At 72.3% G+C, this 56,309-nt stretch carries 53 protein-coding genes (1 of these 53 only partly in view); 29 read left to right on the forward strand and 24 right to left on the reverse strand.

The genetic code is table 11. The features are described from left to right. Window positions 1–759, forward strand: the 3' portion of a protein-coding gene (gene hemG / locus OIB37_RS28400; protein WP_330460453.1) for a protoporphyrinogen oxidase. 735 nt of this gene lie to the left of the window's left edge; 759 of the gene's 1,494 nt are visible here — the last part of the coding sequence; its start codon lies off the left edge, out of view; its stop codon occupies window positions 757–759. Window positions 760–764: 5 nt separating this feature from the next. Further along, window positions 765–1,496 carry a hydrogen peroxide-dependent heme synthase gene (hemQ, locus tag OIB37_RS28405; RefSeq protein ID WP_330460454.1) on the forward strand — a complete coding sequence of 244 codons (732 nt, stop codon included), beginning with the start codon at window positions 765–767 and terminating at the stop codon, window positions 1,494–1,496. A 150-nt stretch (window positions 1,497–1,646) separates the two neighbouring features. On the opposite strand, the gene OIB37_RS28410 is transcribed toward hemQ, so the two are convergent. Continuing rightward, entirely contained in the window at window positions 1,647–2,087 is a 441-nt protein-coding gene (locus OIB37_RS28410; protein ID WP_330460455.1) for a VOC family protein, read from the reverse strand. Window positions 2,088–2,213: 126 nt separating this feature from the next. On the opposite strand from OIB37_RS28410, the gene OIB37_RS28415 reads away from it, so the two are divergent. Further along, the gene (locus OIB37_RS28415) at window positions 2,214–3,110 is read left to right on the forward strand and encodes a LysR family transcriptional regulator (protein ID WP_330460456.1); all 897 of its coding nucleotides are present in this window, start codon (window positions 2,214–2,216) and stop codon (window positions 3,108–3,110) included. Window positions 3,111–3,340: 230 nt separating this feature from the next. Here OIB37_RS28415 and OIB37_RS28420 read toward each other — a convergent pair whose 3' ends face one another. The 12 genes from OIB37_RS28420 to zapE form a co-directional block, all read right to left on the reverse strand. Further along, window positions 3,341–5,008 carry an alpha/beta hydrolase gene (locus OIB37_RS28420; protein ID WP_330460457.1) on the reverse strand — a complete coding sequence of 556 codons (1,668 nt, stop codon included), beginning with the start codon at window positions 5,006–5,008 and terminating at the stop codon, window positions 3,341–3,343. Window positions 5,009–5,157: 149 nt separating this feature from the next. After that, window positions 5,158–5,949 carry a TIGR04222 domain-containing membrane protein gene (locus tag OIB37_RS28425; RefSeq protein WP_330460458.1) on the reverse strand — a complete coding sequence of 264 codons (792 nt, stop codon included), beginning with the start codon at window positions 5,947–5,949 and terminating at the stop codon, window positions 5,158–5,160. A gap of 96 nt (window positions 5,950–6,045) precedes the next feature. Next, complete coding sequence (locus tag OIB37_RS28430; protein WP_330460459.1) at window positions 6,046–6,855, reverse strand: DUF4142 domain-containing protein; 810 nt, start codon at window positions 6,853–6,855, stop codon at window positions 6,046–6,048. 101 nt (window positions 6,856–6,956) lie between these two features. Next, complete coding sequence (locus OIB37_RS28435; RefSeq protein ID WP_330460460.1) at window positions 6,957–8,372, reverse strand: DUF692 domain-containing protein; 1,416 nt, start codon at window positions 8,370–8,372, stop codon at window positions 6,957–6,959. Window positions 8,373–8,671: 299 nt separating this feature from the next. Next, entirely contained in the window at window positions 8,672–9,388 is a 717-nt protein-coding gene (locus OIB37_RS28440; protein WP_330460461.1) for an aminoacyl-tRNA hydrolase, read from the reverse strand. A gap of 86 nt (window positions 9,389–9,474) precedes the next feature. Beyond that, a complete protein-coding gene (locus OIB37_RS28445; RefSeq protein WP_330460462.1) occupies window positions 9,475–9,678 on the reverse strand; it encodes a hypothetical protein in 204 nt (67 codons plus the stop codon). A gap of 18 nt (window positions 9,679–9,696) precedes the next feature. Further along, window positions 9,697–10,557 carry a polysaccharide deacetylase family protein gene (locus OIB37_RS28450; RefSeq protein ID WP_443058215.1) on the reverse strand — a complete coding sequence of 287 codons (861 nt, stop codon included), beginning with the start codon at window positions 10,555–10,557 and terminating at the stop codon, window positions 9,697–9,699. 132 nt (window positions 10,558–10,689) lie between these two features. Beyond that, entirely contained in the window at window positions 10,690–11,799 is a 1,110-nt protein-coding gene (locus tag OIB37_RS28455; RefSeq protein ID WP_330460464.1) for a slipin family protein, read from the reverse strand. 155 nt (window positions 11,800–11,954) lie between these two features. Then, the gene (locus OIB37_RS28460; protein ID WP_330460465.1) at window positions 11,955–13,439 is read right to left on the reverse strand and encodes a SulP family inorganic anion transporter; all 1,485 of its coding nucleotides are present in this window, start codon (window positions 13,437–13,439) and stop codon (window positions 11,955–11,957) included. Between the two features lie 8 nt (window positions 13,440–13,447). Continuing rightward, entirely contained in the window at window positions 13,448–14,026 is a 579-nt protein-coding gene (locus OIB37_RS28465) for a carbonic anhydrase (protein WP_330460466.1), read from the reverse strand. A 79-nt stretch (window positions 14,027–14,105) separates the two neighbouring features. Beyond that, on the reverse strand, window positions 14,106–14,501 hold the full coding sequence (locus tag OIB37_RS28470; RefSeq protein WP_330460467.1) for a hypothetical protein: 396 nt from the start codon (window positions 14,499–14,501) through the stop codon (window positions 14,106–14,108). 210 nt (window positions 14,502–14,711) lie between these two features. Beyond that, on the reverse strand, window positions 14,712–15,815 hold the full coding sequence (gene zapE, locus OIB37_RS28475) for a cell division protein ZapE (RefSeq protein ID WP_330460468.1): 1,104 nt from the start codon (window positions 15,813–15,815) through the stop codon (window positions 14,712–14,714). A 36-nt stretch (window positions 15,816–15,851) separates the two neighbouring features. Here zapE and OIB37_RS28480 point away from each other — a divergent pair, with 36 nt between their 5' ends. From OIB37_RS28480 to OIB37_RS28520, 9 genes are all read left to right on the forward strand, one after another. Next, window positions 15,852–16,895 carry a pyrimidine reductase family protein gene (locus OIB37_RS28480; protein ID WP_443058216.1) on the forward strand — a complete coding sequence of 348 codons (1,044 nt, stop codon included), beginning with the start codon at window positions 15,852–15,854 and terminating at the stop codon, window positions 16,893–16,895. Window positions 16,896–17,050: 155 nt separating this feature from the next. Then, entirely contained in the window at window positions 17,051–17,524 is a 474-nt protein-coding gene (locus OIB37_RS28485; protein WP_330460470.1) for an indole-3-glycerol phosphate synthase, read from the forward strand. A 350-nt stretch (window positions 17,525–17,874) separates the two neighbouring features. Beyond that, window positions 17,875–19,266 carry a UDP-N-acetylmuramate--L-alanine ligase gene (murC, locus tag OIB37_RS28490; RefSeq protein ID WP_330460471.1) on the forward strand — a complete coding sequence of 464 codons (1,392 nt, stop codon included), beginning with the start codon at window positions 17,875–17,877 and terminating at the stop codon, window positions 19,264–19,266. A gap of 19 nt (window positions 19,267–19,285) precedes the next feature. Then, on the forward strand, window positions 19,286–19,693 hold the full coding sequence (msrB, locus tag OIB37_RS28495; RefSeq protein WP_330460472.1) for a peptide-methionine (R)-S-oxide reductase MsrB: 408 nt from the start codon (window positions 19,286–19,288) through the stop codon (window positions 19,691–19,693). 139 nt (window positions 19,694–19,832) lie between these two features. Then, window positions 19,833–20,228 carry an LppU/SCO3897 family protein gene (locus tag OIB37_RS28500; protein WP_330460473.1) on the forward strand — a complete coding sequence of 132 codons (396 nt, stop codon included), beginning with the start codon at window positions 19,833–19,835 and terminating at the stop codon, window positions 20,226–20,228. Between the two features lie 163 nt (window positions 20,229–20,391). Then, window positions 20,392–21,525 carry an ABC transporter ATP-binding protein gene (locus tag OIB37_RS28505; protein ID WP_330460474.1) on the forward strand — a complete coding sequence of 378 codons (1,134 nt, stop codon included), beginning with the start codon at window positions 20,392–20,394 and terminating at the stop codon, window positions 21,523–21,525. Next, the gene (locus OIB37_RS28510; RefSeq protein ID WP_330460475.1) at window positions 21,522–22,175 is read left to right on the forward strand and encodes an ABC transporter permease; all 654 of its coding nucleotides are present in this window, start codon (window positions 21,522–21,524) and stop codon (window positions 22,173–22,175) included. The genes OIB37_RS28505 and OIB37_RS28510 overlap by 4 nt, the downstream gene beginning before the upstream one ends. Next, window positions 22,172–22,840 (forward strand): ABC transporter permease, encoded by a 669-nt coding sequence (locus OIB37_RS28515; RefSeq protein ID WP_330460476.1) that lies wholly within the window; start codon window positions 22,172–22,174, stop codon window positions 22,838–22,840. The genes OIB37_RS28510 and OIB37_RS28515 overlap by 4 nt, the downstream gene beginning before the upstream one ends. 113 nt (window positions 22,841–22,953) lie before the next feature. Further along, on the forward strand, window positions 22,954–23,913 hold the full coding sequence (locus OIB37_RS28520; RefSeq protein WP_330460477.1) for an ABC transporter substrate-binding protein: 960 nt from the start codon (window positions 22,954–22,956) through the stop codon (window positions 23,911–23,913). A gap of 170 nt (window positions 23,914–24,083) precedes the next feature. On the opposite strand, the gene OIB37_RS28525 is transcribed toward OIB37_RS28520, so the two are convergent. Beyond that, window positions 24,084–24,569 carry a DUF6114 domain-containing protein gene (locus OIB37_RS28525; protein ID WP_330460478.1) on the reverse strand — a complete coding sequence of 162 codons (486 nt, stop codon included), beginning with the start codon at window positions 24,567–24,569 and terminating at the stop codon, window positions 24,084–24,086. 4 nt (window positions 24,570–24,573) lie between these two features. Then, on the reverse strand, window positions 24,574–25,272 hold the full coding sequence (locus OIB37_RS28530) for a DUF6230 family protein (RefSeq protein WP_330460479.1): 699 nt from the start codon (window positions 25,270–25,272) through the stop codon (window positions 24,574–24,576). A gap of 689 nt (window positions 25,273–25,961) precedes the next feature. Here OIB37_RS28530 and OIB37_RS28535 point away from each other — a divergent pair. Continuing rightward, the gene (locus OIB37_RS28535) at window positions 25,962–26,615 is read left to right on the forward strand and encodes a Tat pathway signal sequence domain protein (RefSeq protein ID WP_330460480.1); all 654 of its coding nucleotides are present in this window, start codon (window positions 25,962–25,964) and stop codon (window positions 26,613–26,615) included. A gap of 18 nt (window positions 26,616–26,633) precedes the next feature. Here OIB37_RS28535 and OIB37_RS28540 read toward each other — a convergent pair whose 3' ends face one another. Beyond that, window positions 26,634–27,620, reverse strand: coding sequence for a lytic polysaccharide monooxygenase (locus OIB37_RS28540; RefSeq protein WP_330460481.1), 987 nt, complete (start codon window positions 27,618–27,620; stop codon window positions 26,634–26,636). 422 nt (window positions 27,621–28,042) lie between these two features. On the opposite strand from OIB37_RS28540, the gene OIB37_RS28545 reads away from it, so the two are divergent. Next, complete coding sequence (locus tag OIB37_RS28545; protein WP_330460482.1) at window positions 28,043–28,690, forward strand: ScbR family autoregulator-binding transcription factor; 648 nt, start codon at window positions 28,043–28,045, stop codon at window positions 28,688–28,690. Window positions 28,691–28,712: 22 nt separating this feature from the next. Further along, window positions 28,713–29,918, forward strand: coding sequence for a damage-control phosphatase ARMT1 family protein (locus tag OIB37_RS28550; protein ID WP_330460483.1), 1,206 nt, complete (start codon window positions 28,713–28,715; stop codon window positions 29,916–29,918). Here the strand turns inward: OIB37_RS28550 and OIB37_RS28555 are convergent. Together OIB37_RS28555 and OIB37_RS28560 are read right to left on the reverse strand one after the other, a co-directional pair. Beyond that, on the reverse strand, window positions 29,895–31,157 hold the full coding sequence (locus OIB37_RS28555; protein WP_330460484.1) for a cytochrome P450: 1,263 nt from the start codon (window positions 31,155–31,157) through the stop codon (window positions 29,895–29,897). The genes OIB37_RS28550 and OIB37_RS28555 overlap by 24 nt on opposite strands. Continuing rightward, window positions 31,154–31,945, reverse strand: a complete 792-nt coding sequence (locus tag OIB37_RS28560) for an alpha/beta fold hydrolase (RefSeq protein ID WP_330460485.1) — start codon at window positions 31,943–31,945, stop codon at window positions 31,154–31,156. Before OIB37_RS28560 ends, OIB37_RS28555 begins: the two co-directional genes overlap by 4 nt. Before the next feature lie 243 nt (window positions 31,946–32,188). On the opposite strand from OIB37_RS28560, the gene cyc2 reads away from it, so the two are divergent. Continuing rightward, a complete protein-coding gene (cyc2, locus tag OIB37_RS28565) occupies window positions 32,189–34,348 on the forward strand; it encodes a germacradienol/geosmin synthase Cyc2 (protein WP_330460486.1) in 2,160 nt (719 codons plus the stop codon). Between the two features lie 113 nt (window positions 34,349–34,461). Here the strand turns inward: cyc2 and OIB37_RS28570 are convergent, their stop codons facing one another. Then, window positions 34,462–35,193 carry a CTP synthase C-terminal region-related (seleno)protein gene (locus OIB37_RS28570; RefSeq protein ID WP_330460487.1) on the reverse strand — a complete coding sequence of 244 codons (732 nt, stop codon included), beginning with the start codon at window positions 35,191–35,193 and terminating at the stop codon, window positions 34,462–34,464. 93 nt (window positions 35,194–35,286) lie between these two features. On the opposite strand from OIB37_RS28570, the gene OIB37_RS28575 reads away from it, so the two are divergent. From OIB37_RS28575 to OIB37_RS28590, 4 genes are all read left to right on the forward strand, one after another. Next, window positions 35,287–36,153, forward strand: coding sequence for a LysR family transcriptional regulator (locus OIB37_RS28575; RefSeq protein WP_330460488.1), 867 nt, complete (start codon window positions 35,287–35,289; stop codon window positions 36,151–36,153). A gap of 192 nt (window positions 36,154–36,345) precedes the next feature. Next, the gene (locus tag OIB37_RS28580; RefSeq protein WP_330460489.1) at window positions 36,346–37,020 is read left to right on the forward strand and encodes a PDZ domain-containing protein; all 675 of its coding nucleotides are present in this window, start codon (window positions 36,346–36,348) and stop codon (window positions 37,018–37,020) included. Window positions 37,021–37,305: 285 nt separating this feature from the next. Continuing rightward, the gene (locus OIB37_RS28585; RefSeq protein WP_330460490.1) at window positions 37,306–38,433 is read left to right on the forward strand and encodes an aminopeptidase P family protein; all 1,128 of its coding nucleotides are present in this window, start codon (window positions 37,306–37,308) and stop codon (window positions 38,431–38,433) included. Window positions 38,434–38,488: 55 nt separating this feature from the next. Beyond that, window positions 38,489–39,499: an aminoglycoside phosphotransferase family protein gene (locus OIB37_RS28590; protein WP_330460491.1), complete on the forward strand. Its 1,011-nt coding sequence runs from the start codon at window positions 38,489–38,491 to the stop codon at window positions 39,497–39,499. Window positions 39,500–39,673: 174 nt separating this feature from the next. Here the strand turns inward: OIB37_RS28590 and treZ are convergent, their stop codons facing one another. Next, window positions 39,674–41,419 carry a malto-oligosyltrehalose trehalohydrolase gene (gene treZ / locus OIB37_RS28595; RefSeq protein ID WP_330460492.1) on the reverse strand — a complete coding sequence of 582 codons (1,746 nt, stop codon included), beginning with the start codon at window positions 41,417–41,419 and terminating at the stop codon, window positions 39,674–39,676. Window positions 41,420–41,594: 175 nt separating this feature from the next. Between treZ and OIB37_RS28600 the strand changes: the two genes are divergently transcribed. Both OIB37_RS28600 and OIB37_RS28605 read left to right on the forward strand, forming a co-directional pair. After that, window positions 41,595–42,146 (forward strand): DUF1707 and FHA domain-containing protein, encoded by a 552-nt coding sequence (locus OIB37_RS28600; RefSeq protein WP_330460493.1) that lies wholly within the window; start codon window positions 41,595–41,597, stop codon window positions 42,144–42,146. Window positions 42,147–42,305: 159 nt separating this feature from the next. After that, window positions 42,306–42,719 carry an SSI family serine proteinase inhibitor gene (locus tag OIB37_RS28605; RefSeq protein ID WP_330460494.1) on the forward strand — a complete coding sequence of 138 codons (414 nt, stop codon included), beginning with the start codon at window positions 42,306–42,308 and terminating at the stop codon, window positions 42,717–42,719. 89 nt (window positions 42,720–42,808) lie between these two features. Here the strand turns inward: OIB37_RS28605 and OIB37_RS28610 are convergent, their stop codons facing one another. Further along, window positions 42,809–44,059 (reverse strand): M14 family zinc carboxypeptidase, encoded by a 1,251-nt coding sequence (locus OIB37_RS28610; RefSeq protein ID WP_330460495.1) that lies wholly within the window; start codon window positions 44,057–44,059, stop codon window positions 42,809–42,811. A gap of 66 nt (window positions 44,060–44,125) precedes the next feature. Between OIB37_RS28610 and OIB37_RS28615 the strand changes: the two genes are divergently transcribed. Continuing rightward, window positions 44,126–44,728, forward strand: a complete 603-nt coding sequence (locus OIB37_RS28615; RefSeq protein ID WP_330460496.1) for a LysR family transcriptional regulator substrate-binding protein — start codon at window positions 44,126–44,128, stop codon at window positions 44,726–44,728. 74 nt (window positions 44,729–44,802) lie between these two features. On the opposite strand, the gene treY is transcribed toward OIB37_RS28615, so the two are convergent. Both treY and glgX read right to left on the reverse strand, forming a co-directional pair. Further along, on the reverse strand, window positions 44,803–47,196 hold the full coding sequence (treY, locus tag OIB37_RS28620; RefSeq protein ID WP_330460497.1) for a malto-oligosyltrehalose synthase: 2,394 nt from the start codon (window positions 47,194–47,196) through the stop codon (window positions 44,803–44,805). A gap of 159 nt (window positions 47,197–47,355) precedes the next feature. Further along, complete coding sequence (gene glgX, locus OIB37_RS28625; protein WP_330460498.1) at window positions 47,356–49,500, reverse strand: glycogen debranching protein GlgX; 2,145 nt, start codon at window positions 49,498–49,500, stop codon at window positions 47,356–47,358. 313 nt (window positions 49,501–49,813) lie between these two features. On the opposite strand from glgX, the gene OIB37_RS28630 reads away from it, so the two are divergent. The 6 genes from OIB37_RS28630 (at window position 49,814) to OIB37_RS28655 (ending at window position 55,414) form a co-directional block, all read left to right on the forward strand. Beyond that, window positions 49,814–50,641 (forward strand): Tat pathway signal sequence domain protein, encoded by an 828-nt coding sequence (locus OIB37_RS28630; protein WP_330460499.1) that lies wholly within the window; start codon window positions 49,814–49,816, stop codon window positions 50,639–50,641. A 161-nt stretch (window positions 50,642–50,802) separates the two neighbouring features. After that, window positions 50,803–52,140, forward strand: a complete 1,338-nt coding sequence (locus tag OIB37_RS28635; protein WP_330460500.1) for a copper amine oxidase — start codon at window positions 50,803–50,805, stop codon at window positions 52,138–52,140. A gap of 102 nt (window positions 52,141–52,242) precedes the next feature. After that, the gene (locus tag OIB37_RS28640) at window positions 52,243–53,481 is read left to right on the forward strand and encodes an SAV2148 family HEPN domain-containing protein (RefSeq protein ID WP_330460501.1); all 1,239 of its coding nucleotides are present in this window, start codon (window positions 52,243–52,245) and stop codon (window positions 53,479–53,481) included. 100 nt (window positions 53,482–53,581) lie between these two features. Next, window positions 53,582–53,746, forward strand: a complete 165-nt coding sequence (locus OIB37_RS36355; protein ID WP_443058217.1) for a hypothetical protein — start codon at window positions 53,582–53,584, stop codon at window positions 53,744–53,746. Further along, window positions 53,743–54,456, forward strand: a complete 714-nt coding sequence (locus OIB37_RS28650) for a 3'-5' exonuclease (protein WP_330460502.1) — start codon at window positions 53,743–53,745, stop codon at window positions 54,454–54,456. The genes OIB37_RS36355 and OIB37_RS28650 overlap by 4 nt, the downstream gene beginning before the upstream one ends. A gap of 154 nt (window positions 54,457–54,610) precedes the next feature. Next, window positions 54,611–55,414, forward strand: coding sequence for an SAM-dependent methyltransferase (locus tag OIB37_RS28655; protein WP_330460503.1), 804 nt, complete (start codon window positions 54,611–54,613; stop codon window positions 55,412–55,414). A gap of 461 nt (window positions 55,415–55,875) precedes the next feature. Here OIB37_RS28655 and OIB37_RS28660 read toward each other — a convergent pair whose 3' ends face one another. Beyond that, window positions 55,876–56,292 carry a spore-associated protein A gene (locus OIB37_RS28660; protein ID WP_330460504.1) on the reverse strand — a complete coding sequence of 139 codons (417 nt, stop codon included), beginning with the start codon at window positions 56,290–56,292 and terminating at the stop codon, window positions 55,876–55,878. Window positions 56,293–56,309 lie beyond the last annotated feature (17 nt).

A 56,309-nucleotide genomic window follows, 5' to 3' on the forward strand; every position in this document is an offset into this window, starting at 1 on the left:
ACCGGCACGCCGGTGCGGGAACTGCGCCGGATCGCGACGACCGGGCCGGCGGCGGACGGCGACACGACGGCACCGGGCGCCGTATGGCGGGTGGTCGCCGGTGACCGTGTGCTGCACACGGACGCCGTCGTCCTCGCCGTCCCCGCGCGCGCGGCCGCCGACCTGCTGCGCGCCGAGTCCCCGGCCGCCGCGGGCGAACTCGCCGCGGTCGAGTACGCCTCCATGGCCCTGATCACCCTCGCCTACCGACGCGCCGACCTCGCCCTGCCCGAGGGCAGCGGCTTCCTCGTGCCGCCCGTCGACGGCCGGACCATCAAGGCCTCCACCTTCGCCTCCCAGAAGTGGGGCTGGATCGCCGAGGACGACCCGGACGTGGTCGTCCTGCGCACCTCCGTGGGCCGTCACGGCGAGACGGAGGTGCTCCGGCGCGAGGACGCCGACCTGGTCGAGGTCTCCCGGCACGACCTGCGCGAGGCCACCGGCCTGGACGCCGTGCCCCTCGCCACCCGCGTCACCCGCTGGACCGACGGACTGCCCCAGTACCCGGTCGGCCACCACGCGCGCGTGGCCCGCGTCCGCGAGCACGTCGCCAAGCTGCCTGCCCTGGCGGTCTGCGGCGCCCAGTACGACGGTGTCGGCATCCCGGCGTGCATCGCGAGCGCCCACGCCGCGGTGGACCAGCTCGGCGGCGACGCGACCGGTGTCCGGGAACTCACTGCCAACCCGGTGCAGAGCCTGCACGGCGGAGCGGGAGAATAGGGACCATGAGTGACGACGCCCCCACCACCGAGTCCGGCAGGATCCCGAACAAGGGCAAGCTGGCCAAGGACCTCAACGAGGTCATCCGCTACACCCTGTGGTCGGTCTTCAAGCTGAAGGACGTGCTGCCGGAGGACCGCGCCGGTTACGCCGACGAGGTCCAGGAGCTGTTCGACCAGCTCGACGCGAAGGACGTGACGATCCGCGGCACGTACGACCTCTCCGGTCTGCGCGCCGACGCCGACCTCATGATCTGGTGGCACGCCGAGACCGCCGACCAGCTCCAGGAGGCGTACAACCTCTTCCGCCGCACCCGGCTGGGCCGCGCCCTGGAGCCGGTGTGGTCGAACATGGCGCTGCACCGCCCCGCCGAGTTCAACCGCTCGCACATCCCGGCGTTCCTCGCCGACGAGACGCCCCGCAACTACGTCAGCGTCTACCCCTTCGTGCGCTCCTACGACTGGTACCTGCTGCCCGACGAGGACCGCCGCCGCATGCTCGCCGATCACGGCAAGATGGCCCGCGGCTACCCGGACGTGCGCGCCAACACGGTCGCCTCGTTCTCCCTCGGCGACTACGAGTGGCTGCTGGCCTTCGAGTCCGACGAGCTGCACCGCATCGTCGACCTCATGCGGCACCTGCGCGCCTCCGAGGCCCGCATGCACGTCCGCGAGGAGGTCCCCTTCTACACGGGCCGCCGCAAGTCCGTGGCCGACCTGGTCGCCGGGCTGGCGTAGCTCCCCGGTACGACGGTGGACGCCGGTCGTGCGTGATCACGTGCCGTGGGCGCGGTGATCCGGCGACCGGCGACCGGCGACCGGCTACTCCGACCGGGCCCGGCCGGAGTCGCCCCCGCACGGCACCCGGCGGCGGCCGGCCGAAGCGGATCAGGCCGCGGTGTCCTCGGGGTACCAGCGCAGTTCCACGGTGTTGCCGTCCGGGTCCTGGACGTAGACCGAGGTGGCGTCGCCGCGTGCGCCGAAGCGCTCCACCGGGCCCTTGAGGACGGTGAAGGCTCCCGACCTGATGAACACGTCCCACTCCAGCGGTTCCACGGTGAGACAGATGTGGTCGACGTTGGACTCGCCCCGGGGGCCGTGGACCAGGTCGATGATGGTCTCAGGGGTGATGCGCACCGACGGGAAGGGGACCCGGCCGGCCCGCCATTCCGGGACGCGTACCGGTTCCAGGCCGAGCAGTCCGGTGTAGAAGCCGAGGGAGCGCTCGACATCCCCGACGTTGAGGACCAGGTGGTCGAATGCCTTCACGCGCAGCGAGGGCGTTCCGGCCCGGTCGGCGGGGCGGGTGGTGGTGTCCGAGGTGTTCATGGGGGCTTCCTTGGCTGGTGGAGTCCGTGCGGATCAGGACGCCCCTTACGATCCGCTGTGCGGAAACCGCCATCAAGGCGGCATCGGAATACGATCGTTGAGCCTGATTCAACGCCGGGGGGCGGCATGCTGGAACGCGTCGAGGCCGAGACCTTCCTGACCCTTGCCGAGGAACTGCACTTCGGCCGCACCGCCGAGCGCCTGCGTGTCACGACCGGGCGGGTCAGCCAGGTGATCAAGAAACTTGAGCGGCGGATCGGCGGCGCCCTGTTCGAGCGGACCAGCAGAACCGTCCGGCTCACGGCGGTCGGGCGGCAGTTGGCCGACGACCTGGTGCCCCTGGTCGCCGCGATGGAGGAGGCGCTGCGCAGGGCCGCCGACGCCAGCCGCGGTGTCACCGGAGAGCTGCGGGTCGCCTTCCTCGGCGAATGGACGGCCCCCACCCTCCTGGAGGTGGTCGGCCTGTTCAGTGAGCGCCACCCCGACTGCCGGGTCGACGTGCGGCAGGCCGAGCTGGCCAACTCGCGTGCGAGCCTGCTCGACGGCTCGGTGGACGTCCTCGTCGCCTCGTTCCCGTTCGACGGAATGACCTGCGGGCCGGTCCTCCTGACGGAGGAGCGGGTGCTCGCCGTCGCCGCCGGACATCCGCTCGCCGCGCAGGAGTCGGTGTCCGTGGAAGTGCTCGCGGAACACCCCGTGGTGCAGTATCCGGAGGTGACCTCGGCGGCGTTCAAGCGCGATCGCACACCCGACCGCACCCCGTCGGGCAGGCCGGTGCCGCAGGGCCCGGCCGGGGGTTCGCTCTCCGAAATGCTCACGCTGGTCGCTATGGGCAGGGGTGTCCTCCCGGTCGGGGAGCATGCCCGCCGCTACCACCCCCGGCCGGACGTCTCCTACGTGCCGCTGCGCGACGCGGAGCCGATCCGCCGGGGCCTGGTCCGGCTGCGGGGGAACACCACGGAGCGCGTCCGGGAGTTCGTACGTGCCGCGGCGGACGTCGCAGCCTCGAACCGCACGCTCTAGGGGGTGTCTCCCCGATCTTCGTGGGTCCGCGACGCCCGGCACGGCACCTCGCCGCACGGCCGAATCGCCCACGTACGCCCAGTACGAGGACGATCGGCCGCACGCCGAGGCACCGCACCGGACGCCGAGGCACCGCACCGGACGCCGCGGCCTGATCCACGAAGATCGAAGAGACACCCCCTGGCCACCCCGCCTCACACGTGCTCCAGCCGACCCCGCCTCGCCGTGTTCTAGTCGCCCTTGCCCTTCAGGGAGTCGCGCAGGGTCTGCCGGGCGGTGCGGCCGGCCGAGGTGGCCGGCCGCGGCTCCGGGCGCGGCGCGCAGGCGGCGCGCCGCCCCGGGACGCGGCCTTCCAGCAGGTAGGCGTCCAGGTGGGCGTTGACGCACGGGTTCGGGCCGCCGGCGATCCCGTGGGTGCCCGCGTCCCGCTCGGTGACCAGCACCGAGCCGGCCAGGCGCCGGTTCATCTCCAGGGCCCCCGCGTACGGCGTGGCCGCGTCCCGTTCGGCGGCCAGGATCAGCACCGGCGGCAGCTCACCGGGCCCGGTGCGGACGTCCAGCGGCTGCTGCCGGGGCGCCGGCCAGTAGGCGCAGGGCAGGTTCGCCCACGCGTTGTCCCAGGTCTCGAAGGGCGCCACCCGGGCCAGCCGGGTGTTGTCGCGGTCCCACACCTTCCAGTCCGTCGGCCAGGGCGCGTCGTTGCACTCGACGGCCGTGTACACCGCGCTGCCGTTCTCCGCCTCGGTGGCCGTCTCGGGGCTCGGCGCGCCCAGCCTGATCAGGGGCTTCGCGTCCCCCTTCAGATAGGCCGACAGCGCGGCCGCCCGGCTCGGCCAGAAGTCGTCGTAGTACCCGGCCATGAGGAAGGTGTTCTGCAGCTGGCCCGGGCCGACCTTCCCGCCCGCCGCCTTCTCGGCCAGCCGGCGGCTCGCGGTGTCGTAGGCGCCCTGCACCTTCTGCGCCGTCTTCCCGAGCCCGTAGACGTCGTCGTGGCGGGCGACCCAGTCGCGGAAGTCCGCCCAGCGGTCCTCGAACGCGGCCGACTGGTCGAGGTTGTCGCGGTACCAGACCTGGGCGGGGTCGGGGTCGACCGCCGAGTCCAGCACCATGCGCCTGAGGTGCGAGGGGAACAGGGTGCCGTACACCGCGCCGAGGTAGGTGCCGTACGACGCGCCCATGAAGGTCAGCCGGTCCTCGCCCAGCGCGGCCCGCAGGACGTCCAGGTCACGGGCGTTGTTGAGCGAGGTGTAGAAGCGCAGCCCGCTTCCCGACCGCTTCGCGCAGCCGCGCGCGTACGCCTTCGCCCGCGCGATGCGCTGCCGCTTGTATGCCTCCGTCGGGTGGGTCGGCGCCTGTGTGGGCCCCTTGAAGAAGTGCTCGGGGTCCTCGCAGGACAGCGGGGCCGAACGGTCCACGCCGCGCGGTGCGTAGCCCACCAGGTCGTAGGCGGCCGCGATCCGCTTCCACTCGGGCACCATCCCGATCATCGGGAAGGCCATGCCGGAGGCGCCGGGGCCGCCCGGGTTGTAGACGAGGGCACCCTGCCGGGGCACCTTGCGCTTGCTGTTGTACGGGTCCTTCCGGGTGGCCGGCATGCGGCTGACCGTCAGCTCGATCTGCTTGCCGAAGGGGTGCGCGTAGTCCAGCGGGACGCGGACCGTGCCGCACTTCATGCCGGCCGGCGCGGGCAGGTCGGCGGGGCACGTACCGAAGGCGATGCCGGCCGTACGGGCCCGCGCGGCGGCCGTCGCGGTCCCGCGCACCTCGGCCGCGGCCGAGGCCGGTGCGCCGGACCCACCCGGCACGCGCGGCACACCGGGTGCGGCGGGTGACGGGGCCGCGGCCAGCGTGGTCAGGAGCAAGGATCCGGCGGCCGAGTACAGGGCGGCAGCTCTCATCGCGTATCCCTTCGGTGCGCGGGGGCGATGGCACGGCTGCCAGGGCCCGGCGACAACAGAAGGGATGTTTCGTAGGGCTGTCGGTGAAGGCAAGCACCGCTCGGCCGGTGTCGGCCCCAATGCCCCCTGTGCGCCCCCTGGAAAAGCGTTCACTCCCGCCAGGGCTGGTCGCGGTGGGTGAAGGCGGCCCGCAGTTCCGGCTCGCCTATGGCACGGATGCCCCGTATGGCGACGGAGGTGAGGAAGGAGCGCTCGTCACGGCTCCCGCCCCTGGCCCGGCGGCGGTTCAGGGCGCCGAGCAGCCGCTGCCCGGCCGGGGACGCCCAGCGGGTGGCGGAGTGCCCCTCGATCCGGGCGATGGCCAGACAGCTCAGGGCGAGGCCGAGGGGCAGCGCGAACCACAGTGCCATCAAGGAGCGCGGCATCCCGGTCTCGGTGGGCATCAGCAGCGCGGTGGCGCCCAGCGCCAGCACGACCGGAGCGGCGGCGCGGACCTGGCGCAGCCCGGCCGCCACGGTGACCGGGGTGTCGTCGGGTATCGCGAGCCCGGCGCGCACCAGACCGTCGGCGAGCCTGCGTACGGCCTCGGTCCCGGCCGCGGCGGTCCGGACCGGGGCTATCCGTGACTGCCCCTCGGGCCCGATCGCGCCGATGACCGACTGTTCCATCTCGTCGTGGCCCAGCGGGTCGACCACCGTGGCCCAGCCGGTGTGCGCGAGCAGCAGCCGGCGCTGCCGGGCCATGGAGACCATGGTCAGATCGGCGACCCGCGCGGGGCCGCCGGAGAGGAACGCGGCTTCGTAGAGCGTCAGATCGCGCTCGTGGCCCGCCGCCGCGGCCTCCCGGTCCGCGGCCGCCGTGCGCATGGCGGCCAGGCAGAGACGGGTGCACGCGAGGCCGGTGAAAGCCCAGGCCAGGACGAGGAGGAGGACCCAGAACATGACGCGTTTCTATGCCAGCGGCCCGGGAAACACCATGCCTTGTTCACTATCCGGACAGAGTGTTGCCGGTATGTGACGTTCCGTTTCGTTCGCAGGTCAACTCGCGCCGGAGGGCGGGGGACTGGAGGCCGCGGGAGGCAGCGAGTACGACACGGAAGCGGGCGTGGACGCGGCGCCGGGCCCCGGAGCGGAGGCGGACGGCGAGGGGGTGACCGGAACCGCGTCGGCGGGGTCGACGGCGGGAGGCGAGGGCACCGGGGTGGGGGAGGCCGCCAAGTCCCGGGCGAGCGCGGAGAAGTCGACGTATCCCGTCGCTTCCAGGATCTTGATGTGGTCCAGCACGGTCGCGTTGGCGTCGTCGGCGAGGTCGCGCACCAGTGAGTTCTGGGTGCCGGCCCGGACCTGGGCGACCAGGGAGAACACCCGGCCGTGCGCGAGCCGCAGGATTCCCGCGAACTGGCGGTCGAAGTCCTGCTCTTGCGCCGCGCGCAGGGCCGCGAGCCACTGCTTCTGCTGCTCGTTGGGCTCGTTCGGCAGCGGTACGCCGAGCTGTGCGGCGACGGTGCGGTCGTGGGCGTCGAGGGTGGTGTGGCCGTCGATCAGATGCCGTCCCGCGTCGCGCACGGCCTGGGTCGTCCCCTTGTCCAGGGCCAGCTCTCCGGCGGGCAGTTCCCACAGCCCCGCCAGCCGGACCTTGGTGACGAAGTCCCGGTCCTGCGCGGACAACGGGCCGTACGGTGTCGTCACGGACTGCGCGCTCAGCACGTTCGCGCTCGCCGCGTCCGGACGGCCGCCGTACGACCAGATCGGATAGAGCAGTGCCACGGCTGTCGCGGCCAGTGCCGTGATGACGAGTCCGGTGCCGTTGAATATGCCTCGGCCCTTGACAGGGGGGCGCGGTCGCATGGTGCCTCCTGCACCCGCGTTCCGGGGTCGGTGGGTGCTGTTGGCATATTACGCGGGGGTGCTGTGGAGGCCGCGGGCGAGTGGTGGCGGTCAGCCCCCGTTCACGCCCTGCGCAGCAGTACCTTCCGGGCCGCCCGCACGGCCGGTCCAGGGGTGCGCGGGGCCGGGCCGGCGCGGTCCAGCCACCACTCCCGCAGATTCCGCCGGGTCCTCGCGTCCGCCAGGTGCCCGGTTTTCAGCAGCCGGCCGGCGAAGTCCAGCGCGTCCTGGCGGTAGCCGCCGCCCATCGGGTGGGTCCGGGCGTAGGCGAGGAACGCCTCCCGGTAACCCTCCCCGAGGATGACCGGCAGCTCGGGGGCCACCTTCGCCACCACGTCCGCCCGCTTCGCCGCCAAGGACCGTGCCTGCACACGCATCCGGACACGGTCGAACCCCTCCGGGACCGGGGTGCCGGACACGAGCGAGGACAGAACCGCGGCCTGCGCGACGCCGACCCGCTGCCGGGCCGCCGGTGATGGGGGAGGCGGGGTGGTGCCCGTTGCGGGGTCGGCGACAACGGCCTTACCGGCCTCACCGGCCGCGCCAGTTGAGGCGGCCGCACTGGCCGTATCGGCTGTACTGGGCTTACTGATCGCACCAGTTGTGGTGGCCGTGAGGGTCGCACCCGGCGAAGGCGTGTCCGCGGCCGCACGCCGGCCGGCCTCCACCGCCTCCCGGATGGCGCTCAACTCGCCTTCCAGCTCGGCCGGTACGGGGAAGTTCTCGTCCCGCTCCAGCAGCACCCCGGGCGGCGCGACCCGGGTGGCGAGGTCGGTCAGGATGTCCAGGACCGGGCGGGGCACGGGATGGGTGTGGCTGTCGTGCCAGACGCCGTCGCGCGTGAAGCCGCCCGCGACATGGACGTACGCGAGGGCGTCGAGGGGAAGGCGGGCGAGTGCCTCGGCCGGGTCCTCGCCCCGGTTGACGTGGTTGGTGTGCAGGTTGGCCACGTCGACGAGCAGCCGTACGCCGGTCCGTTCGACCAGTTCGTACAGAAACTCCCCCTCGGTCAGCTCCTCGTCCGGCCAGGAGAAGAGCGCGGCGATGTTCTCCAGGGCCAGCGGAACGGGCAGTGCCTCCTGCGCGACGCGCACGTTCTCGCACAGCACGTCGAGCGCGTCCCGGGTGCGCGGCACGGGCAGCAGATGGCCCGCCTCCAGTCGCGGGGAGGCGGTGAGCGCGCCGCCGGCCCGGACGAACGCGATGTGCTCGGTGACCAGCGGCGCCCCGAGCTCCTCCGCCCGCTCGGCCAGCGCCGCGAGCCGGCCCTCGTCGGGTCGGTCCGCGCCGCCGAGACCGAGGGAGACGCCGTGCGGGATCACCGTCACCCCGCGCTCGCGCAGCCGCAGCAGCGACTCCGGCAGATGGCCGGGGCAGACGTTCTCCGCCACGACCTCCACCCAGTCGATGCCCGGCATGCGCTCCACGGCGTCGGCGATCTCCGGACGCCAGCCGATCCCCGTGCCCAGTCGCAGCATGACTCGTCCCCCTCGTTCGCGAATGCCGGGGGTATGACCCCGGCCGCCCGCGCCGAACCCCCCTCAGAGGAACATTTGAGCTTCGGGATCCGGAGGACGGCCCTCGGCGTCGCGGAGACGGCCTAGTCCCTGTCGTCAAACTCCTGCCTGCCTCGCGGCGCCATGCACGCCCTCTCGCCGCACCGGGCCCCGGCCCACGTACGTCCAGTACGAGGGCCGGGGCCCGGCACGCCGAGAGAACGCACCTGACGCCGCGAGACCCGCCCTCCGGGCGGACGACAGGAGTTTGACGACAGGACCTAGCGCAGGGCCGGGTGGTCGGCGACCACCGTGCACGAGCCGGGGGCGATCTCCGTGAAGCCGGCATCCCTGACCAACGGCAGTCCGGCGGAGGTCAGCGCGCTCCACTCGGCGGGGTCGGCCGTGCGTACCGCCAGGGGGAAGCCAGCCTCGCGCCAGGCGGTGCGCGCCTCGTCGGACAGGGCCCACCAGGCCAGCTGGGCGCCGTGCCCCGCCTGGGCCATGGTCTTGCCGGCCGACATCTCCAGTCCGGGGTTCAGCCACAGCACGGGCTGCGACCGGTCCGCCTCGACGGGCGGCTCCGGATCGTCCAGCTCCGTACCCGACACCTGGAGCTTCACCAGCTCCTTGGGCCAGCCGTCCAGCGGGACCGGCGGGAAGACCCGTACCTCCGCGGACTTGCCGGTGACCGTGATCCCGGGCAGTGCCTCGGCGCGCCGCCACTCGGCGCCGCGGGCCCGCCGTACGACCTTGCGGATCCGCGCGTCCTCCCAGTCCCGCATGGCCTGCGCCCACTCGCCGTCACCCAGCGCCCGCTCGTCGCCGAGCAGCAGCAGGACGGCACGCGCGGCGGTCTCCAGCGCGTCGGTGCGGGCGGGCGGGGCGCTCCGCTCGATCCGTACGACGAGGGGAAGCACGAACTGGGGCGCCTCGTCGCGCAGGTTGCGCTCGGACTGGAAGGGGCTGTCACCGGGGGTGGCTGGTACTTGACTCACAAGAGCCCAGCCTACGAGCACTCCGTCCGGCCGGGACACGCCGGCCGTCACCCCGGGCTCACCGGGGCCGGACCACCGCCCGCCGCTCACCCCGAACAGGCGGTGCGCTGCGCCTCCTGCCACTCGCACACCGGGCACAGCGTGACGCCCCTGCGTGACTCCGGGTACTCCGTGGGCTCCCGGCACAGCACGCACTCGGCGTACGGCGGGCCGCCGGCGTGGGTGGGGCGGGCGGCGTCCACGCGTGCGCGGGACGTCTCGCCGGCCGTTTCCTCGTCCTTCTCGGTCATGTCCTCAGCGTAGGACGGTCACCGGTGGCCGGCGGTCTCGCCGATCAGCTCCGAGACCTTCACGAACCGGTAGCCCTGCTTGCGCAGTTCCGGTACGACCGCGCGGACGACCCGCTCGGTGGTCGGGGCGGCGCTGCGGGTGCAGTGCATGACGACCACCGACCCGGGCTTCACACCGTCCAGCACCTGCCGGGTCACCGCGTCGGCGTCCGTGGCGAACGCGTCACCGCTCACCACGTCCCACTGCACGGCGGTGACGCCGACCGAGCTGATCGCGCGCAGCGCCTGGCGGTCGTAGCAGCCGCCGGGGAAGCGGAAGTACGGCATCGGGTGCGGCACACCGGCCTGGCGGAAGGCCGTGTACGCCCGCTCGACGTCCGACTTCATGTGGTCCGCGTCGACGGTCGGCAGGCCGTAGCAGTCGCCGGTGAACGCGTAGTGGCTGAAGGAGTGGTTGGCCACCTCGAACTGCGGGTCGCTGCCCAGGGCGCGGGCCTGCGCCGGATACTGCTCGGCCCAGCGGCCGGTCATGAAGACGGTGGCCGGAACCTTCAGCGTGCGCAGGGCGCTGATCAGGCCGGGGTTGTCGAAGTGCTCGCCGGCGGCGGCGCGGGGCCCCTGGTCGGCGGTCATGTCGGCGTCGAAGGTCAGCGCGACGGTCTTGCCCAGGGTGCGCGGCCCGTGCTCGAACACCGGGGTCAGACCGCCCGGGCCCGGGGTCAGGGTCGGGGGGCGGGAGGCGGACGGGGAGGCGGAGGCGGTGGGGGCGGCGGCCCCGGCGCGGGCCGGGCGCGCGGCGCCGGTGGTGCCCGCGGTACCGCAGGCGGCGAGGGCCGCGCCCAGGGCGCAGACGGCGGTGATACGGCGTGCGATTGTCATCACCGTAAGAAAATAGGACTGAAAATCAGTTTGTATGTATATCTGCATCGCGACGCGGCGATGCGGTCACCCACGCGGCGGCGCCGCAGGCCGCCGCCGGGCGGAGCCGCCGGCTCCCCGCGGCGGCGGCGCCTACGCCGACTCCTTCGAGTCACCGCTTTCCTTCGGCTCACCGATGCCTGTCAGGTCACCGGGCTCCTTCGGCCTGCCGATGTCCGCCGGATCGCCGGGCTCTCCCGGCCCGCCGAGGCCCGCCAAGCCGCCGGTCCCTCCCGGCTCACCGATGCCTGCCAAGCCGCCGGTTTCTCTCAGCTCACCGATGTCCTTCAGGTCGCCGACTCCGTTCAGGCCGTGCTTTTCCTCCAGGCCGTCGAGGGCGCCCGGTCTGCTCAGGGCCTCGGGGAGCTCGCCCGGTGTCTGCGCCGGCAGGTTCTCGACGGGGGCGGAGCGGGCTGTCGCCCCACTGTCCGGGGCGGCTGTCTGCTGGCCGCCACGCTCCAGGAAGTGCAGCAGCTCCACCGGGATGGGCAGCACCAGGGTGGAGTTCTTCTCGGCCGCCACCGCCATCACCGTCTGCAGCAGCCGCAACTGGAGCGCGGCCGGGGTGCCGGACATCTGCTGTGCGGCCTCGGCCAGCTTCCTGGAGGCCTGCAGTTCGGCGTCGGCGTTGATGATCCGGGCCCGGCGTTCCCGGTCGGCCTCGGCCTGGCGGGCCATGGACCGCTTCATCGTGTCCGGCAGGGACACGTCCTTGATCTCCACGCGGTCGACCTGGATGCCCCAGCCGACGGCCGGACTGTCGATCATCAGCTCCAGCCCCTGGTTCAGCTGCTCCCGGTTGGACAGCAGGTCGTCCAGGTCGCTCTTACCGATGATCGACCGCAGCGAGGTCTGCGCCATCTGCGAGACCGCGAACTTGTAGTCCTCGACCTTCACCAGCGCGCTCGCCGCGTCGACCACCCGGAAGTAGACGACGGCGTCCACGCGCACGGTGACGTTGTCGCGGGTGATGCCCTCCTGGGCGGGGATGGGCATCGTCACGATCTGCATGTTGATCTTGTGCAGTCGGTCCACGAACGGGATCACCAGCGTCAGCCCGGGCGCCCGTACCTCCCCCGCGAGCCGTCCGAGCCGGAACAGCACACCCCGCTCGTACTGCTTGACCACCCGCGCGGCCGCCGCAAGGTACACGAGACCGGCGCAGCCCACACCCAAGCCGACCCCGACCAGTTCCTGAAGCATGGTGACCCCCTCACCATCGAGAGGTCTGCTCTGTCTATGTCTGCAACGATATGCCCGGCTCGGGGGAATCAGCCACGAGCCGCAGGAGCTGGTGCGGGGACCGGTCGGTGCGGTGCGGTGCGGTGCGGTGAGGTGGGGTGGGGTGCGGTGCGGGGTCAGGGGCGGTGGGCCGGTGCCGTGACGCGCACCGGCTCGGTGCCGGCCGCGCTGTGCCGCTCGGCCCAGTTCTCCAGGGCCGTACGGCAGGCGTGGTCCAGGTGGTGCAGGCCGGACAGGTCCAGCCGTACCGGGCGGTCCTGCGGGAGCGACTCCAGGCTGTCGAGGATCCTGGGCAGCCGCAGGAAGGTCGCGTTGCCCGACAGGTGCGCCTCGACCGGGCCCGCGCCCTTGTCGACGACCTCCAGCCGGAGGTGCGAGGCCTCCCAGGCGGTCTTGACGACGGCGAGCGCGAGGCCGATCAGCACGCCCTCGAACATGCTCACCGCCACGATCGACACGGCGGTGACGGCGAGGATCAGCGCCTCGCCCCGGTGCTCGCGCCAGAGCGCCCCCAGCGCCCGTACCGGCACCAGCTTGGCACCCGAGTACAGGAGGATGCCGGCGAGCGCCGGGAGCGGGATCCAGGCGAGCACGCCCGGCAGCAGCGCGGCGAACAGCAGCAGCCAGACGCCGTGCAGGACGCGGGAGGCCTTCGTACGGGCCCCCGCCTGCACGTTGGCCGCGCTGCGGACGATCACCGCGGTCATCGGCAGTGCGCCGAGCAGCCCGCAGACGGTGTTGCCCGCACCCTGGGCGATCAGCTCCTTGTCGTACGCGGTGCGCGGTCCGTCGTGCAGCCGGTCCACGGCCGCCGCGCTGAACAGCGACTCGGCGGACGCGATCAGCGTGAACGCGATCACCGTGCCGATGGCCCCGGCGGAGGCCAGGCCGGCGAGGGCGCTCGTCGTCGGCGGCCGGACCGAGTCCAGCAGTCCGCTCACCTCGACGGTTGCCACCGGCAGATCCAGCAGGAGCGCCGCCAGCGCGGCGAGGACCACCGCGGCCAGCGGACCGGGCACCGCGCGCACCTTCGCCAAGGTACGCCGCCACAGGATCAGGACCGCGACCGTGCCCGCGCACACGGCGAGCGAGGCGAGCGCCCGCCCGTCACCGAACGCGTGCAGGAACGCCCGGGGCAGTCCGGCCAGCTTGGCGGGGCCCGAGTCGGGGGCCCTGGCCGCCATGGCCGGGTACAGCTGGCCGGCTATCAGGACCAGGCCGATCCCCGCCAGCATGCCCTCGACGACCGACACGGAGATGGCCCGGAAGTACCGGCCCAGCCTCAGCACGCCCATGAGGATCTGGAACACGCCGGTGACGAGCACGATCACCCCGAGCACCGGCAGCCCGAACTCCTGAACCGCCTCGAAGACGAGCACGGTCAGCCCGGCGGCGGGCCCGGACACCTGGAGGCTGCTGCCGCGCATCAGCCCGGTGACGAGACCGCCCACGATGCCGGTGACAAGGCCCAGCTCCGCCGGGACACCGGAGGCGACGGCCACGCCCACGCACAGCGGGAGCGCGACCAGGAAGACGACGACGGAGGCGGCGAAGTCCCGCCGCAGATGCGGGGCGCGCGATATGAGGCCGTTCCCGGACATCGGGGCGCTCACAGGGCTTCGAAGGTGTCGGTGTGCGGGCGGTGCGCCCGTACGGCGCCGGTGTGCACCTCGTAGTACCAGGCGTGCAGGCCGAGCCGGCCCTGCGCCAGCCCCCGCTCGACGCACGGGTACGAGCGCAGCCGCAGCAACTGGGTGAGGACATGGCTCTGGACGCCCTCGGCGACCTCCGGGTCCTCGGCCGCGCCCGCCGGACGCGGGGTGGCGTGCGCCAGCCAGTCGCGCACGGCGGGTACGGCGGTCAGGTCGTCGCCGCGCACCAGCGCGCCGACGGCGCCGCAGTGCGAGTGACCGCAGACGACGATGTCGCGGACGCCGAGCACCTCCACGGCGTACTCGATGGTGGCGGCCTCGCCGGTGGGGTGCTGCGAGGTGTACGGCGGGACGATGTTTCCCGCGGTGCGCAGCTCGAAGAGCTCGCCGGGGCGGGCGCCCGTGATCAGGGCCGGGACGACCCTGGAGTCGGAACAGGTGATGAACAGCACCTGCGGGGACTGGCCTTCTGCGAGCTTGGCGAACTCCTCAGGGCGCTGTCCGAAGGTGCGAGCGTTGTCGATGAGGGGCTGCATGGTGTGTGGACTCCTCCTGGCGCGCCTCGACGGCGCGTCGGGCCTGCACGACGGTCGTGGGGGGAGAGAAGTCGCTCCCTCAGCAGCGGAAGACCTGAAGGGCTGCCGGAGCGGGAACTCTGACGGATCTCGTGTCGCGGCGGTGCGGAGCGCCGGATGCGGCCGGCGGGCGCGCGGTGGCCGGCTGCCGGGATATGTGCGGGCGCTCCTGGACCTGCGCGGAGTCGGTGGCGCGGTGCCGGTTGCGGGCGTGCGCGAAGCCCGCGGGCGATGGGGAGCAGTCGGCTTCGCGGAGCATGTCGGCCCCGCCGCCCGGGGGTTGCCCGGACAGTACGAATCCGGTCGTGGTCCTGGCCTTCGCCTCACCGAGCGTGTGCGCGGACGCGAAGTTCCCCGTGAACGCGAAGCACTGCAGGGCGATCAGGGTGGCGATCAGCAGGGCGAACCCCGCCTTGGTCGTCTCACCTCGGAACATGCGCCCCCCTTCGCCCACCCGAGCTCCCTGTCCACGCCAAACACTGGTCAATGGATGGTCAAGAAACACCTTAGCCCGGCAAAGTCCTTTGCAGGGTTAACGGCGGGTTACATGCGCAAGAGAGGGCAAAAAGTGCGGGTCACGTGGCCGGAAAAGGCCCTTGACCCGCATGGGTTGACTGGTGGTCAGGCGGTTGCGGCGCCCCGCCGGTCAGGCGGTGACGAGGCCCTTGGCGTCCCGGGCGAGCGCGGTCAGCCGGGATATCGCGCGGAAGTACTTCTTGCGGTAGCCGCCGTTCAGCATCTCCTCGCTGAACAGCTGGTCGAAGGGGAGTCCGGAGGCCAGCACCGGGACCTCACGGTCGTACAGCCGGTCCGCCAGGACCACCAGGCGCAGCGCCGTCGACTGGTCCGGCACCGGCCGCACGTCGGTGATGCAGACCGCCTTCAGGTCGTCGGTCAGCGCGCCGTACCGGCTCGGGTGCACCTTGGCCAGGTGCTCCAGCAGGTGCGGGAAGTCGTCCAGCGAGGCGCCGTCGGTCGCGTACGCCGCCTTCGTCACCTGCTCGTCGGAGAACGGCGCCGGGGCCTCGGGCAGGCCGCGGTGGCGGTAGTCCTCGCCGTCGATGCGCAGGGGGCGGAAGTGGGCGGACAGCCCCTGGATCTCGCGCAGGAAGTCGGCGGCCGCGAACCGGCCCTCGCCCAGCTTGCCGGGCAGCGTGTTGGAGGTGGCGGCGAGCGCCACGCCCGCGTCGACCAGCCTGCTCAGCAGGCTGGAGACGAGGACGGTGTCACCGGGGTCGTCCAGCTCGAACTCGTCGATGCACAGCAGGCTGTGACCCGACAGCGTCTGCACCGTCTGCTGGAAGCCCAGGGCGCCCACCAGGTTGGTCAGCTCCACGAAGGTGCCGAACGCCTTGCGCGAGGACTCGGCGGGGGTGGCGTGCCAGAGGGAGGCCAGCAGGTGGGTCTTGCCGACGCCGTAGCCGCCGTCCAGGTAGACGCCGCGGGGGCCGGCCGGGGTCTTGGGCGCCTTCGCCCTGCCGAACCCGAAGAAGCCGCGCTTGCCGGCGCCGGAGGCGTGCGCGCCGCCGAGACCGGCCGCGAAGCCCTCCAGGATCTGGACGGCCTGGGGCTGGCTGGGCTGGTTGGGGTCCGGGATGTAGGTCGCGAAGCGCACCGAGTCGAAGCGCGGCGGCGGCACCATCTCGGCGACCAGCCGGTCGGCGGGGACGTGCGGCTCGCGCTCGCACAAGGACAGCGGGCCCGCTTCGGTCACTGGGGTGGCTCCGGAGGCGGTGGGGGAGGACGACACAGTTACCCATGCTAGACGCCGTGTCACACTGCACGAATGCGACGCCTGTTCCCTGTGACCCACGAAACAGCAGCCCAGGCCCCTGATGAGGGTGCGGAGGGGGAGGGGGTGAGCGGGGTTCGCGGGGGGCCTGGCGGGCCTGTGGGGCCTGGGGACACCGTGGCGCCCGGTGGCCGTGACGCGCTCGACGGCCGCGAGTGGAGCCTCGCCGAGCTGGCCGCCGCCTACGCCTATCCGGCGTCCGCCTGCCCGGAACCCGCTTCTTCCTCGGCTACCGGTTCCGATTCCGGTTCCGATTCCGGTTCCGCTTCCGGTTCTGATTCGGGTTCGGCTACCGGTTCCGGTTCAGGACCCACTTCCGATTCCGGTTCCGCTTCCGACCTCGGTTCCAGGTCTGGTGCCGGTGCCGGTGCCGTGCGGCCGTGGCTGCGGGCCAACATGGTCTCGACGCTCGACGGAGCCGCCCAGCACGACGGGCGCTCCCAGCCCATCTCCTGCGCCGCCGACATGCGGATCTTCGGCACGCTCCGGGCGCTCGCGGACGTCGTCCTGGTGGGTGCGGAAACGGTACGGCAGGAGGGGTACCGGCCCGCACGCGCGCGCGCTGAGTTCGCGGCGGCCCGTGAAGCCGCGGGACAGGCGCCCGCCCCGGCCGTCGCGATCGTCACCGCCGGCCTGGAGCTGGACTTCTCCCTGCCGCTGTTCACCTCACCCCTGGTGCCGACGATCCTCCTCACCGGCGCCGCCGCGCCGGCCGACCGGGTCGTCGCCGCCGAGCGGGCCGGCGCCCGGGTGATCGTCGCCGGTGAGGGCAGCGGCGTCGATCCCGCGCGCGCGGTGAGCGCGCTGGCCGGCCTCGGATACACCCGGCAGCTCACCGAGGGCGGGCCCCGGCTGCTCGGCCAGCTCGTGGCGGCGGGGGTGCTGGACGAGCTGTGCCTGACCCTCTCGCCGATGCTCACGGCGGGGGACGCGCAGCGGATCGCCGGGGGACCGTCCGTCGCCGTTCCGCGCCGCTTCGAACTGGTGTCGCTCCTGGAAGAGGACGGATTTCTGTTCGGTCGTTACCGACGCTCCTGAAAACAGCGGAATCTACCGTTCCGTTTAGCCTCCGGCGGGCACACTTAGTCCGGCACTACCCGTGCGATCACGGGGCAGGATGGTTTCCGCAGGGCCTTGCCCTGCCCACGGAGGACAGAGGGTCCGGCGGGCCCTCGAAGGAGAAGAGGCGCCTGGTGTTCACAAGCGTTCTGATGATCGAGAAGGCCCTGACGTCCCCCGACGTGGAGTTCGTCACCACCTTGCACGGGGACGAGCCGGTCTTCTTCCACGTACTGCTCGAACCGCGCGGTGACCAGGCGGACCGGCTCCTGCGGGCCATAGACGACATCGCGCTCGGCGAACTCGACGAGGCCGTCCACGAGGGCGGGACCCCCGAGGGGAACGCCGCCAGGAGCGTGGGGGAGCGGGCGCTCGACGTCTCCCTGCAGGCGCTGCGGGCTGCCGGGTGCCGGGCGGAGGGCCGGCTGGTCGAGGATCATCCGCTCGACGCGCTGAAGACCCTGGTCACCGAGGTCGACGCGGACGAGGTGATCGTACTGACCGACCCGCACTACGTGGAGGAGTTCTTCCACCGCGACTGGGCCTCCCGCGCCCGTCACAAGGTCGGCGTGCCCGTGCTCAAGCTGTTCTCGCACGCCAAGGCGTAGCGCTCCGTGCGGGCGGACGGTGGGCCTGTCGTCCGGGGGCGGTGCGTGCGTGGGTCGTGCGGGAGCGCTGCGGCCCGGCGTGCCGTTTCCCGGGCTTCCCCGGGCTCCCGCTCCCTCGGGGCCGCCGCGACCCCGCTCCCTCGGGGCCGCGGCGACCCCGCTCCCTCGGGGCCGCTCCCCGCGGGGCTGATCCTCGCGGGTGCGCTTCGCCGCGGCGGGCGCCGGCTGCCCCGCGCCTGCCGCCCCGCGGACGTGGGGGCTGCCCCTGCCCGTGCCCCTTGCGAGGTGACCCTTGTTCCAGCGCATAGGCTAGGCCTGCTCTAGCTCGCACCGTCTCTGGGGAGAAACGCATGGCACCCGGCCTTCCTGTCGCCATGGACCGACCGCACTTCATCGGCATCGGCGGCGCCGGGATGTCGGGCATCGCCAAGATCCTCGCCCAGCGCGGGGCCAAGGTGGCCGGCAGCGACGCCAAGGACTCGGCGACCGCCGAGGCGCTGCGGGCGTTCGGGGCCACCGTGCACATCGGCCACGCCGCCGAGCACCTGGCCGACGACGCCAGCTGCGTCGTCGTGTCGTCCGCGATCCGCCAGGACAACCCGGAGCTGGCGCGTGCCGCCGAACTGGGCATCCCGGTCGTGCACCGCTCCGACGCGCTCGCGGCGCTGATGGAGGGGGTGCGGCCGATCGCCGTGGCCGGCACCCACGGCAAGACCACGACCACCTCCATGCTGGCCGTCTCGCTCACCGAGCTGGGCCTCGCGCCGTCGTACGCCATCGGCGGCGACCTGGACGCGCCCGGCTCGAACGCGCTGCACGGCGACGGCGACATCTTCGTCGCCGAGGCGGACGAGTCGGACCGCAGCTTCCACAAGTACGCGCCCCAGGTCGCCATCGTCCTCAACGTCGAGCTGGACCACCACGCGAACTACGCCTCGATGGACGAGATCTACGAGTCCTTCGAGACCTTCGCCGGGAAGATCGTGCCCGGCGGCACGCTGGTGATCTCCGCCGACCACGAGGGCGCCCGCGAGCTGACCCGGCGCCTCGATGGTTCGGTGCGGACCGTCACCTACGGTGAGGCCGCGGACGCCGACGTGCGGGTCCTCGCCGTCGTACCGCAGGGGCTGAAGAGCCAGGTCACCGTCCTGCTGGACGGCCACGAGCTGACCTTCGCGGTCTCCGTGCCGGGCCGGCACTACGCGCTCAACGCCGTCGCCGCGCTCGCCGCCGCGGCCGCCCTCGGTATCCCGGCCGACGAGATGGCGCCCGCGATCGCCGCCTACACCGGCGTCAAGCGCCGCCTCCAGCTCAAGGGCGAGGCGGCCGGCGTCCAGGTGATCGACTCCTACGCGCACCACCCCACGGAGATGACCGCCGACCTGGAGGCCATGCGTGCCGCCGCCGGCGACGCCCGCATCCTCGTCGTCTTCCAGCCGCACCTGTTCTCCCGCACCCAGGAGCTGGGCAAGGAGATGGGCCAGGCGCTGGGGCTCGCGGACGCCTCGGTGGTCCTCGACATCTACCCCGCCCGTGAGGACCCGATCCCCGGGGTCACCAGCGAGCTGATCATCGAGGCCGCGCGCGCGGCCGGCGCCCAGGTCACCGCCGTGTCCGACAAGGACACGGTCCCCGGCGTGATCGCGGGAATGGCCGGGCCCGGCGATCTCGTTCTCACCATGGGCGCGGGCGACGTGACCGACCTCGGCCCGCTGATCCTGGACCGTCTGTCGCAGCAGTGAAGTGAAGGGGCTGAGGCTCATGTCGTACGACGTCGAGAAGCCGGACGAGCAGTGGCGTGCGGAGCTGACCCCGGACGAGTACGCCGTACTGCGCCAGGCCGGCACCGAGCCGGCCTTCCGGGGCGAGTACACGGACACCAAGACCAAGGGCGTCTACTCCTGCCGCGCCTGCGGGGCCGACCTCTTCACCTCGGGTGAGAAGTTCGAGTCCCACTGCGGCTGGCCGTCCTTCTACGACCCGAAGGACACCGACGCCGTCGAACTGATCGCCGACCGGTCCCACGGCATGGTCCGCACCGAGGTCCGGTGCGCCCGCTGCGGCTCGCACCTCGGGCACGTGTTCGAGGGTGAGGGGTATCCCACGCCCACCGACCAGCGGTACTGCATCAACAGCATCTCGCTGCGGCTGGAGCCGGGCGAGGGCTGAACCCGCCGAACCCACCGAACTCGTCGAACCCGTCGAACCCAGTGACCGGTGAGCCCGCGCCGTACGCGTACGCGGGCTCACCGGTTTTCGGTATGTCCCCCTCTCCCACGCCGGCCCCATAGCCTCGAGGAACCCGATCGTGTCCCAACCACCGCCCCTGGGCGGCCCGAACGCCACGCACACCCCCGCGCAGATACGACGCAACCGCCTGATCTTCCTCGCGGTGGTTCTCGTCCTCGCGGGCATGGTGACCTTCAGCGCCCTGGGTCCCTACGACACCGAGGACCAGTCGGCGACGCTCAAGGCCGGTGACTGCTTCCAGAACGTCGGCACCGACAAGGCGGCGAAGACCAAGAAGCTCGACTGCGCCGACCCGCACGCCGACTACAAGGTCCTCAAGATGGTCGAGAACGCGGTCGTCGACACCTTGGCGTGCTCCGACGTCCCGGGTACGACCGGCTCGCTCACCCGGTCGGGCTCCGGAAAATGGTTCGTCGTCTGCTTCGAGGACAACGACGAGAAGGGCGAGAAGTAGCCGAGGTGCGGCCACCCGGTGCCGCCCGGCACCCCGGTCACCGCGGCTGAGCGCCGAACGGCCCGGAGGCATCCGTTCTGCCCGACCGACTGCCGCAACACTCGGCGTCTACACTCTCCCGGCAACGGCCAGACACCGCCAAGTCCGAAGGGTGTACGGGGTTTTGATACGGATAGACGCAGTCACGAAGCGGTACCCGGACGGGACGGTGGCGGTGGACCGGCTGTCACTGGAGATACCCGACCGCGCGATCACCGTCCTCGTCGGCCCCTCCGGATGCGGCAAGACGACGACCTTGCGGATGATCAACCGGATGGTGGAGCCGAGCGAGGGAGGTATCTTCCTGGACGGCGCGGACATCCGGCAGCAGCCGGTCAACACCCTGCGCAGGTCGATGGGTTACGTCATCCAGAACGCCGGACTCTTCCAGCACCGCACCATTCTCGACAACATCGCCACCGTCCCCCGCCTGCTCGGCTGGGGCAAGCGGAAGGCGCGGGAGAGGGCGGTGGAGCTGATGGAGCGGGTCGGGCTCGACAGCGCGCTCGCCAAGCGCTACCCCTACCAGCTCTCGGGCGGCCAGCAACAGCGCGTCGGCGTCGCGCGGGCACTCGCCGCGGACCCGCCGGTACTGCTGATGGACGAGCCCTTCTCCGCCGTCGACCCCGTCGTACGCAAGGGGCTGCAGGACGAACTCCTGCGTATCCAGGATGAGTTGGGGAAGACCATTGTCTTCGTGACCCATGACATCGACGAGGCCGTCAAGCTGGGCACGATGGTCGCCGTGCTGCGCACCGGCGGCCGGCTCGCCCAGTTCGCCCCGCCGTCCGAACTGCTCAGCGCGCCCGCCGACGCCTTCGTCGAGGACTTCCTCGGTGCCGACCGGGGCATCCGCGGGCTGTCCTTCTTCCCCTCGGGCACACTGGAGTTGCAGACCGCGCCCGTCGTCACGATCGACGCGGACGCCGAACGGCTCGCCGCGAGCGCCCCGGCCGGCGGCGCCCCCTACCTCCTCGTGACGGACGCCGACGGCACACCGCTCGGCTGGGGCGAGCCTGACCGGCTCACCGCCGGAGCCATCGACCGCGGGCAACTGCTGCCGCACGGAAGGCCGTTCGTCCCCGGGAAGGACTCGCTGCGCAGCGCCCTCGACGGTGCCGTGCTCTCGCCGACCGGCTGGGCCGTGGCCGTGGACGGGGAGGGGCACGCCGTCGGAGTCGTCTCCCAGCAGGCCATCGGCGAGGCGATCCGCGCCGCTCACGCCGAGACCCGGCAGGCCGGGAGGGTCACGGGATGAACGGCTTCTTCGACCTTCCCAGCGACCTCCAGCACAGCTACGCCGGTCTCATCGGCCTGCATCTGCGCGAGGCCCTGCTGCCGGTACTGGCCGGACTCCTCGTCGCGCTGCCCGTCGCCCAGCTCTGCACCCGCTTCCGCTGGCTGTACCCGCCCGTCCTCGGCGTCACGACCGTGCTGTACGCCATCCCGTCGCTGGCCTTCTTCGTCATCCTCATCGACTACACCGGCCAGAGCGAGACCACCGTGATGATCCCGCTCGCGGTGTACAGCCTGGTGGTGCTGGTCCCGGCCATCGTGGAAGGTGTCCGATCGGTGCCGCCGGAGACGCTGGCCGCCGCCCAGGCCATGGGTCTCGGGCCCGTACGGCGTTATCTCCAGGTGCAGTTGCCCATCGCCGTACCCGCGATCATGGCGGGCCTGCGGGTGGCCGCCGTGTCGAGCATCTCCCTCGTCAGTGTCGGCATGCTCATCGGCAACCAGGGCGCCCTCGGCAACATGCTCAACGACGCCAACCTCTATCACCGGCCCGCGCTCGCCGTGAACTCCGTGCTGACCACCGCGGTCGTGGCCATGCTCGTCGACGCGCTGCTCGTCCTCGTCCGCACGCTGCTGACCCCCTGGATGCCGAGGAAGGGTGCCACCCGGTGAACGTTCTCGACTTCGCCCGCGCCTTCTTCGGCGACGGTTCCCGGTGGCACGGCTACGACGGCATCCCCACGCGCCTGCTGGAACACCTCGGATACTCCCTGGAGGCGCTCGCCGTCGCCGCCCTGATCGCGCTGCCCGTCGGCCTGGTCACCGGTCACCTCGGGCGCGGCGGCAACGCCCTCGCGCTGATCGCCACCGCCGCCCGGGCCCTGCCCAGTTTCGGCCTGCTGGTCCTGATGTTCCTCTGGCTGGGGTTCGGCACGCTGCCGGTGATGATCCCGCTGGTCGTGCTCGCCGTACCGCCGATCCTGGTCACCACCTATGAGGCGATCCGCTCCCTCGACCCGTCCCCGGTGGACGCGGCGCGGGGCATGGGGATGACCGAGCCGCGCATCCTGTTCCAGGTGGAGATCCCCGTCGCGCTGCCGCTGATCCTCGGGGGACTGCGCACGGCGGCCATCCAGATCGTCTCCACCGCCACCATCGCCGCCTACGTCAGCTTCGGCGGCCTCGGCCGGTACATCATCGACGGCCTCTACCAGCGGAACTACGAGAAGGTCGTCGGCGGAGCCACCCTGGTGGCCGGGCTGGCGCTGGCCACCCTCGTGGTGTTCTGGGCGGTGTCGCGGATCGCCGTCTCGCCCGGAGTGCGAAGAAGCAACTGATCTTGAAACAAGGGGAGTTGATATTCGACCGACGTCAACTGGGGTCGCATCGAAGCCAATTGGTGACCTGAGTTCACTTGACTGGCGAAGAACAGGCTGGATTGGATCAATCCGTGACTACCACGAACCGCACCAGCAGGTCCATCCGGAGGAACCGAGGCGCGGCCGCCGTCGCCCTCGCGGCGGCGACGGCGCTGCTGGCGGGCTGTAGCTCCTCCGACGGCAAAGCCGGCAACCCCCTGACGGACAGCAAGGCGAGCGGCGACACCGTCGTCGTCGGATCCAACAACTTCCCCGAGAGCGTCCTGCTCGCGGACATCTACGGCGAGGCCCTCAAGGCCAAGGGAATCAAGGTCGGTTACAAGCCGAACATCGGCAGCCGTGAGACCACCTACGGGCTGCTCAAGAACGGCTCCGTATCCGTCCTGCCCGAGTACAACGGAGCACTGCTGGCCTACCTCGACCCGAAGGCCGCCCCGACCACCGTCGAGGCGACCACCACGGCCATCGAGGCCAAGCTGGACTCCAAGCTGACCCTGCTGAAGCCCTCCGCGGCCCAGGACAAGGACTCGGTCACGGTCAACGAGGCCACCGCGAAGAAGTACGGCCTCACCGGGAAGTCCTCCATCGCCGACCTCAAGGACGTCGCGAAGGATCTGGCCATCGGCGCCTCGCCGGAGTTCCAGACCCGCCACCAGGGACTGGTGGGCCTGAAGGAGGTGTACGGCCTGCAGTTCAAGTCCTTCAAGGCCCTGGACGTCGGCGGCCCGCTGACCCAGTCGGCGCTGCAGAAGAACGTCGTACAGGCCGCGGACATCCTGACCACGGACCCGATCGTCTCCAAGGAGAAGTTCGTCGTCCTGCAGGACCCCAAGAACCTCTTCGGCTTCGAGAACGTCCAGCCCCTCGTGTACAAGGGCGCCGTGTCCCAGAAGGGCGTCGACACGCTCGACGCCGTCTCCGCCAAGCTGGACACCGCGACCCTGCTGGAGCTGGGCACCAAGGTCCAGTCCCAGCACGAGGACCCGCTCGACGTGGCCAAGGAGTGGCTGAAGACGGCGGGCCTCGCCTGATCCGAGCCTGACCCGTACGCGGCCGTCCCGCGTCGCACGCGCCGGGGCGGCCGCGTCACCGCTGCCGCCCCGAGTGGTCCCTCGGTCGTAAGTGAGGGGGAGCGAGGGGGAGGCGAGTGGTGGTGCGGCCGGCAGTCGCTGATGCGGCGGCGAATGGAGGGGGTTGCCCCTCAGGCCGGCTCCCCGGCCCCGGTCCCCGCTCCCGTCGTCGCCCCTTCACCCAGGCTGCCCCGGGTGCCCAGGCCCGCGGCGCGCGCCTGCTTGCGGCGCCGGCGTCGGGAGACCCGGAGTTCCTGGTCGGGCAGCCAGCCGAAGGCGAGGCAGCTGCCGACGGCGCCGAGGAGCAGGCCGACGAAGAAGCCGCCCAGGTTGGAGGTGAGCCAGGTGCCCAGCGAGAGGAGGATCCCGGTCAGGGAGTAGAAGAGCCGCTGGGCGGGGTTGAAGAGGATCAGCAGGCCCAGCAGCACCATCAGGCCGGGCAGCAGGTAGCCGGCGAGGCCCTGCATGCCGATGTGCATGACGACCTTCAGTGAGGCCTTCTCCGTGAGCAGGATCTCGCCACCGCCGAGGGCGAGCAACAGCCCGCCCCAGAACGGGCGGTGGCCCCGCCAGTCACGGAAGGCGGCCCTGATTCCCTGACGTGGACGCTCCGGCATCTGATCAGCAACCCGAGTCGCTGAAGCCCAGCTTGAGCCCGGGGAGCTTGAACACGGCAGCCGTGGTCGCGTAGTTCTTCTGGCGCAGGTTGGCGATGCGTACCGTGTCGGCCTGCTGGCTGAAGACGCCGATCGGGCCCTTGGCGTTCGCCTTGTCGAGGGTGCTCGCGTCGTTGCCGATCTCGATGTTCTCGAACGCCGCGTCACCGGACAGCTCGGTGGAGTCGGTCGTCAGATCGCTCGCGGACACCTTCTGCGCGCCGCCGCCCGCGGTGATGAGCAGGTTGGTGCCGCCGAGGTCGACGCTCTGGCACAGCTTGGTGAGCGTGGCGTGCTTGATCGCGGAGGTGACGACGAGCACCTGACCGCCGGTGTCGCCCGCGTTCGGACTGCCGTCCGCCATGTTGTCGAGGCCGCCGAACTGCTCGAAGCCGGTGCCGTTCAGTTCGGTCGCCGTGACCGTGAACGGCATACCGGAGATCGCGAACTGCACACCCAGCGCTCCCTGCGCGGTGAGGATCGCGAGTCCGGCGGCGACCACGGTCGCGGGTACCGCCATCACCGCGGCCCGGCGCAGCCGGACGCGTCCTCGTCTGTCGCCGCCGGCGGTGACGCCGGACGCGCCCGCGGCTTCGGAAGGGGAACCGCTTTCCGGGTTCCCGGGGGTGTGGTCGGCGGACGCGTGGTCCGGGGACGAGGCCATGTCTGCTCCCATGGGCATAGATCAATGCGGGTTGGGCTTCAGGTGGCGCGATGTCCTGGCGCGGACAGCGGCTGCTCCGCACGTCTCCTCGCGTTCCCGGTGGACGCAAGGGCTTTCCCGTTACGCGGCAGTAGCCTTCGAGGAAGTTACCGCCGGTTACTTTGAAGGGTCAAGAGAGTTGTGAAAAAAGGGTGTCGAGTGTGCGGGGATCGCCCTGCCGGGCGCCTCGAAAGGCCTGTGAGGTCGTAATTTTGCGCCCCAACTCCCCTGCTACGTCTTGACGTTGATGCTCCCGGCCGTCTACAACTTCCCCGGGTTCCCCTGGTTCCCCGGATCCGTGGCGCCGGATCCGCCGAGCGGCACCGGCCGTGTTCCCGGCCCTCCTCGAGCCATCGCTCCGCGAGCAACCGCACCGCATCACCGCGGCACCAGTACGGTCGCTTCCCGCTCGGCCTGTCCGGGCCGTACCTCGTCACACCCGCTCGGAACGGGCCGTTTCCCCGGCCGGTCGGCCGGTCTGTCCTCGCCGCCGGTCCGTGACGTACGGAGAAGGCGTCACGGACCGGCGGCGACGGCACCGCTCGCGCACCCCCGTCTCTGCCCCGCGCCACAGCGTTCCCGCCCCGCGCCACTCCCGTTCCCGCCCCGCGTCATCCTCTGACCCCCACCTCGGAAGAGAGGCTCCCCCCATGCGCAAGCGCCCCCTCCTCGCCCTCGCCGCAGCCGTCGCCGCGTTCACTGTGGCCGCCGCGGTCCCCGCCTCCGCGGACGGCGGTGCCGTCCTGACCACGGGCAGCGCCGGCGGCACCGCCGCGGCGGCCGGCGACACCCTCACCGCCCCGCTGGCCACCGGCACCGTCGCCACGCTGTACTCCAGCGCCACCGGCACCAGCGGCGTGAAGTGCACGTCGTCCCAGTTCACCGCGAAGGTCACCGGCAACCCGGCCGCCCCCGGTACGGCCACCGAGTCGGTCACCGCGCACACCTTCGACCCCGCCGGCTGCACCAGCAACGTCACCGGCGTGCTCGGCGTCACCGGCATCACGATCGACAACCTGCCCTACGACGCGACGGTCGCCTCCGACGGCACCCTGACCGTCCTGCCGCCCGCCGGGTCCGTCATCCAGGCCACGGCCAAACTGCGCACCCTGCTCGGCTCCGTCACCTGCGTCTACCAGGCGCCGAGCCTGACCGGACACGCCGGCAACGCCGACAACAGCATCACCTTCACCAACCAGCAGATGACCAAGAGCTCCGGCTCGTCGCTGTGCTTCGCCAACGGCTTCTTCACCGCCAAGTACGCCCCCGTCACCGACGCGGGCGCACCGGTCTTCGTCAACTGAGCCCGAAACCGCGCCGGTTCAGCGGTTCCGCAGGCGCAGTGCGAGGGCGGCGCCCGCGGTGAGCACCAGCACCGCGGCGGCGCCGCCCGCCAGCAGGGGGGCCGAGGGGCCCGCGTCCGCGCGGGTCGTCTCGGCCACCGGCGTGCCGTCGTCGGCCGCGGCCGGGGAGCCGGAGGCCCGGCCGTCCCGCGCGGAAGCCGATCCGGCCGGCCGGGGCGACGCCGCCCGCGAGGGGTGCGCGGAGTCCGAGGGCCGGGACGAAGCGGCGGGCGTCTTCGCGTCCTCGGGTTTTCCGCTCTCCCGCTTCGCGCCGGACCCGGTACCCGCTCCCGCGCCGGCCCCCGAGGCCGTCCGCGCCGCCGGGAAGACGACGTCGGAGCACGAGTAGTACGTGTCCGGCGTGCTGGTGTTCTGCCAGATCGTGTACAGCATCTGACGGCCGGTCCGGTCCTTCGGGAGGGTCGCGCCGAAGTGGTAGGCCCCGTTCCGCAGCGGCGGGTCGGTGACCTCCGCGAAGGGCCGGGAGGGCAGGTCGGACCACTTCAGCGGCTTCGCCGGGTCGTAGCCGGGCTTGGTCAGGTACAGCCGGAACGTGCCGGTGTGCGCGATCGTCGAGGCGTAGGTCATCGTCATCCGGCTGCCCGGGGTGAGCCGCGTGGCCGGCCAGTCCGCCCGGGCGATGTCGAGCCCCCGGTACGCGGGAAGGTTCCCGCTGCACAGCCTGCCGTCCGGGATCACCTGCCGGTCACGGCCGGCCACTCCGGCGACGCGCAGGTTGTCCCACGCGGTGAAGGGGGCGCCGTTCGCCGAGACCGCCGCCCGGCAGGCGGCCGTCCCCTTCGCGCTGCCGCCCTCCGGGGAGCAGGCGTAGACCCGGCTGACCGGATCGGTGGGGGCGCCGTGTGCCTGCGCCGGACCCGCGGTCCACGGCAGCAGCAGGAGCGGGGCCGCGGCGGCGGCCGCGGTGACGCTCAGCCGGGCGGCGATCCGAGTCGTCCGAGTCATCAGGGGGTCTCCTCGGCGGGCGCGGGAACGAGGTGGTCTGTGACCAGTACGGCGGATGACCCCGCCGTGTTCAGCCCCGGAGCCCACGGACCGGTCACACCCCGGATCACCGACCGGTCCGGCGGTTTTCTTCCGATTCCCTCCGCGCCCGCCCGCGCGCCCTGTCCGGTGTCCCGTCCCGGGTCCGGGTCCGTGCCGCGCCCACGGCTCCCGTGGCCCGTCGGCGCCTGGCGGGGGCAGCCGGCGGCGCCTTCGGGGAAGTCGTCGCGCACCCGTGAGCGAGGGACGGAACGGCCCCTGACACCATCCGGTGTTCCCTCACACCCGGCCGACTCCCGCTGCCGGTCGGTGAGTTATCGTATGCGAGCGGTGAAAACAAACCGCGTGTCCCGTTCGTTCATGCCATGAGGAGGGGCCGGTCGATGGCGAGGCAGTTACGCGCTGAGCAGACCCGGGCAACGATCATCACGGCCGCCGCCGACCTTTTCGACCGGCAGGGGTATGAATCCACCAGTCTGAGTGACATCGTCGGGCACGCGAAGGTCACCAAAGGGGCGTTGTACTTCCACTTCGCCGCCAAGGAGGACCTGGCCCACGCCATCCTGGAGCTCCAGGCCATGGCGGCCCAGCAGTTGGTGGCGGACGTCGAGAACCGCGGCTGCTCCTCGCTCGAGGCCCTGATGCGCACCACGTTCGGGGTCGCCCGGCTCGCCGTGGACGATCCGGTGCCGCGCGCCGCGCTCCGCCTCGCCACCGCGGACCTCTCCGTACGGCCGCCGCTGAGGCACCCCTTCACCGAGTGGCTGGACTTCGCCACCCGCAAGTTCTCCGGCGCGGTCAAGGAGTCCGACGTACACGCGGACCTGGACGTCGCCGCCGTGTCCCACTCGCTCGTCTGCTTCTTCGTCGGCACCCGGGTCGCCGGCCGTTCCCTCGAACCGGTCGAGCGGCTGCCCCGCAGGACGGCCGAGATGTGGTTCCTCATGCTCCGGGGCCTGGTCCCGGTGCACCGCCGCCCCCGCTATCTGACCCTCGCCACGCAGCTGGAGCGGGAGATCAGAGCCGGCTGACCCGCGCGATACGGTGGCGGACATGCCCGAAACCCCCGCCGCGCCCGTGATCCTCGGCGACGAACCCGGCTCGTTCCCGCACAGTGTGCTGGCCGAACGGCACCCCGCGATCATCCGGCAGGTGCGGGACGCCTTCCCGTACGGCCCCGGGCAGCACCACGCGCTCGACGCGCTGCTGCGGAGCTGCACCGAGGGCGTGATCGAGCCGCTGCCCGAGGGCGCGCACGACCGCGACCTCTGGCGCGCCTGGGGCCTGGACACCTACGCCGGGCAGTCCTGGTTCGACGTGCCCTGGCTGTGGTCCGAGAGCTACTTCTACCGGCGACTGCTGGAGGCCGTCGGTCACTTCGGTCCGGGCGCGTGGCAGGGGATCGACCCGTTCCGCCCGTTCAAGCGCGCCGAACTCGACGCCAAGGAGACGGACGAGGAGCTGGCGGCGCTCGACTCGCTCGAGGGCCGTCCGGCCGCCGAGCGGGGCCGTGCCCTGCTGCACGGCTCGCTGTGGGGCAACCGCGCCGACCTCGGCTTCCGCCTCTCCGCCGCGGGCGCCGGGACCCAGGAGCCGGTCCCCGCCCTGGTCGCCGACGACAGCGAGACGCTGTGGTCGCTGCTGCCGCCCGCCGGAACCGGAACCGGCACGCTCTGCCTGGTCGCGGACAACGCGGGCCGCGAACTCGTCCCCGACCTGCTCCTGATCGCCCACCTGCTCGCCGAGGGCCGGATCGGCCGCGCGGTCCTGCACGTCAAGCCGTACCCGTACTACGTCTCCGACGCCACGACCGCCGACGTGGTCGACGCGCTCACCCGCCTCCGCTCGGCGCCGGGCGCGGCCTCCGGGTACGGGCGACTGCTCTGGTCGGCGATGGCCGACGGCCGGCTCGTCGTGCGCGCCCACCCCTTCTCCGGTGGACCGCTGCCGTACGCCGACATGCCGGACGACCTGCGCGCGGAGTTCGCCTCGGCGGTCCTGACGATCGTCAAGGGCGACCTCAACTACCGCCGTCTGGTGGGCGACCGGATGTGGCCGCCGACCACGCCCTTCCAGGAGGTGACCGCGTACTTCCCCGGCCCGGTCGCCTCCCTGCGCACCCTGAAGTCCGATGTGATCACCGGCCTGTCCCCGGCCACCGAGGCCGCGCTGGTCGCGGCGGAGGGACAGGCCTGGCGCACCGGCGGCACACACGCGCTGATCCAGGTCAACCCATCAAGTGACGGTCAAGGGCAGTGACTTGATGCCGTTGATGAAGTTGGAGACGAGTCGCCGCGGCGGCCCGGCCGGGCGGAGCGCGGGCAGCGTGCGCAGTACCTCCGCGTAGAGCAGCCGTAGCTGGAGCCGGGCGAAGTGGGCGCCCAGGCACACGTGCGGGCCGTCCCCGAAGGAGACGTGCGGGTTGGGCGTGCGGGCGAGGTCGAGCCGGTCGGGTGCCGCGAAGACCCGCTCGTCCCGGTTGGCCGAGGCGTGGAACACCACGACCTTGTCGCCCTGGCGGATTTGCCGCCCGGCCAGCTCGGTGTCCCGCTCGGCCGTCCTGCGGAAGGACAGCACCGGTGGGTGCCAGCGCAGCAACTCGTCCACCGCGGTGCCGAGTTCCGCCTTGCCGGCGCGCAGGAGATCGTACGACCGCGGATGCTCCGCCAGTGCGAGCAGGCCGCCGGGGGCCGCGCCGCGCACGGTGTCGTTGCCCGCGACGGTGAGCAGGAAGAAGAACATCTCCAGTTCGGCGGAGCCGAGTTCGGCGTCGTGCGCGAGGGTCGTCATCACGTCGTCGGCCGGGTAACGCCGCTTGTAGGCCGCCAGTTGCCGGGCGTACGCGAACATGTCCCGCAGCATGGCCGGAGAGCGCGGGTTGACCGGCCTGCCCGCTCCGTCCAGCGTCGGCGTGCCGGCCTCGTCCGGGTCCTGGTAGCCGATCACCCGCTGCGTCCAGTGCAGCAGCAGCCGCCGGTCGCTCTCCGGAACCCCCAGCAGATCCGCGAGGTTGAGCAGCGCGTACTCGTCGGTGACGGCGCCCACCAGATCCACCGTGCCGTCGCCGGCGTCCGCCGCGTCGCGTGCCCGCGCGAGCAGCGTGCGCGCCCGCCCGCGTGCCACGGCCGCGAACCGGTCGACGCGGCCCGGTGTGAACGCCCGGCTGACCAGGCGCCGCAGCCGGCCGTGCTGCGGCGGATCCTGGTTGAGCATCATGCTCCTGATGAACGGCAGGTCGTCCGGGTCGGGGTCGCGGATCTGGGTCGCGCCGATGTACGACGAGTACGTCGCCGAGTCCTTGAGCACCCGCACCACGTCGGCGTGCCGGGTGACCGCCCAGAACCCGGGCCCGGCCGGCCAGCCCAGCACCTCGGGCTCGTCCTGCCAGGCCACCGGGTGCTCGTCGCGCAGCACCCGGTAGTCGGCGTACGGCACCCCGGCGGCGTACCGGCGCGGGTCGAAGACGTCGGGTGCCGGTGCGGCCTCGCGTACGCTCACCCTCGCGCGCCCGCATCGGTGGTGTCCTCCCGCAGGAAGTCCTCCACCACGCGGATCAGTTCCAGCGGGGTCTCGTCCATCGCGTAGTGTCCGGCGCACGGCAGGACGGCGAGCCGCGCGCGCGGGTACCAGGACATCCACGTCTGCCGCATGAGGTCGGCCGACAGTGCCGGATCGAGCTCCCCGGCCACCGCCAGCGCGGGCACGTCGCTGCCCTCGACGTCCGCGCGGAAGTCGTCGCCCGCCCAGGAGTCGAGCCACGCCCGGAACGCCTTCACGTCACTGCACTCCAGCGAGCGGTCGACCATCCGGTCGAGCCAGGCGGCGGGACGGTGGCCGCCGGTGGTGACGTCGAGGATCGCGCGCCGGTTCTCCGGCCTGTGCGCCGCGTCCGCGAACAGCACGCCCTGCTCGCCGGGGAGCGGCAGCCCCGAGGCGGGCACGGGGGAGACCCCGACGATCCGGCGCAGCCGCTGCGGAGCGACCGACAGCAGGCGCTGCGCCACCGCGCCGCCCATCGAGTGCCCCACCACCGAGAACCGCTCCCAGCCCAGCTGGTCGGCCACCCCCACCAGGTCCACGGCCGCCTCGGTGGTCGTGTACGAGCCCACCGCCTGCCTGGCCGCGCCGTAACCGCGCAGGTCGACCAGCGCGTAGGTGAACGCGGCGCGGTCGAGGTCCGGCAGGACGGGCGCGAAAGCGGAACGGTCGGCGAGCCAGCCGTGCACGGCGAACACCTTGTGGGCGCCGTCGCCGTGCACCTCATGGGGCAGTACGAAGGAGGTCATGCGCCTACCGTGGCCCGCCCGCGGAAGCTCGGCAAGGGCGCGTACGGGCGTTCGCCTGAACGCCCCCTTCCCCTCGCTGCCTTGGCCCACCCGCGCGCCGACGGCCTCCGCCCCCTGCCTGCCGGAAACCCTTAACGCCACACATACCGGCGGAAGTTCACTGTTTCCGCGAGGGTTCACGCGATGGTGTGATCATGTCCCCGCGAGCGGATGCCGTTCCGGGGGCACGGGTAGGGCCTGGCCATGACGCAGCCGTTCGAACTCCCGCACTTCTACATGCCGTACCCCGCGCGGCTGAACCCGCATGTCGACGAGGCACGGACCCACTCGACGGCGTGGGCGCGCGAGATGGGCATGCTGGAGGGGTCCGGGGTCTGGGAGCAGTCCGACCTGGAGGCGCACGACTACGGGCTCCTGTGCGCCTACACCCACCCCGACTGCGACGGCCCCGCCCTCTCGCTGATCACCGACTGGTACGTCTGGGTTTTCTTCTTCGACGACCACTTCCTGGACATGTACAAGCGCACCCAGGACCGCGCCGCGGGCAAGCACCACCTGGAGCGACTCGCGCTGTTCATGCCGCTGGACCCCGGCGCCCCGATGCCCGAGCCGGAGAACCCGGTCGAGGCGGGGCTCGCCGACCTGTGGACGCGCACCGTGCCGTCGATGTCCGCCGACTGGCGCCGGCGGTTCGTCGTGGCCACCGAGCATCTGCTCAACGAGTCCATGTGGGAGCTGTCCAACATCAACGAGGGCCGGATCGCCAACCCGGTCGAGTACATCGAGATGCGCCGCAAGGTGGGCGGCGCGCCCTGGTCGTCGGGGCTCGTGGAGTACGCGACCGCCGAGGTGCCGGCCGCCGTCGCCGGTACCCGGCCGCTCAGGGTGCTCATGGAGACCTTCTCCGACGCCGTCCACCTGCGCAACGACCTCTTCTCCTACCAGCGGGAGGTCGAGGACGAGGGCGAGAACAGCAACGGAGTGCTCGTGCTGGAGACCTTCTTCGGCTGCACCACCCAGGAGGCCGCCGAGACCGTCAACGACATCCTCACCTCACGCCTGCACCAGTTCGAGCACACCGCGCTCACCGAAGTCCCCGCCGTCGCCCTGGAGAAGGGGCTCAGGCCCGACGAGATCGCCGCGGTCGCCGCCTACACCAAGGGACTTCAGGACTGGCAGTCCGGCGGCCACGAGTGGCACATGCGCTCCAGCCGCTACATGAACAAGGGGGCCCGGTCCGACTCGCCGTGGCAGCTCCCGAGCGGCCCCGGCACCTCCGCCATGGATGTCGGCGCGCTGCTCGCCTCCGCCGCGGCCGAACGCCTGCGCGCCTACTCCCACGTACCGTTCCAGAAGGTCGGCCCCTCAAAGCTGCCCGACTTCTACATGCCGTTCCCGTTGGAACTGAGCCCGCACCACGACGCCTCCCGCCGCAACCTCGTCGCGTGGTCGCACCGCGTGGGCATCCTGGAGGAGGGCGTCTGGGACGAGGACAAGCTCGCCGCCTACGACCTCGCGCTGTGCTCCGCCGGCCTGGATCCGGACGCCACGCCCGAGGCCCTCGACCTCAGCGCCCAGTGGCTCGCCTGGGGCACCTACGGCGACGACTACTACCCACTGGTCTACGGCCACCGCAGGGATCTGGCCGCCGCACGGCTGACCACGGCCCGGCTCTCCGAGTGCATGCCGCTGGAGGGCGAGCCGACCGTGATCCCCGCCAACGCCATGGAGCGCGGGCTGATCGACCTGTGGGCCCGTACGACGGCGGGGCGGAGCGCCGAGGAACGGCGCACCCTGAAGACGTCCGTGGACATGATGACCGAGAGCTGGGTCTGGGAGCTGTCCAACCAGATGCAGAACCGCATCCCCGACCCGGTCGACTACCTGGAGATGCGCCGGGCCACCTTCGGCTCCGACCTCACCCTGAGCATGTGCCGCATGGGCCAGGGCCCCGCGATCCCGCAGGAGGTGTACCGCAGCGGACCCGTCCGCTCCCTGGAGAACGCCGCCATCGACTACGCCTGCCTGATCAACGACGTCTTCTCGTACCAGAAGGAGATCGAGTACGAGGGCGAGGTCCACAACGCCATCCTCGTCGTACAGAACTTCTTCGGCATCGACTACCCGACGGCGCTCTGTGTCATCCACGACCTGATGACCCAGCGCATGCAGCAGTTCGAGCACGTGATCGCGCACGAACTGCCCCTGCTGTACGACGACCTGCGGTTGTCCGAGGAGACGCGCGAGGCCATGGGCCGCTACGTGCTCGACCTGCAGAACTGGCTCTCGGGCATCCTGCACTGGCACCGCGAGGTCGACCGTTACAAGGCCGAGTGGCTCGGCCGCCGCGCCCACGGCTTCCTGCCCGACCGGGCACCGGGCCCGGTGCAGCTCGTCGGCTGACGTCCGGGACGCTCCGGACACCGGGACGCCTCGGGGCCTCGGACAGCGGGATGCTCCGGACTCCGGTGCCGCCGCGGCTGCCGCCGACCGTCCCGCCCGCTTTCCGGTCCGCTTCAGGCGGTCCGGCACGCCCGCGCGGCGTGCTCGACCGCGGCCTGGGCCAGGGCGCGCACGACCGGGTGCGGACGCGAGCCGTCGCCGGACAGCTCCGGCTGGAAGAGGGTGCCCAGGAAGAAGGGATGGTCCGGCAGTTCGGCGACGCGGACCTGGCCGTCCTCGTCGTGCCCGGAGAACCGCAGACCGTGCGCGCTCAGCGTGTCGAGGTGGCGGGAGGGGCCGTACGCGCAGAAGTACCGCTCGACCGTGCGCGCCGAGCCGATCACGGAGTGGGCCAGCGAGCCCGGCTCCAGGGTCACCGCGGCCTCGTGACCGATCAGCGAGCAGGCCAGCGGCTCGATGAGGGGGTCCTCGGTGCCGGGGTCGTTCTCGGCGTGCGCGACCCGGGCCAGCCCGCACACGTTCCGGGCGAACTCCAGCAGCGCGTGCTGGAAGCCGCCGCACGTACCGAGGAACGGGATGCCCTCCTCGCGCGCGGTGCGGACGGCCGCGAGGACACCGGCCTCGCTGCGGTACGGGCTGCCCGGCAGCACCCACACGGCGTCGAACCCGCGTACCGCGCCCTCGGCCTCCGCCTCCTCGGACGGGATCCAGTAGGCGTCCAGGACCAGTCGGTCGCGTTCGGCGAGCGCGTCGAGCAGGAGGGGGATCCGGGTGTGCGAGACGACGTTGGGGGAGCGGTCCCCGACGAGGGCGATGGTGGCGGTGCGAGCCGCGGTGTTCGTCATGCCGTTCATCCTGGGCGGCGCCCGTGGTTCACGTCCAACGATGATTCCTGGACGCTCGATAAGCGTTTCTGATGGAGTGGCATCCTGTCCGGCATGGACCCGCACCTGCTGCGCACGTACGTCACCGTGGCGCGCCTCGCCTCCTTCTCCGAGGCCGCCCGCGAGCTGGGCTACACCCAGTCCGCGGTCTCCCAGCACATCGCCGCCCTCGAACAGGACCTCGGCGCGCCCCTGCTCACCCGGCGCCCGGTCACGCCCACCGCTGCCGGTGAGCGCCTCCTGGAACACGCGGGCCCGCTGCTGCTGCGCCTGGACGCGGCCCGCGTCGACGTCGTACGCATGGCGGCGGCCCCCGCGCACGGCCTGACCCTCGCCACCACCCCCACCGCCCTCGGCCCCCGCGTCCTCGCCCTGCTCCCCGCGGCCGGCGTGACGCTGCGCGTCCTCACCCGCGACGACATCCCGGCCGCCGTCGCCACCGGCACCGCCGACCTCGGTCTGGTCGACGGCCTCGCCGCTCCCAGCGACCCGCTGAGGCTGCCCGACGTGGCGCCGCTGACGGTTCACGGGGTCGACGAGGAACCCGTCGCCGTCCTGCTGCCCGCCGGACATCCCCTGGCCGGCCGTCCCGGCCTGCGCCTCGGCGACCTCGCCGACGCCCGCTGGATCGACGCCCCGGACGCCGGCCTCCCGCTCGCCCAGCTGCGTGCCGTGAACGGCGGGGGCGCCTTCCGCCCGGCCCTGCGCTACGAGGGCACCGACCTGCGTACCCTCACCGCGCTCACGGCCGCCGGCCACGGCCTCACCCTGCTGCCCCGCTCCACGGCCGACGCGGTACCGGGCGCTGTCGCCGTTCCCCTCACCGCACCCCGGGTCGTCCACCGCACGGAACTCGTGCACGCGGGTGCCGTCGGCGGCGCGGCGGGGGAGTTGGTACGTGGGGTGAGGGAGGGGGTGTGAGAGAGGGCGGGGCGTGGGGGTGTGAGTGGGAGAGCGGTGGGTGTGACCCGGGAGGTGCACGAAGCGTCCCGCTCGGCACGGGCGTAGCTCTCCGCATGACTACCCTCCGCAACCCTCCGGCCAGTCTCACTCGTTCGTGCCTCGTCGTGGCGGGGTGCCCCGGGTAGAGCACCAGCCGGAGGCGAGCGAACCATGGAACAGACAGTGTTGCGTCCCAAGCCGATGCCCGGCCGGGACCGGTGGTCCAGGCGGGAGCGGGGCGAGAGGGAAGGACGGGGTGAGAGGGAAGGACGGGGTGAGAGGGAGGCGCCGGACCGGGCCGGCGAGCCGGGGGCTTCGACCGCCCTGGTCCGGCGGCCGCACGCCGCTCGCCGGCGTGGCCGGCGGATCAGGACCCTGCTGTTCAGCCTGACCGTCGGCACCGTTCTGGTGCTCTGCGGGATCGGGCTCGGCACGGTGGGCGCCACGGTGATCGGCATGAGCAGGCTGGCCGAGGCACGGGGCCACACCGCGCCGTTCGAAGCTTCGGTGAAGTCCGAGTCCGCCAAGTCCGCCGCGTCCCCGCGGGGCGCCGGGTCAGCGGGCCCGGCCGAGGTCAGGCCCGGCGTCACGCTGGGCGTGGAGGCCGTGGACGCCGAGAACGTGGGCGCGCTGATCACCGGCGTCCACCTGCCCGGCCCCGGCTACACGGCGGGCCTGGTGCGCGGCGACATCCTGCTCCAGTTCGGCGCCGCCCGCATCGACAGCGCCGCCGACCTCGCCCGAGCCGTCGCCCACGGCCGCCCCGGCACGGAGGTGAGCGTCACGGTGCGCCACCACAGCGGGAACTTCCAGCAGTTGACGGTGGTACTGGGCGTGGTGACCTGAGCGCAGTGGGTGGGGGAGGCGGAGTGGGACGGGGGCGTGGACAGGGTCGCGGGCAGGGGCGCGGGCAGGGGTGGCGAGGGCGGTCCGGGCGGTCCGGCCCAGGTCGTCCCCGCCACCCTCCTTCCTCCCGCCCCTCCTCGTTCCTCCCGTAAACCCGCTGGTCACCCCACGCCCCACAGGGGATGATGGCCCCATGCCCACCGCGCGCTCCCGGTCGGCCCGACCGGGCGGGAGACCGTGCGGAACGGCTTCGCCCCGTCACCTCGACCGCGTTCGGAGGCCCGGATGACCGGTAGCACGCCCGCACACTTCACCGCCGACGACTACAAGGCCCGCATGGAACGCGCCGCGCGTGCCGCGGGCGATGCCGGTCTGGCGGGGCTGCTCGTGGCGCCGGGTCCGGACATGGTGTGGCTGACCGGGTACACGCCCACCGCGATCACCGAACGGCTCACCGTCCTCGTCCTCACCCCCGGCCGTGAACCCGTACTCGTCGTGCCCACCCTGGAGGCCCCGGACGCCGAGGAGGCGGCCGGCGCGACCGCGCTGACCCTGCGCGACTGGACCGACGGCAAGGACCCGTACGCGGTCACCGCCGAGCTGCTCGACAGGCGTGGCCGCTTCGGTATCAGTGACAACACCTGGGCGATGCACCTGCTGGGCCTCCAGCGGACGTTGCCGGACACCGGCTACGCCTCTCTCACCGACGCCCTCCCGATGCTCCGCGCGGTGAAGGACGCGGCCGAACTGGAGCTCCTGGCAGCCGCGGGCGCGGCTGCCGACGCAACGTTCGAGGAGATCCGCAACGTTCCCTTCGCCGGGCGCCGCGAGTCCGACATCGGCCGCGACCTCGCCGACCTGCTGCTGCGATTCGGGCACTCCCAGGTCGACTTCACCGTCGTCGGCTCCGGCCCCAACGGCGCCAACCCGCACCACGAGGTCGGCGACCGCGTCATCCAGGACGGCGACATGGTCGTCCTGGACTTCGGCGGCCTGAAGGGCGGCTACGGCTCCGACACCACGCGCACGGTCCACGTCGGCGAGCCGACCGAGGAGGAGCGCCGGGTCCACGACACCGTGCGCGCCGCACAGGAGGCGGGCTTCCGGGTCGTACGGCCGGGCGTGGCCTGCCAGGACGTCGACCGGGCCGCACGCGCGGTGATCACCGACGCCGGGTACGGCGAGTACTTCATCCACCGCACCGGGCACGGCATCGGCGTCACCACGCACGAGCCGCCGTACATGATCGAGGGCGAGGAACAGCCCCTCGTGCCCGGCATGTGCTTCTCCGTGGAGCCCGGGATCTACCTGCCCGGCCGGTTCGGGGTGCGCATCGAGGACATCGTCACGGTGACCGAGGACGGTGGCCGCCGGTTCAACAACACCACCCGTGAGATGGTCATAGTGGACTGAGAGGGCCAAGAGGCACATTCTCGACGGACATCCCGGAACGGCGACCACACGACCCATGACCCAGGCACCGACACCCACTGCCGACACCGTGCGCAGACTCGTGCGTTCGCTGCTCAAGGAGAGCAGGGAGAGCAGGGAGAGCAAGGAGAGCGGGGAGGGCAGGGGCAAGAACGGCGCGGACGGCGGCGTGAGCGCGCACGGCACCGCCGTACCCGACGTCCGCCCGGTCACTGAGGGCCGCGCGTACACCTGGTGGGTCGGCACCCGGCACGTGCTGCGGCTCGCACCCGACCGCGAGGCCTCCCTGCGCCGTCGCCGTGAACTGCGCCTGCGCGACATCGTGCGCCCGCACGTCCCCGTCCCCGTCGTCGTACCGGTCTCCGTCGCGCACGGTGAGTGGGCGCCCGGTCTGGCCTGCACGCTCGACGCCAAGGTGCCCGGGGGCACCACGGACGAGCACGACGTCTCCGCCCTCGGCGAGGCCGATCTCGCCGGACTGCTCACCGGGCTGCGCGCGGTGCCCGTACGGCAGGCCGAGACGCTCGGCGTGCCGCGTACGGCCCCGCGCTCCCTGGAGGCGTTGCGCCGCATGTCCGTGCACGCGGCCGAACGGCTCGCCGCCGCCGACGAGTTCGACCCCGCCCGGCTGCACCAGCTCACCTCGCCCGGCGCCGTCCAGCTCGCCGCTCAGCCCGGTTCCGCCGTGCTCACCCACCACGGACTGGCCGGCGAGCACGTGGTGGTCAGCGCCGACGGGCGGGTCCGCGGCATCCTGGACTGGACCCGGGCCGTGGTCGGTGACCCGGCCGAGGACATCGCCGGTCTCGCCGTCGCCGTCGGCTCCCCGGCGGCCGTCCGCGCCGCCACCCTCGCCGGCTACGGCGCCCGGCCCTGCCTGCGTGGCCTGTGGCTCGCCCGCTGCGACACCGTCCTGCGCCTCGCCGACCACCTGGAGGGCCGCGCGCCCGGCTCCCTGCCCCTGCTGCGCACCCAGTTGCGGCGCGCCTGGGAGCCGATCCTGCTGGAGCGGGTCACCGAGCTGAAGGACGAGGAGACCGAACTCTAGGGGCCTCCTCGCGGGCACGAGCCGAGCCGGGCGCCCGCCCGGCTCGACTCGCCTCCGCAGGGCCTCAGCCCCGGCCCCACTGTTCCCGGCCCAGCATCGGCCTTGCCGTGCGCGCCGTGTCCTCAAGGGCATGCGCGATGCCCCGGTGCCTCCCGCTCGGCGCAGCACCCCCGCTCAGGCCTGCGTCAGCACCACGCACGACTCCCCGGGGACCTGCAGCAGCCCGTCCGGGCCCGGGGCCAGAACCGGGTCCCACGCGGCGAGCACCCGCAGCCGGCCGGTGCCGAGCGGGATCGCCGCCGGCTGCTTGCCGAGATTGACGGCCACGCGGACGTCCCCGCGCCGGAAGGCCAGCCAGCGGCCCTCCTCGTCGTACGCCACCTTCGTGTCGGCGAGGTCGGGAGCGGTGAGGTCGGGCAGTTCGCGGCGCAGCCCGATCAGCCGGCGGTACCAGGAGAGCACGCGCGCGTGGGGTTCGCGCTCGGGCTCCGACCAGTCCAGGCAGGACCGCTCCCGGGTCGCCGGGTCCTGCGGGTCGGGTACGTCCTCCTCGGCCCAGCCGTGCGCCGCGAACTCCCGTCGCCTGCCCTGCCGTACGGCCTCCGCCAGCTCCGGGTCCGTGTGGTCGGTGAAGTACTGCCACGGCGTGCCGGCCGCCCACTCCTCGCCCATGAACAGCATCGGGGTGGACGGCGCGGTGAGCGTGAGCGTGGCCGCGCAGGCCAGCAGTCCGGGGGAGAGTGTGGCCGAAAGCCGGTCGCCCTGGGCGCGGTTGCCGATCTGGTCGTGGGTCTGGCTGTAGCCCAGCAGCCGGTGGGCGCCCACGCGCCCGCGGTCCAGTGGCCGTCCGTGGTCACGACCCCGGAAGGACGAGTAGGTGCCGTCGTGGAAGTAGCCGCGGTTGAGGGTCTTGGCGAGCGCGGCGAGCGGGGCCCGCGCGAAGTCGGCGTAGTAGCCCTGGGACTCGCCGGTGAGCGCGGTGTGCAGGGCGTGGTGGAAGTCGTCGTTCCACTGCGCGTGCAGCCCGAGGCCGTGCTCCCCGCGCGGGGTGATGATCCGGGGATCGTTCAGGTCCGACTCGGCGACCAGGAACAGGGGGCGGCCCACCTCGGCGGCGAGGCCGTCGACCGCCGCCGACAGCTCCTCCAGGAAGTGACGCGCGCGCGTGTCGTGCAGCGCGTGCACGGCGTCCAGACGCAGCCCGTCGAGCCGGTAGTCGCGCAGCCACGCCAGCGCGCTCTCCAGGAAGTACGCGCGCACCTCGTCCGAGCCGGGCGCGTCCAGGTTCACCGCCGCACCCCAGGGCGTCTGATGCGTATCCGTGAAGTACGGCCCGAACGCGGGCAGATGATTGCCCGACGGGCCCAGGTGGTTGTGCACGACATCCAGGACGACACCCAGTCCCAGCTCGTGCGCCCGGTCCACGAACCGCTTCAGCGCCTCGGGACCGCCGTACGGCTCGTGCACCGCCCAGGGCGCCACCCCGTCGTACCCCCAGCCGTGCCGTCCCGGGACAGGGGTGAGTGGCATCAACTCCACGTGCGTGATGCCGAGTTCGGCGAGATGGTCGAGGCGTTCCGCGGCGGCGTCGAGGGTGCCCTCGCGGGTGTACGTGCCCACGTGCAGTTCGTAGAGCACCGCGCCCGGCAGCCCTCGCCCCTGCCACGGCGTACGCCACGCGTACCGCCCGTGGTCCACGACCGCGCTCAGGCCGTCCGGACCGTCCGGCTGGCGGCGCGAGCGCGGATCGGGCAGCACGGCGCCGCCGTCCAGCCCGAAGCCGTAGCGGGTGCCGTCCACGGCCTGCGCCCGCCCTGTCCACCACCCCACCCGCTCCGGATCGCGCTCCAACGCGCGCGTGGCGCCGTCGCACTGAAGCGTCACGCGGTCTGCCTGTGGTGCCCACACGTCGAACTGCACGGACGGTTCCCCTTCGTCTGCTCACAGTGACCCAGCCCGTCCATCGTGCCCGGAAAATGATCAATCCGCTTTCCCAAACGGCGTTTTCCTCGCGGGTGTCGCGGAAGTGGGCGCGGGTGACGGCCGGTTCTCCCGTTTCTGGACACCCGGGGTCCACTGACCGACAATCACGAACGTGACGTCGTCCTTCGAGTTCCCCACGTACCCCGCGCGGCCTTCCGACGCGGAGCGCGACAAGGCGCTGCAGGTGCTGCGAGACGGCGTCGCCATGGGCCGCCTGTCGCACGACACCTTCGTGCGCCGCATGGAACTCGCGCTCTCCGCGCGCGCCTCCGACGAACTCGCCGCCCTCACCGCCGACCTGCCCCACGAGAACCGTCTCTCGCGAGCGGTGCTGGGCACCGTGGAGGCCGTCTCCGGCTTCACCGTACGACTGCGCCGCGCCTGGCAGGCCGAACGGCTGCCGAAGCTGCTCCTGCCGCACCCCGCGCACGACCATCCGCTGCGCATCGGCCGCGACCCGGCCAACGGGTTGCGCCTCAACCACGAGACGGTGTCCCGCGTGCACGCCGACCTGCGCCGCCAGGGCGGCGTGTGGGTCCTCAGGGACCTCGGTTCCACCAACGGCACCACCGTCAACGGCCGCCGCGTGGTCGGCGCCGTCGTCGTCCGGGAGGGCGACATGATCAGCTTCGGGAAGACCGCCTTCCGGCTGGCGGCGAACTGAGCGGTTCCGGGGACGGTTCCCGGCATGGGCTCTGGGTGTGAGTGCGGGTGCGGGTGCCGGGGCCCGGTTGGCGGGTGCCGGGTACCGGGTGAGGCGTCGACGGCTCCTTTCGGGTGAGCCGGACTGGGGGAAACCGGCGGCCGTGCCGATGCACCGGGAATGACCTACCTCACCCGAGCGGCGGCCGCGGCCGGCGCTCTGCTGGCCGCCGCGGGCCTCCTCACCGCGGGCCCCGCCCACGCCGCGCCCCGCGGAACGGCCGCCGACGACTGGCTGTACCTGACCGTCACCCGCGGCGACGCGCAGTCCGGCGTCACCAGCGGCGCCCTGCTCCTGTGCGACCCGCCCCTGGGCCACCCGCACGCGGCGGAGGCCTGCGCCGAACTCGCCGCCGCCGACGGTGACATCGCGCGTATCCCGCACAAGGACGTGTTCTGCCCACTGATCTTCGCCCCGGTGACCGCCCACGCGCACGGGCGCTGGAACGGGCGGCCGGTCGACTACCAGGAGACCTACACCAGCAAGTGCGTGATGGACGCGCGGACGGGGTCGGTGTTCGCCCTGGAGGACTGAGCGACGCCACTCCCGGCGTACGGACCGGATCCCGGGGGACGAGCGATGTCCCGTGCCCGGCCGCCCGTGCCCGGCTGGGGGCGACGCCGTCAGGCCGCCTGCTCGCGGGCCTGCCGGGCCGCCACCAGCACGGTCCGGGACTGGTGTTCCACCTGGTGCTCCAACGGCACCCAGCGGGCCCGGAACCGCAGCGCGAAGGACTCGCACCAGGCGGCGACGAGGTGTTCCAGCCAGGGCGCCGCCAGGTCGTCCGTCTCCCGCAGGACCCGCAGCAGCATCGCCGCGGCCCGCAGCGGCAGCCGCCGCCCGAAGGCGTCCACGCTGCCCACGTACGCCATCGTCGTGCCGGCCGGCGCCGTGTGGGTCCAGTCCCGCGCCAGGCCGGGGATCAGCCCCAGTGCCCACCGGGCGGCCCGCAGCAGCGGGCCGCCCGTGTCGTCCAGCCGGGGCAACGCCTCGGCGAGCACCCGTTCCACCTCCGTCGCGTCCCGCAGCAGGCGCGCGGCCAGTTGCCGCAGTGCCGCCGCCGGCGCCGGGTGCGGTGCCGGGTCGTCCACCAGGTCGCTGGCCCACATCGGCACCTCCACCACGGCCGTCAGACCGCCGTAGCGGTGTGCGTGGTACCAGGTGCTGTGCCGGGCGTCGTCGGGCATGCTCGGGTAGGCGGCGCGCGAGTCCGGGCCGGGCATGACATGCACGCCCGGCCCCGAGGACGGCCAGCCCGCCGCGTCCGAGGCGCCCGTCTCCACCGGGATGTGCAGCTGTGCCGCGGACTTGGCGAACGGCTCGGCCAGCCCCGGCACGTCCTTCGTCAACTGCACCCAGCTGCCGCCCAGATCGGTTCCGTGCAGGGTCACCTGCAGATACGGGCGCAGCTCGTCGATCACGCCGGTCAGGGTGCGCGTCTCGGGCGGCAGCCGGTCCGGGGGCAGTACCGACGGCGCCCACTCCGGCTGCTCAGCCCCCGTGGGACGGTAGAAACCGAGGTGGTAGTCGAACAGGCTGCGCGGGGCCGGGGTCACGTGCAGACTCGCGCCGTCCGGGTCGGCGCACAGCAGGAAGTGCCAGGAGGTGCCGGAGCGCAACTCCCGTTCCGCCAGCACCCGTTCGGCCAGCGCGCGGAGGGTGGAGCCCCCGGTCGGTTCGTTGGCGTGGGCGCCCGCCACCACCAGCACGGCACGGCGTGCATGCCCCACCGACAGCAGATGCAGGGGCCGGCCCGCCCGGGAGAGACCCACCTGCCGCAGCACACACAGCCCGGGCTCCTGAGTGGCCAACGCGTGTGCGAAGGACACCAGTTCGGGAAGGTTGGGGTAGCGCAGCTCCGGCAGGAGACTCACCCCCGACTCGTGTCCGCCCGGCTTCGCCCTCTCAGTGCCGCACGGCCCGGGTGAACTGTCAAGCGCATGGCGGGGTGGCTCCAGGGGGCGCCCGGACGCGCACGCCGGCGGGACCTCGGCCTCGCCCTTCCGGCGCGCCCCCGCACCACCCGGCAGGACGCGCCGGCCGGGGACCGCCGCTGGTGTGGGTCGGAATCCCGTGGGTACCACCGCTGGTGTGGGCCGGGGTGCGCGCGGGCCGGATTCCGGCCCTGGACAGCCGTGTGGACCGAGCACACCTCCACGGCCGTACGGATGGCCGCCGCAGGTGTCGGGGTGTGCGCCGTACCCGCCCACCTCGTGCGGGGTGTCGTCGGCGAGGACTGTGTGGTCCTCAGCCCCGACCCGGTCTGGAAGCGTCCGCTGACCGTCTACGCGCGCGTGCCGCTCACCGGAGCCGCGGAGGCGTTCGTGCACCTGCTGTGCGCCATGTGGCCCTCGCTGGCCGCGGCGCCCACGGCAGCCACCGCGTTCACGGCAGCCATCGCGCCCACGGACGCGCCGACGACCGCGGCCACTGCCTTTGTGGCGACCGAGGTCACGGCCTCGCCGGATGCCAGGGATGCCATTGCCTCCGTGGCCTCCCTGGCGACCGCGGCCCGCGAGGCGGTCGCTCCGTCGGCCGGCTGACCGTGTCCCGGCCGGCCGGCCGGCCGAGCGTGCGCTGACCGGGCTGACCGGGCACCGGCCGGCCGACGCCATGTTCAGCGGGCCCCCGGCTCTCCCTCACTCACTCGCTCGAGCAGTGCCACGGGCAGCGCCTCGAAAAGGTCCGCCACGCGCGCGTACCCCGTGAACTCCCGTCCCGGCGTGAGCAGGTCCGTCCAGCGCCCGGGCGGCAGCGGCAGCCGTGTCTCCCGCCAGCCGCCCGCCTCGTCCAGCCGCAGGGACAGCCTGGTCACCGCCGTGACGACCTCGCCCGAGCGCGCGAACGCCAGGCAGTGGCCGGCCGCCGGGCCGTCGGCGGCGAGCGGGGCGTAGGCCGCGTCCGTGCCGAACGCGCCGGGCCGGCGGGCCCGCAGCCCCAGCGCCGCCGCAGTCAGGGCGTCCTTCTCGCCCGGCGCCGCCGCCGGGAAGGACACCGGCCGCCGGTTGTCGGGGTCCACCAGCGCCCGGTACTCGCTCTCCGTGCCCTGGTACACGTCCGGCACGCCCGGCATCGTCAGATGGACCAGGGCGGTACCGAGGACGTTGGCCCGGATGTGCGGCTCCAGGGCCTTGCGGAAGGCGGCCACGTGCTCGCCGGGCGGCCCGCACGGTCCGGCCGCGACGAACGCGGCCACCGCCTCCTCGTACGGCGGCTCCGGCTCCGTCCAGCTGGTGTACATGCCCGCCTCGCGCACGTGCTTGAGCAGAGCCTCCCGGACCCGTTCCCGCTCGGCCGGACCCAGCCCGAACACCGTCTGCCAGGCCGCCCATGCGAGCTGCCCGTCCGGGACGGCCTCCTCGGCCCGTGTCACCTCGGCGAGCAGCCGCGCCCAGCGTCCGGGGCACTCGGTGAGCACGGCCAGCGCCGCCCGCACGTCGGCGCTGCGCTTGGTGTCGTGCGTGGTGACGACGGTGCCGGTGGCCGGCCAGTCGCGCTGCACGCGCGCGCAGTAGGCGTGGAAGTCCTCCGGGGACACCCCGGGGCTGCCCGGATCACCGCCCACCTCCGTCGCCGCGGGCAGCGGCACGTAGCGGTAGAACGCCTTGTCCTCGACGGACTTGGCGCGCAGCGCCGACGCCGTCTGCGCGAACCGGGTGCGCAGCTCCGTCCGGCCCGCGTGGTCCCCGGCGGACCCTGCCGAGACGTGGTCGGACGGCTCGACCAGCAGCCCCCGTACGACGTCCACGGCCCCGGCCTCCTCGGGCACCACGAACGCCGAGCGGGCCTCCTCGGCGGCCCGCTCGGTGACGACCGCGGCGGCGTCACCGGAGCCGTACGGCCGGTAGACACGCATCCGGACCAGCAGCTCCTCCAGGGCCGTGCGCAGCGCCCAGGGCGCCCGGTCGCGCAGCGCGAGGTCCGGTGAACCGGCGCACAGCCGCGCGGCGGCCCGGGTGAGCCGGTCGCCCTCGGCAGCCAGCTCGTGCCGGAGCACCTCGTACGCGGCCCGCCGTACAGTGGCCTCCCAGTCGCCGCCCCGGTCCGTCTGCGGGGCCGCGAAACCCCGGTAGTGGGCGAGTAGTTCGCCCGCTCCGTCCGGGTCCGTGAACAGGCCGTCGATGTGGCGCAGGGCGTCGTAGCCCGTGGTGCCCGCGACGGGCCAGGAGGCCGGCAGACGTTCGCCGTCGGCCAGGATCTTCTCCACCACCGTCCAGCGGCCGCCGGTCGCCTCGTCGAGCCGGGCCAGGTAGCCGTCGGGGTCCGCGAGGCCGTCGGGGTGGTCGACGCGCAGTCCGTCGAGCACCCCCTCCGCGAGCAGCTGGAGGATCTTGGCGTGGGTGGCCTCGAACACCTCCGGATCCTCCACGCGCACCCCGATCAGCTCCGAGATGCTGAAGAAGCGCCGGTAGTTCAGCTCGGTGCGGGCCAGCCGCCACCACACCGGGCGGTACCACTGCGCGTCCAGCAGCCGGGGCAGCGGCAGGTCCTCGGTGCCCGTGCGGATCGGGAAGGCGTGGTCGTGGTAGCGCAGCACGTCACCGTCGACCACCAGGTGTTCCAGCTCCGTGCCGAGCGGCCCGCCGAGCACGGGCAGCAGCAGCCGGCCGCCCTGCGCCTCCCAGTCGATGTCGAACCAGCGCGCGTAGCGCGACCCGGGGCCCTCCCGCAGCACCTCCCACAGGGCGCGATTGTGCCGGGGTGCCATCGCCATGTGGTTCGGCACGATGTCCGCCACCAGGCCCAGGCCGTGCTCCCGCGCGGTCCGTGCCAGCGCGCGCAGGCCCTCCTCGCCGCCGAGCTCCTCGCGCACGCGCGCGTGGTCCACGACGTCGTACCCGTGCGTGGAGCCAGGTACGGCCTCCAGCACGGGGGACAGGTGCAGGTGGGAGACGCCGAGCGACGCCAGGTACGGGACGGCCGCCGCCGCGGCGGCGAACGGGAACGCGGGCTGGAGCTGCAGCCGGTAGGTGGCCGTGGGCACTCCCGGTCCGGATCGCGCAGAGGTCATGCACACCTACGTACCCCGCCCACGGCCGTTCGTGTCATAGACGCGCGCACGACCCCGCGCATGCCGCAGATGGCGGATGGTCCCACGCGCGCGTGCGCCGTCAGGGGGCCCCTTACGGAGCCCCTTACGGCGTTCCCTACGGAGTTCCTTACGGAGCCCTCACGCGGGTCGTCGCAGCACCGTCATGCTGCGGTCCGGCAGGGTGAGGCGATCGCCGGCCGCCACCTTCGGGCCCCCGCCCGGTGCCACGCCCTCCGGCCGGGCGGTGTCGACGACGACCTGCCACTGCCGGCCGTGGTCGACCGGCACCAGGAAGTCCAGCGCCCCGGGGGAGGCGTTGAACATCAGCAGGAAGGAGTCGTCGGCGATGCGCTCCCCGCGCGGACCCGGCTCGGAGATCGCGTTGCCGTTCAGGAACACCGTCAGGGCGGACGCCTGGGCCGAGTCCCAGTCCCGCTGCGTCATCTCCGCGCCCTCCGGAGTGAACCAGACGATGTCGGACAGCTCGTCGTGGGTGCCCTCCACCGGCCGGCCGTGGAAGAAGCGGCGCCGCCGGAACACCGGGTGGTCCCGGCGCAGCCACACCATCGCCCGGACGAACTCCAGCAGATCGCTGCTGCTGCCGCTGCTGCTGCTGCTGTCGTTGCCGGCGCCGTCCTCGGGCCAGTGCACCCAGGACAGCTCGTTGTCCTGGCAATAGGCGTTGTTGTTGCCACGCTGGGTGCGGGCGAACTCGTCTCCGTGACTGATCATCGGCACGCCCTGGGACAGCATCAGCGTGGCGACGAAGTTCCGCATCTGCCGCGCCCGCAACCGCAGCACGTCCGCGTCGTCCGTCTCGCCCTCGGTGCCGCAGTTCCAGGAGCGGTTGTGGCTCTCGCCGTCCCGGTTGTCCTCGCCGTTGGCCTTGTTGCGCTTCTGGTCGTACGACACCAGGTCGCCGAGGGTGAAACCGTCGTGGCAGGTGACGAAGTTGATGGAGGCGAGCGGACGGCGGCCGTCGTCCTGGTAGAGGTCGGAGGAGCCGGTCAGCCGCGAGGCGAACTCCGCGAGCGCGCGCGGCTCGCCGCGCCACAGGTCCCGCACCGTGTCGCGGTACTTGCCGTTCCACTCGGTCCACAACGGCGGGAAGTTGCCCACCTGGTAACCGCCCTCGCCCACGTCCCAGGGCTCGGCGATCAGCTTGACCTGGGAGACCACCGGGTCCTGCTGCACCAGGTCGAAGAACGAGGACAGCCGGTCCACCTCGTGGAACTGCCGGGCGAGGGTCGCCGCGAGGTCGAAGCGGAACCCGTCGACGTGCATCTCGGTCACCCAGTACCGCAGCGAGTCCATGATCAGCTGGAGCACGTGCGGCGACCGCATGAGCAGCGAGTTCCCGGTGCCGGTGGTGTCCGTGTAGTAGCGCGGATCGTCCGCCAGCCGGTAGTACGACGGATTGTCCAGGCCCTTGAAGGACAGGGTCGGGCCCAGGTGGTTGCCCTCGGCGGTGTGGTTGTAGACGACGTCCAGGATGACCTCGATCCCGGCCTCGTGCAGCGCCCGGACCGCCGACTTGAACTCCAGGACCTGCTGGCCGCGGTCGCCCCAGGAGGCGTACGCGTTGTGCGGGGCGAAGAAGCCGATCGTGTTGTAGCCCCAGTAGTTGCTCAGGCCCATGTCGGCCAGCCGGTGGTCGTTCACGAACTGGTGTACGGGCATCAGTTCGAGTGCCGTCACGCCGAGTTCGGTCAGGTGGTCGAGGATGGCCGGGTGCGCGAGCGCCGCGTACGTGCCGCGCAGCTCCTCCGGAAGTCCCGGATGGCGCATGGTCAGCCCCTTGACGTGGGCCTCGTAGATGACCGTGTGGTGGTACTCGATGCGCGGGGGCCGGTCGTCGCCCCAGTCGAAGTACGGGTTGATCACCACCGAGGTCATGGTGTGCGGCGCCGAGTCCAGGTCGTTGCGCCGCTCGGGGGCACCGAAGTGGTAGCCGTACACCTCCTCGCCCCATCGCACGGATCCGGCGATCGCCTTCGCGTACGGGTCGAGCAGCAGCTTCGCCGAGTTGCAGCGCAGCCCGCGCCCCGGGTCGTACGGGCCGTGCACGCGGAAGCCGTAGCGCTGGCCCGGCATCACGCCCGGCATGTACGCGTGCCGCACGAACCCGTCGCTCTCGCGCAGCTCCACCGCCGTCTCCGAGCCGTCGTCGTGCAGCAGACACAGCTCTGCTCGGTCCGCGGCCTCCGTGAAGACCGCGAAGTTGGTTCCGGCGCCGTCATAGGTGGCGCCGAGCGGATACGCCTCTCCAGGCCAGACCTGCATGGCTACGACTCTTCCAGGTGTGGCGCCCCGCCGGGGGCGCGTTGACCGCGAGTCTGCGCGAAAGTAAGGGAACCTCCCGTGACTTACACCCCTCTTACGGGCCGACCGGTGCATACGGCACATCGTGGATCGAGGGTGGCAAGAGGTACCTGGAGGTGCTCGGGGCACTCCGGATGCTCGGGGAGCTCTGGGGGACCGACCGCGACCGATCGTGACCGATGGCGACTCGCGTCGACCAGCGCGGGTGCCGGCCGTGTGTCGAGCCAGTGGACAGACACGTACTCCCGGGACACAGGGGGAGTAGGGGGAAGATGTGCGCGAGACAGTGCGCCGCCATCTGGGCAAGGTGATGGCGGGGGTGGGCCTGGCGACCGCCGGGACCGCGATGATGGCCGCCGTCACCCTGCCGGGCACGGCGGGGGCGGACGACGGCGGCGGCGGAGGCGGCGGCGGAGGAGCGGGCGGCAGGCAGGCCGCGTGGCAGTCCGGGCAGGGAGCGGACCCGGTACCGCCGGGCGTGGTCGAACCGGCGCCGGCCGAGGGCGAGAAGGGGACCGGCCGCGACCCGCTGACCGGCGACGAGATCCGGCGGGTCGACAGGATCGCCAGGACGGGGCAGTTGCTGACCGCCGGCGAGAACGTCGCCGGCGACCGGGGTCCGCAGCGCCTCGGCGTCGACCTCGCCGAACCGCACGCGGACGAAGTGGACGACCCGAGCCCGCCGCGGCGGGCCGACGTGACCTTCTACGACTACCGGAGCGACTCGCTCGTCACCAGGACGGTCGACCTGGAGGCCGGTACCGTCGAACGGACGGTGGTCAGCCACGGCGTCCAGCCGCCGCTGAGCCGGGCCGAGAACGCCGAGGCAGCCGAGCTGCTGATCGCCGACCCGCTCGGCGCGGGCCTCAGGGCGGACTACAAGGACGCCACCGGCCGCGAACTGACCACCGCGGACCAGCTCTTGCTCAACGGAGCGGTCTACCGGGCCGTCCCGGGCGGGCAACCCGCCGCTCTGGGAGCGTGCGGTGAACACCGCTGCGTTCGGCTGTTCCCGAAGGTCAGGAACGGCCCCTGGATCGACGCCCGGTGGCTGGTCGTCGACCTGAGCGCCCGCAAGGTCGCCCGTCTCGACCGGCACTGAACACCGGCGCCGGCTTCGGCGCGCGGTGTCCTCGCCCGGCATCCGATGACCGGCGCACGGCGTCGGGGCCCCGGCATGCCCCGGACGGCGAAGTACGCCGCACCGCCCGGCTGTTCGCCCACCCATCCTCCACGCTCGCACTTCAGGAGAGTCGTCTCGTCATGCCCGTGAACAGGATCACGCGCGCCCGCACCCGGGCCTCCGTCGGCCTCACCGTGGCCGTGCTCGCCGTCGGCGCCGCGGTGGGCGCGGGACCGGCCGCCGCCCGTCCGGCGACCGCCACCGCCCAGCAGCGGACCGGCACCGCCGCTGCCGCCGACTGCGGCGCCGCCCACCGCATCGAACAGAAGCTGGCCGGCGGCACCACCTGGCGGATGTGCTGGCGCTACGACAGCAAGGCCGGGCTCGTCCTGGAGGACGTCTCCTACCGGTCCAAGGGCGAACCCGCACCCATCAAGGTCCTCAACAGCGCCCGCCTCGCCCAGATCGACGTCCCCTACGACGACGGCAGCGTCGAGTACGACGACCTGACCGGCTTCGGCTTCGCCCAGGGCCTGGTGAACCTGGCACCGGGCGAGTGCCCCGGCGGCACCATCACGACCGTGCGCGTCCCGGACGCCGTGGACCCGGACCATGCGGACGTCAAGGGCCTGTGCACGACCACCCGTTCACGCGGACACGCCTACCGCATGCAGGGCAACAGCGCGAACACGGTCTTCCAGGCCCAGGGCAAGGACCTGCTCGTCTACACGGTCAACCAGGTCGGCTGGTACGAGTACTTGACCGAATGGCGCTTCCAGGACGACGGCACCGTCCACATGAACGTCGGCGCCACCGGCAGCCTCTCCTGGGACGACTACGACGCCGGCGACGGCCGCGGCTGGCCCATCGGCAAGGGCGCCAAGGCCTACGCCACCAGCCACAGCCACAACGTCTTCTGGCGACTGGACTTCGGCCTCGACGGCTCCTCGAAGACGAAGGTCGAGCAGTACGACTCGGCCGTCACCGCCCCCGCCCGGGGGCGCCAGGCGCCCACCAACAAGACCACCCGGACCAGGGTCACCAAGGAACTCGGCGGCGACGCCAAGACGTACCGCTGGTGGCGGATCGTCAGCGCGGCCGGCAAGAACCGGGACGGACACGCCCGTTCGTACGAGATCGTGCCCGGACCCACCACCAGGTACCCGGGCCGCGCGTTCACCCGCCACGACGTGTACTTCACCGAGTACGAAGCGTGCGAGCTGTTCGCCAGCAACAACCCCGGATGCCCCGCCGGGGCGCCCCGTTCGGTCGACCGATGGGTCAACGGACAGGCCCTCACTCACCCGGTGGTGTGGATGAACGTGGGCTTCCATCACATCGCCCGCGACGAGGACCAACAGCCCATGCCGGTCCACTGGCAGGGCTTCAGCATCGCACCTCGCGACGTCACGGCTATGAATCCGCTCACTCCCGGCGAGCTGGCTGGGCAGAACGGCCATTGGCGTCCGCGTAGTTGAGAAACCGACCTGTCCATCCGGCTGCACCGGCCGCCGCTCCCGGAGTACCCTTCCTTGATCGTTGGGACGGGGAAGGTCCGGGGGACGGAAGGCGGTGCACGGGTGGGCTCGGGAGGGCTGGAGCTGCCTCCTGGTGGCGAGGGTCACGAGGGAAACTCCACAGACGTCCCGCCCGGCGCGGTGTCCCTGGCCCGTCCGATGGGCGCGGGGTCCATCGGGCCGGAACTGGACTGGGACGCCGACGCCTGGCACGAGGTGCGCACCCGCGCCCAGCGGGCGGGCCGGGCCTACATCTGGCTGAACCTCGTCGAACAGCGGATGCGGGCCGTCGTCGCGGCGGTGCTGCGCCCCGTCTACGAACCCGTGCACGGTGACGAGTGGGTGGTGGCCGCGGCCGGCCACACCGGACAGGAATGGATGCAGCGGGCGGTCGCCGTGCGCGAAGTCAGCCGCCGCAAGGGCTACTTGCTCGACCCGGCCGACGACAACGTGCTCAGCTTCCTGACACTGCCCCAGCTTCGCGAGCTGATGGTGCAGCACTGGCCGTGCTTCGCGCCCTACTTCGAGGAGCGCAGAGACCTCGAACTCGCCCTGGACGAGCTGGAGGTGACCCGCAACGTCGTCTCCCGCAACCGGGCCCTGTCCGAGGCCGTGCTGAACCAGGCCGAGCGCGCCTCGGCCCGGCTGCTGGAACTGCTCGGCGCCGGGGCCGACGTGCCCTCCGCGCGCCGGCTGCCCGTCGACGCGGTCGAGGACCTGGTCGGCGACCGGTACGCGGACGTGGTCGCCGTCCACCCGGACCGGGTGCGGCTCATGCGCCAGTTCCCGGCCGAGGACTTCTTCGGCCGCGCCCGGCGCCTGGACGCCATCGGCATCGGGCTCAACCTGCTGGTGCAGAACTTCTCAGGCCGCCGTCTGGTCCGGCTCGCCGAGGGCGGCACCCGGGTGCGCCTGCTCTTCCTCAACCCGGCCTCCAGCGCGGTCAAGCGCCGCGAGCGCGAGCTCGGGATGAAGCGGGGCGAGCTGAGCCGCGCCGTGGAGATGAACATCCTGCACATGCGCCGGGTGCGCTCCCGGCTGCGCGACCCGGGCGCCTTCGAGATCCAGGTGTACGACGAGACGCCGCGCTTCACCGCCTACCTGGTGGACGGGGACGGGGCCGACGGTGTCGCCGTGGTGCAGTCGTATCTGCGCGGGGCGCGCGGGATGGAGTCTCCGGTGCTGGTGCTGCGAGGCGGCAGCCGGCTGGTCAAGTCGGACGATGTGGTCGAATCCGGACTCTTCCCCACATACCGCGAGGAATTCGAGCTGGCTTGGTCGGATTCGCGCCCTGTGTCCTGACCTGTCCCCGGGCAGGCGGAACGCGGTCCTCGGATTGTCAGTACCCCGTGCGAGGGTGGAACCCACTGGGGGAAAGCACCACCGAGAAGGGGGACCACCCATGGGACGGCACCGGAAGCCGCTGACCGGCTTCGACCTGGAGACGGCCGGGACCGATCCGCACGAGGCGCGCGTCGCCACCGGCGCGGTCGCCGGCGTGCTCACGTCCTGCGGGCGGACGGGCACTCAGGCCGTCGCCCTCGCCGGTGCGGGGGTCGTGCGATGAGCTGGATCAGTGGGCCGTTGATGGCCTTCGACCTGGAGACCACGGGCACCGACGTGGAGACCGACCGCATCGTCACGGCGGCGGTCGTGCGGCTGGACCCGGACGGGGCCGTCTCGGGGGAGCGGAACTGGCTGCTCGATCCCGGCGTCGCGATACCGGAGCAGGCGTCGGCGATCCACGGAATCTCGACGGAGCGTGCCCGCGCGTACGGGGCACCGCCCGCTTCCGCGGTCGAGGAGATAGCGGAGGCCGTCGCCGAGGGGATGCGTTCGGGGACGCCTCTGGTGGTGATGAACGCACGCTATGACCTGTCACTGCTCGACCGTGAGTGCCGGCGGTACGGGGTCGAGTCGATCAGCGAGCGGCTGGGCGGCGGGACTTTGACGGTCATCGACCCGCTGGTGATCGACAAGCACGTGGACAAGTACCGCAAGGGGAAGCGGGCCCTTCACGCGCTGTGCGCTCACTACGGGGTGTCGCTCGACGACGCGCACAACGCGAGGGCCGACGCCGTGGCCGCCGGCCGGGTGGTGCGGCGCATGGGGGAGAAGCACCAGCTCGTCGGGATGATGCCCTTGGCGGAGCTTCATGCCCTTCAGGTGCGCGCCGCGGCCGAGCAGTCGGTTTCCCTGCAGGCCTATCTGCGGCGCACCGCGGATCCGGCGGCTGTCGTCGAGCCGGCGTGGCCGCTCATACCCCGGAGGCCGTGAGGCCTGGCCGGTCGTCGCTGCCCGTCCGGTGAGGGCCGCCGGGCCGGCGCGGCGCGGGTGCGCATTGTTGCCGAGAGCCTCGGCTGACGGGCAACAATGAGGGGAGGCAGGGGAGTTGGAGGCCCTGAGGACTGCCGTGTGTCATGCTTCGGCCATGACTGACCGAGACGACTGGGGCAGCAGGCTGCAGACCGATCGACCCCACTCAGCGCGTGTGTGGGACTACCTGCTCGGCGGGAAGAACCACTACCCGGTGGATAGTCAGGCCGGCGACCTGATCCTCCAGCACTTCCCCGAGTTCGCAGCCATCGCCCGAGTGCAACGGCGCTTCCTGGTACGAGCGGTGCGGTTTCTGGCGCGCGATGCCGGGATCCGCCAGTTCCTCGACATCGGCACCGGGTTGCCCACCACCGACAACACCCACGAGGTCGCCCAGGGCGTCGCGCCCGAGAGCAAGATCGTCTACGTGGACAACGACCCCATCGTCCTGGCCCACGCCGACGCGTTGTTGCGCAGCAAGCCGGAAGGAAAGTGCGCTTACCTCGACGCCGATGTGCGCGACCCGCAGAAGATCCTCACCGAGGCCGCTCACACGCTGGACTTCGACCAGCCCATCGGCCTGATGCTGCTCAACATCATGGGCCAGGTCTCGGACGAGGAGGAGCCCGAGCGGATCGTGGCCGAGCTGATCGACGCTCTGCCGCGGGGCAGCTACGTGGCCCTGAGCGACGGCACGGCCACCAGCGAACCGCTCAAGGCGGCCGTCGAGGCGTACAACGCGCAGTCCGTCAACACGTACCACCTGCGCTCGCCCGAGCGCATCGGGAGCTTTCTGCAGGGGCTGCGCCTGGTCGAACCAGGCCTGGTCAGGTCCGCCGACTGGCGCCCGGACCCCGACTCCGCGGGCATCCCCCGCGAGCAGGGCCACGCGGCCGGAGCGGTGGGCCTGAAGGAGTAGGAGTTCCTCCTGGGTCGAACGTGCGGGGCCACTGCTGTCAGACCGGGGTTGGAGGGTGACCCCGCGCTCGGTGAACGTCTTCAGTGTGGCCCCTTGACCGGGTGACGTGGCCGGGGCGATGGAAGGACCCGCAACGCACGAGGCTCCTGCGCCGTTGAGTGAGGTATCGAAGCCTCGACCCAGCGGCACAGGAGCCTTGTTGGATACCTGTGCTGCCGCACTCGACCTCCCGCATGCCCTGGTCGAGTGGGTCGCGATGCGCAGCGTCATCCGTGAGGGTGGAGGACGGTGCAGACTACCGCCGCATCGGCGTGCGCATGACCGTCATCGCCAGAGCCGTCCTCACCCTGGAGCGGCAACGCTGAAAACGCTCGGTGAAAAGACATCAGGCCACCGAAACAAATCATGCCACGTGCACCGAAGCTGTCAGCCGAAAACGGCTGACGGTCCGATATGAATCATCACCCGCAGTGGGAGTTCACCCGGTAATCGCTGCTTTCGTTGAAGGTGCCTCCCCAGTTGATGCAAGTGCCCGGGGCGGAAACGTAGACCGGCCCCGCGTAGGTCGTGTACTGACCCCCGTCGCTGTCGTAGCCCGTCCCGTCCGCTCGCGAGACCCACGCGCTTATCCCGATGGGGCTGCCGGCGGTGTTGCGGATGGTGACCACGCAGTTTTTGCCGGTCGCGCCGCTATACGTCAGGTACACGATGCCGCCCGTGAGCGGAAGCGAGTCGATCACGCTGTACCCGGAGCCGCATGCGCCGTTGTACGGCGCACTGCCGGCGGCACTCGCACTGGGAGCCGTCGCAATAGCCAGACCAGTGATGGACGCCGCAACGGTAAGCATCGCGGCAACTCTCTTCCTCAGCGACGACATTTTTCTCCTTCGAAGCT

The organism is Streptomyces sp. NBC_00820 (assembly GCF_036347055.1).
Classification (GTDB): domain Bacteria; phylum Actinomycetota; class Actinomycetes; order Streptomycetales; family Streptomycetaceae; genus Streptomyces.

Bases quoted from the DNA above. Each gene is read 5' to 3' on its own strand.
- hemQ (WP_330460454.1), top strand. From the start codon at position 765: ATGAGTGACGACGCCCCCACCACCGAGTCCGGCAGGATCCCGAACAAG.
- OIB37_RS28410 (WP_330460455.1), bottom strand. From the start codon at position 2,087: ATGAACACCTCGGACACCACCACCCGCCCCGCCGACCGGGCCGGAACG.
- OIB37_RS28415 (WP_330460456.1), top strand. From the start codon at position 2,214: ATGCTGGAACGCGTCGAGGCCGAGACCTTCCTGACCCTTGCCGAGGAA.
- OIB37_RS28420 (WP_330460457.1), bottom strand. From the start codon at position 5,008: ATGAGAGCTGCCGCCCTGTACTCGGCCGCCGGATCCTTGCTCCTGACC.
- OIB37_RS28425 (WP_330460458.1), bottom strand. From the start codon at position 5,949: ATGTTCTGGGTCCTCCTCCTCGTCCTGGCCTGGGCTTTCACCGGCCTC.
- OIB37_RS28430 (WP_330460459.1), bottom strand. From the start codon at position 6,855: ATGCGACCGCGCCCCCCTGTCAAGGGCCGAGGCATATTCAACGGCACC.
- OIB37_RS28435 (WP_330460460.1), bottom strand. From the start codon at position 8,372: ATGCTGCGACTGGGCACGGGGATCGGCTGGCGTCCGGAGATCGCCGAC.
- OIB37_RS28445 (WP_330460462.1), bottom strand. From the start codon at position 9,678: ATGACCGAGAAGGACGAGGAAACGGCCGGCGAGACGTCCCGCGCACGC.
- OIB37_RS28450 (WP_443058215.1), bottom strand. From the start codon at position 10,557: ATGACAATCGCACGCCGTATCACCGCCGTCTGCGCCCTGGGCGCGGCC.
- OIB37_RS28455 (WP_330460464.1), bottom strand. From the start codon at position 11,799: ATGCTTCAGGAACTGGTCGGGGTCGGCTTGGGTGTGGGCTGCGCCGGT.
- OIB37_RS28460 (WP_330460465.1), bottom strand. From the start codon at position 13,439: ATGTCCGGGAACGGCCTCATATCGCGCGCCCCGCATCTGCGGCGGGAC.
- OIB37_RS28465 (WP_330460466.1), bottom strand. From the start codon at position 14,026: ATGCAGCCCCTCATCGACAACGCTCGCACCTTCGGACAGCGCCCTGAG.
- OIB37_RS28470 (WP_330460467.1), bottom strand. From the start codon at position 14,501: ATGTTCCGAGGTGAGACGACCAAGGCGGGGTTCGCCCTGCTGATCGCC.
- OIB37_RS28480 (WP_443058216.1), top strand. From the start codon at position 15,852: ATGCGACGCCTGTTCCCTGTGACCCACGAAACAGCAGCCCAGGCCCCT.
- murC (WP_330460471.1), top strand. From the start codon at position 17,875: ATGGCACCCGGCCTTCCTGTCGCCATGGACCGACCGCACTTCATCGGC.
- msrB (WP_330460472.1), top strand. From the start codon at position 19,286: ATGTCGTACGACGTCGAGAAGCCGGACGAGCAGTGGCGTGCGGAGCTG.
- OIB37_RS28510 (WP_330460475.1), top strand. From the start codon at position 21,522: ATGAACGGCTTCTTCGACCTTCCCAGCGACCTCCAGCACAGCTACGCC.
- OIB37_RS28525 (WP_330460478.1), bottom strand. From the start codon at position 24,569: ATGCCGGAGCGTCCACGTCAGGGAATCAGGGCCGCCTTCCGTGACTGG.
- OIB37_RS28530 (WP_330460479.1), bottom strand. From the start codon at position 25,272: ATGGCCTCGTCCCCGGACCACGCGTCCGCCGACCACACCCCCGGGAAC.
- OIB37_RS28535 (WP_330460480.1), top strand. From the start codon at position 25,962: ATGCGCAAGCGCCCCCTCCTCGCCCTCGCCGCAGCCGTCGCCGCGTTC.
- OIB37_RS28540 (WP_330460481.1), bottom strand. From the start codon at position 27,620: ATGACTCGGACGACTCGGATCGCCGCCCGGCTGAGCGTCACCGCGGCC.
- OIB37_RS28545 (WP_330460482.1), top strand. From the start codon at position 28,043: ATGGCGAGGCAGTTACGCGCTGAGCAGACCCGGGCAACGATCATCACG.
- OIB37_RS28550 (WP_330460483.1), top strand. From the start codon at position 28,713: ATGCCCGAAACCCCCGCCGCGCCCGTGATCCTCGGCGACGAACCCGGC.
- OIB37_RS28560 (WP_330460485.1), bottom strand. From the start codon at position 31,945: ATGACCTCCTTCGTACTGCCCCATGAGGTGCACGGCGACGGCGCCCAC.
- cyc2 (WP_330460486.1), top strand. From the start codon at position 32,189: ATGACGCAGCCGTTCGAACTCCCGCACTTCTACATGCCGTACCCCGCG.
- OIB37_RS28570 (WP_330460487.1), bottom strand. From the start codon at position 35,193: ATGACGAACACCGCGGCTCGCACCGCCACCATCGCCCTCGTCGGGGAC.
- OIB37_RS28575 (WP_330460488.1), top strand. From the start codon at position 35,287: ATGGACCCGCACCTGCTGCGCACGTACGTCACCGTGGCGCGCCTCGCC.
- OIB37_RS28580 (WP_330460489.1), top strand. From the start codon at position 36,346: ATGGAACAGACAGTGTTGCGTCCCAAGCCGATGCCCGGCCGGGACCGG.
- OIB37_RS28585 (WP_330460490.1), top strand. From the start codon at position 37,306: ATGACCGGTAGCACGCCCGCACACTTCACCGCCGACGACTACAAGGCC.
- OIB37_RS28590 (WP_330460491.1), top strand. From the start codon at position 38,489: ATGACCCAGGCACCGACACCCACTGCCGACACCGTGCGCAGACTCGTG.
- OIB37_RS28605 (WP_330460494.1), top strand. From the start codon at position 42,306: ATGACCTACCTCACCCGAGCGGCGGCCGCGGCCGGCGCTCTGCTGGCC.
- OIB37_RS28615 (WP_330460496.1), top strand. From the start codon at position 44,126: ATGGCGGGGTGGCTCCAGGGGGCGCCCGGACGCGCACGCCGGCGGGAC.
- treY (WP_330460497.1), bottom strand. From the start codon at position 47,196: ATGACCTCTGCGCGATCCGGACCGGGAGTGCCCACGGCCACCTACCGG.
- glgX (WP_330460498.1), bottom strand. From the start codon at position 49,500: ATGCAGGTCTGGCCTGGAGAGGCGTATCCGCTCGGCGCCACCTATGAC.
- OIB37_RS28635 (WP_330460500.1), top strand. From the start codon at position 50,803: ATGCCCGTGAACAGGATCACGCGCGCCCGCACCCGGGCCTCCGTCGGC.
- OIB37_RS36355 (WP_443058217.1), top strand. From the start codon at position 53,582: ATGGGACGGCACCGGAAGCCGCTGACCGGCTTCGACCTGGAGACGGCC.
- OIB37_RS28650 (WP_330460502.1), top strand. From the start codon at position 53,743: ATGAGCTGGATCAGTGGGCCGTTGATGGCCTTCGACCTGGAGACCACG.
- OIB37_RS28655 (WP_330460503.1), top strand. From the start codon at position 54,611: ATGACTGACCGAGACGACTGGGGCAGCAGGCTGCAGACCGATCGACCC.
- OIB37_RS28660 (WP_330460504.1), bottom strand. From the start codon at position 56,292: ATGTCGTCGCTGAGGAAGAGAGTTGCCGCGATGCTTACCGTTGCGGCG.